The sequence below is a fragment of the Streptomyces sp. NPDC058307 genome (genome assembly GCF_042880295.1).
GTDB lineage: Bacteria > Actinomycetota > Actinomycetes > Streptomycetales > Streptomycetaceae > Streptomyces.
Genome location: NZ_JBHVYZ010000045.1, coordinates 1 through 55,387 on the forward strand (window position 1 = coordinate 1; position 55,387 = coordinate 55,387).

Below are 55,387 nucleotides of genomic sequence, written 5' to 3' on the forward strand. Positions count from 1 at the left end.
CAGGTGCGCAGCGCCTCCAGTACTCCTTCCTCGAACGCGGCGCGCGGCAGCTGGTTGCCCGGGCCACTCGCGGGGGCGGTTGTGGGCCATGTCGCTACGGGCGTGAGCGCGGTGTGCGCCCAGCGTTGCACCCACTCCTCCACTGTCTGCCGTCGCCAGTCCCGGCCGAAGACGTGCTGTCGCCTGCCGCCGACGTCCACGGCCGCGACCTGCGGCATCCCCGCCTCGGCGAGATAGCGTCCCCACCGCTCGGCGTCTTCGAACACGGTGAACATCATCGCGCGTCCGTGGGCCCTCATCTCCTCGGCGATGGTGCGCCGGCTGATGAGTTCCATCAGGGGCGAGGGCCGCTGTCGGCCGCCGGGTTGCACCGCGAAGCGACGGATGCCCAGGTGCTCATCCGGCCCCAGGGGTACGGCTGCCTCCACGAGGTCCCAGACTGCCGCGATGACCGGGTCTGCGGCGCGGTCCTCGGGCAGGGGTGCGTCCAGCCGCAGGATGGCCATGAACGCAACGGGTGTGGTGGAGCCCGTATAGCGGTGGACGCGGAAGGCCTGCGGCTGGCGGCGCAGCCAGTGGGCGACTGCGGCTGCCGAGGCCGGGCCTTCGGCTTCCTCGGCCATGCGCAGCACGGCGGGCACGTCTTCGGGCCGCAGCGGGGTGTCCTCGATGTGCGGGTGCTTCCGGTGGTCGTACAGGTTGTCCGGGCGGTCGTGGTCGCGGAAGAGGAACATCCATTCCGCGACCCGTAAGAGCGCGTCGTCGGCGGTGGCGCCGCGTACGGCCTGCAGGCCGGCGAGCGAGATGCGGGCGCGGATGTCGTGGTAGCGCTCGGGGTCCCGCCAGCGCAGGTCGGCCTCGAGGGTCGCCCGCACCGCGTCGTGCGGGTGCAGCCCCTCGGGGGTTGCCTCGATGTAGGGCAGCTGGCGCAGCCAGGAGAACACCATGTCGGTGTCCTCGTCGCCCAGCACTGCGCGCAGCAGAGACTCTCGGGTGACGTAGGCCTGCGCGACGACCTCGAGGGCGCGTCGGTGGACGGCGCTGGGCAGGTCGCCGACCAGCCGCTCGACCAGCGTTGTCAGGGTGTCGCCGGTCGGCTCCCACAGTGTGCCGGGTGCGGCCGGGGGCAGGGAGGCGGCCAGGGAGAGGGCGAGCGGGCTGCCTCCGGCGAAGGCGACGCAGGCGCCGCGCTGCTCGGCGGGGACCCCCCGGGCGGCGAGCAGGGCGGCGGACTGGGTCGGATCGAGCGGCCGTACGGCAAGTGCGGTGAACAGTTGCGCCCACCCGGGATCCAGCGACCATTCGGCGTCGGGGGCCACCCTGCTGGCCAGCACCACGATCGCATGGTCGGCGAGCCGTAGCAGGAAGGTTTCGCGCAGCCACGTCTCGAGGGGCTGGCACTGCTCGAAGGTGTCGATGAGCAGCACCGTGCCGGGTTCGGAGCATGCAGGGGCGGCGGCCTCCTCGAGTCGGCGCAAATCGGCGTCGAGGAACCGTCCGTCCACGTGTACCACGCGTCGGCCGGCGAGTTCCGCCTGCCGGGCGGTATACCGCATCAGCGAGGACTTGCCGATGCCTCCGGGGCCGTGCAGGTAGGCGACGAGCGGAGCGTGCGGCGCGCCCGACAGCATCCCATCGAGCACCGCCCGCTCCGGCTCCCTGCCCACCAGCGCTCCGGCTCGAGCCTGCGCCAGCTGGTCCGCCAGGCCCCTCGCACCCGATCCGGGCTCCTCGCGGCCCAGGCCTGGGCGCGGGGAGTCCAGCGCTACTCGGCGAGACGGCACGACGCCCCATGGCGGAGGACGCGACGGGGACCCCGCTTGCTGTCCGTCCCTTCTGCCGGTCCTCCTGCCGTCCAGGCTTCCCAAAGGGCGGTCCTGATCGCCTCCTGCGACATCTGCGGTTCGGTCTCCTCGTCCGGAGCTTCCGCTCGTTCGTCCATGTCCATCTTTCCTCCGGTCTGTTCTTCTCCGGGCGTGAAGCCGCCGGTTCAGGGAGCGGGGTGCCTGCCGGCCAGTGACGTGACGATCAGTCCGGGAGCCGCTCCCGCGGACCGGCGGCCACGGAGGCGATCGGCATGAGGTGAAGGTCCAGGCCGCGGTGAGGCGGCTGGTGGTTGCGGCCACCGTGGCCGGGCGGGTCAGGTCCGTGCGGATCGTGTACCGGGTCGGGCCGGCCGGGAGGTTGTCGACGGTCTGGCAGAGGTCGCCGTCGTTGTCGAGGAGCGTGCTGCCGCCCGCCGTGACCGTCGTGTGCCGGGTGGCCACGAGCGACTCGGCGCCGGCCGCCCGGCGAAGAGAGGTCGAGGCGCAGGTGAGGCAGTACGTCCGCCGTCACGCTGCCGACCCCGACCTCGCCATTACCGGCATCGCCGGGGCCCTGGGTTGGTCGGCGCGATATCTGCAAGACGTGCTGCAGGCCGCCGGCACCACCTCTCGTGAGCTGATCCGCTCGGAGCGGCTGCGGCTGCGGCTGCGGCTGGCCCGGACCCGGTTGGCCGGTTCAGCGTGGGACAACCGGTCGATCGCGCAGGTCGCGCACGCGTCCGGGTTCGCCAGCCACGCGTCGTTCGCCACCGCCTACCGCCGCGAGTTCGGCGTCACGCCCCGCGAGACCCGCGGCGACGGCCGCGGTGAGTCCTGAGCCAGGCCTCAGGCGAGGGCGCCGCCGTCGACACGAAGGGTGCTGCCGGTGATGTACGCGGCGTCCGGCCCGGCCAGGAACGCCACCGCACCGGCGACCTCGTCGGCCTCGGCATACCGGTGCATCGGGATGACCGCCTGAAGCATGAACTGGCCGCCCTCGGAATCCTTCGCCATGGCCATGTCGGTGTCGATGATGCCGCACTCGATCACGTTCACGTTGATCCCGCGCGCGGCGAAATCCTGGGCCCACCCGCGGGTGTATGCCGAGACCGCGGCCTTGGTCGCCGCGTAGTCGGACATCCCGGCTGCGAAGGTCTTGCTGGCAAGGCCGGACGACAGGTTCACGATCCGGCCGCCCTCGCGCATGTGCCGCACGGCCCGGTAGGTCGTGTCGGCGACACCGGTCAGGTTGATCGCGAGCTGTTGATCGCGTACGGCGTCGGTGATCTCCCCGGGCCAGAAGACACCGGCGCTGTTGACCAGGATGTCGATCCGGCCGAACTGCTGAGCGACCGCGTCCACCATGGCCGTCACCTGGGCGCGGTCGGCCTGGTCGGCCTGGATGCCCTCGGCGCGCACGCCCTGCGACCGCAGTTCCTCGACTACCGTCTTCGCCTTCTCCGCCTGCGTGACATAGGTGATGACCACGTCCGCGCCCAGCGAAGCAAGCCGCCGGGCCGTCGCCGCGCCGATCCCCCGGCTGCCCCCGGTCACCAGTGCCACCTTGCCCGACAGGGTCTTCTCGCTCATGTGCCACCCACTCCTTGCGAATTCCACGCCTACCCCGTGCCCGGTCAACGATCGCGGTCGGGACGCGCGCGGTCTTTCGCTGCGGCGCACAGCGCTTGCGCCAGGGCGCGTAGCAATCAGCGGCTGGTCATGATGACCACAAGCAGTGGTCCGAGGGTGTCGATGTCCCGGTGGGCGGCGGAGTGCGACACCCCGAAATGCGGGCCGATCTGCCGCATGGTCAGGTTGGTGCGCCAGTACGCAGCGCCCAGCAGGACCCGATCGGGAAAGTCCAGTGCCCACGGGCGACCCGGTCCGCCATCGGCGATGGTGTCACCGCCACGGCGGACGACCAGGCGTATCGGCCTCGGGCTTTCACGAGGTGGTCCGTCCGAGGCTTGATCACAAACGCGAGAAGTCCTCCTGACCTGGAACGACAGGCCTTGTCGAGGGTCCAGATCGTGCCGTGGAAAGGAGCACTCTCAGGTGAGGAAGCGTGTCGGGTCGTACCCCCATGTCCGCGTCGAGAGCAGCGGTCGCGGAGTGGTCTCGCAGGCCGGGGCAGTGCTGCTGGTGGAGACGGTCCGCAGGACGGGCTTGATGCCGCGATATGCCGATGCTTGCACTGAACGAGACCTCCCTCAGATGGCGAGCAGGGCGGCGAGGAGCAAAGCCGCCGTCGCAGAGAGGAGCCGAGGCTTCCTCCAACCGGGTCCGGAAGCCTGGCGGTTGAGCTCCCATGCGCACACGAGACCCCCACCCAGGCCAAGCGCGCTTCGCAACAGGAAGACGGCGGTGTGCACAGGAAGCCTCCCGAGCGTTCCAAACGGAGGGGAAGGCTATCCATGGCGACGGTTCCGCGAGGTACCGGCCCCAGTTCGGAGAGTCCCGGGTTCCCTGTGCTTCTCCACCGGTCGCGGTCTGGTCGGGCACTCAGAGGACACACATGGCCATTGATGAGTTGGATCAGGTGCCGGTACAACGGACGAGTGACAGAACCTCTTGCCCCCCGTCCGGCCACGAGATCGCGTCAGTGGACCAAGCAGTCAGCGGGCGCGATGTTCGCCGCTGCCGCAGCATTCGAGTTCGTTCGCGGCATCGCACTTGAGATCTTTCGGCAGGTACTTCCTGACTGGGCGCACATGGCTACCGCTCTGGTGCAACTCATCGCGGCTGCCGCCGCCTACCGCCTTGCCCTCTTGTGGCTCGGGCGACTGCCCTAGGGCCTGTGTGACGTCTTGATCAATCGGCTGCTTTCAGTAGATCTCCGACCCAGATCATCGAGGCGCGGAGTTCGAGGCCGGCGAGGTAACTCTTGGGTGTCTTGTCGAAGCGTGTGGCGATGCCGCGCCAGTCCTTGAGGCGGTTGATCAGTCGCTCGACGGTGTTGCGGTCACGGTAAAGATCGGCATCGAAAGCGACAGGACGGCCACCTCGGCTGCCTGCCGAGCTCCCCGTGTTCGACGCGGTTCGGGATCGGTTCGAGGCGGTCGTGGCAGCGGGCGAGCGGACAGCCGCGCGTACCTGGGTCCGGGGCGCCGCACGGCGTAGCCGCGGAGGTACGGTCGCCCCGGATCGGGGCGCGCCTCCGCGGCACTCCCCGGCTTGCGGTCACGCCGGAGCGGACGACGTCCCGCGATCGGGCGCGGGCGCGTTGTCCTCGGCCCGCTGCCGCTTGGGCAGCGTCGCCGTGAGCAGCAGGGCCAGCAGCGTCACCCCGAAGCTCACCATGAACGTCCTGACGGTGGCGGACTGGTATCCGTGGTTCGGCAGCAGGGAGAAGAACACCGTGCCGAAGAGCGCGATCCCCGAGGCCTGCCCGACCTGGGCGGTGGTGTTGACCAGGCCAGAAGCGGCACCGGCCTGCTGTGGCTGGATCTGCGCGAACGCGGTGCCGAACAGTGCGTTGAGCACGCCGCCGATGGCGAAGCTGAAGAAGATGATCGGTGCGAGCATCTCCCACACGTTCAGGCGGTCGCCCGCGGCGTGGATCACCAGGGCGATGGAGGACAGGCTCGCCGCCAGCACCGCGGTCATGACCGTGACGAAGGTGCGTCCGGTCTTGGCGGCCACATTCATCGCCAGGGCGTTGCCGACGACGATGCCGATCACCCCCGGGGCGAAGGACAGAGCGGCCTGGACCGGTGAGAATCCGAGCCCGAGCTGCAGGTACAGGGTCAGCACAGGCCCTAAGCCGGACTCACGCGATCCTGGATTGTTGAAGTCTCCGTGTCGTATTGGCGCTGGTAGGCGGCGACGGTGTCACCGAACTGATGGAGAGGTCCCGACGAATCGGGAGCGGGCGCCCGGTGCCCTCCCCCGAAGGTGACCTGGCGCGATACCGGGCAGTGCCCTCCACCAGGGAAGATGCCCGTCATGGCCACTGACCAGAACATCGCTCCCCTGCGTTCCACGCACCCGGTACCCCTGGTGTTCCGTGCGGGAGCGATCATCGGTGTCCTGGGCGGGATGATCGGCCTGGGCGGTGCCGAGTTCCGCCTGCCGCTGCTGATCGGCTTGTTCGGGTTCGCCGCGCTCTCCGCCGTCATCCTGAACAAGGCGATGAGTCTGGTCGTGGTACTGGTTTCGCTGCCCGCCCGGCTCGCAGCGGTCCCCGCCTCCGCACTGGCCGAGCACTGGACGGTCGCGGTCAACCTGCTTGTCGGAAGCCTGCTGGGCGCCTGGGCCGGTGCGACGTGGGCGGTGCGAATGCGCAGCTCCACCCTCTACAAGGTGCTGGCCGCGCTGATGGTGCTGATGGCCGCGGCCCTGCTGGTCACCCATGTCACCACCGTGGGGACGTTGTCGCTGGCGTTGTGGGCGCAGGTGCCCATCGGGGTGGTGGCCGGGTTCGGTATCGGGGTCGTTGCGGCGATCATGGGCGTGGCCGGGGGTGAGTTGCTGATCCCGACGATCGTGCTGCTGTTCGCGGTGGACATCAAGACGGCCGGGAGCCTGTCCCTGCTGGTGTCGCTGCCGACCATGCTGGTCGCGTTCGCCCGGTACAGCCGTGACGGCAGTTTCGCGGTGCTCGGGGCCAACCTCCGCTTCACCCTGGTCATGGCCGGGGGCTCGGTCGCCGGCGCACTGCTGGGCGGGCTGCTGGTCGGAGTGTTCTCGGACCTGGTGCTCATCCCCGCGCTGGCCGTGATCCTGCTCATCTCCTCGGTCAAGCTCGCCCGTCACAACTGACGGCGGTAGGTGTCAGCCACCTGTGGCGAGTACGCCAGGCCAAGGCGGGCTGTGGCTCTCGCTTCCGTGCAGTCACGCATCGCGCGTCTTCGGCAGGTCCAGTTCCGCCCACACGGTCTTGCCGACCGTGAGCCTCTCCACCGCCCAACGCCCCGCCAGCACGCGGACGATGAGCAGGCCCCGACCGAACTGGTCGTCGAGGTGGGAGGGGCGGGTGCCCGGCCGACGCTCTCCCCTCGGGTCGGTCACCGCGATGCGGAGGGCGTTGGAGGTGAGAGACGTCTCGACTCGGAAGAGACGGTCTCGTAGGCAGCCGTGCAGCAGGGCGTTCGTGCACAACTCGCTTGCCACCAGGGCTGCGTCGCCGGCGAGGGCGGGGTGACCCCAGTCGACGGCGAGTGCGGCGACGCGTCTGCGGGCGAGGGGGATGCTGTGCGGGTACGGGGTGTAGCTGACCTGGTCGTGGCGGTCGTAGGACTTGGGTGGGCCGGGAGGGCAGGTGTCGGTCACGGCTTCCTCCAGGGAGTGGGGGAGTCGGGGTGGCTCCGCCGTGCGGGCAGCACGGTGCACTTCCGCCAACTGGTTTCCTTTGAGTGGCTGATCGAGTACTGACGGTAGCCTCTAGGAGAATTGGCCAGCAATCGAACAGGACAGAAAAATTGCTGGCCTTGGCTGGAGAGGACACACGTGGCAGGCAGGAACCCCGACCGCGGGAAGACCATCACTACCGTTCTGGGGCGACGGCTCGGTGGTGAGCTGCTGCGGATGCGAGAGGCATGTGACCTTCGGCAGGCGCATGCCGCCGAAGCGCTGACGGCTTCTGTGACCAAGGTGGCGAAGATCGAGCGCGGGCAGGTGCCGTTGCGCGATCCCGATATCAGGGCCTTGACCCATCTGTACGGCGAGACCGACGAGGCAGTTGTCGGCAAGTTGCTCGCCCTCGCCAAGGCGGACCGGGAACGGCGTAAGGCCAAGGGCTGGTGGAATCAGTACCCGCAGCTGACGGCGCAGATCGAGTACGTGGCCCTGGAGGACATCGCCACGGAACTCCGGACCTGGCAACTCGCGTTTGTACCTGGCCTCTTGCAGACCGCCGACTATGCCCGTGCCCTCGCGGTCGGGAACGGATCCTGGGACGACCTCGACGAGATCGAGACCTTCGTCGAGGCGAGGATGGCCCGGCAGGCCAGGCTGGGTGGCGAACGACCGCTGCAGCTCTGGGCGTTGCTGCACGAGGGGGCCGTGCGCCAACTGGTGGGTGGCCGAGATGTCATGCGAGCTCAGCTGGAGCACCTGCTGGAGGCAGCGCACCTGCCCAACGTCCGGGTGCAGGTCGTCCCCTTCATCGCCGGCGCCCACCCAGGCATGACCTGCGCCTTCACCGTCGTCTCCTTCGCCGAGCCCGGCGCTCTGGACGTCGTACAGGTGGATACTTCGTCGACGAAGGTCTGGTTGGAGAGCGAGACTGACGCCGCCCACCACAACGCGACCTTCGATCGCATCACGCGGCTCGGACTCGCGCACAGCAACTCCGTAAGACTCATCGACAGCATCCGCAAGGAGATGTAGAGCCGTGTCCGACTACGAGTTCAGGAAGTCCACGTACAGCAGCGGCGACGCGCACGGCGAGTGCGTCGAAGTCGCCCGCAACCGCCCCCACACCGTCGCCGTCCGCGACTCCAAGACCCCCCACGGACCGATACTCCAGGTCGTCCCCGACACCTGGACCACCTTCATACGGTCCCTGCACCACACCCACCCCTGACCAGCCCCCCATACCGCGGACCGACGCACAAAAACCCCTCGCCCCGCCCCCACCCCTCCCCCTACCCTCACCCCATGCAGCGTGCCCAAGCCCGAGCCATCCCCTCCATCACGACGACGCCGGAGCAGGTCCCGGCGCGCTGACAGCTGACGCAGTCCGAAGCCCCGGGGCGAGTGCCCCGGGGTTTTGCCGTTCCCGTCGGTTCCTCGCCCCCGATGAGCGAGGGAGAACCCCGTGAACCCCATGAACCCCATGGAACCCGTGCACGACCACCGCCGACTAGGCCGTGAACTCGACCTGTTCGACACCGACCCGCTGATGGGCGCGGGACTGCCGTACTGGCTGCCCGACGGGGCCGTCGTGCGGCATGTCCTGGAGGAGTACGTCAGGGAGGTGGAGCGGTCCGCCGGGTACCGGCACGTGTACTCGCCGGTGCTCGGGAAGCGGGAGCTGTACGAGATCTCCGGGCACTGGTCGCACTACGGCGACGACATGTTCCCGCCGATGCGGCTGGGCGGCGAGGAGGTCGTGCTGCGTCCCAGCCTCTGCCCGCACCACGCCCTCATCTATCGGTCACGGTCCCACAGTTACCGTGAACTGCCGCTGCGGATCGCAGAGTTGGGTGGCATGTATCGATCCGAGCTGTCGGGGGTCCTCGGTGGCCTCACCCGCGTCCGCTCCATCCAGCTCAACGACGCCCACATCTTCTGCACCCCCGAGCAGGCCGTGGCCGAGGCCCGCGCCGCCCTCGACCTCATCCGGCGCGCCTACGACGACCTCGGCATCCGAGCGTCCAGGTACCGGCTCTCCCTCCCCGGCGACGGCAAAGACGGCGGCGGAAAGTACGTCCCCGACCCGGAACTCTGGCGCCGCGCCACCGCCCTCCTCGAAGAGGTCCTGGACGGCGTCGACCACGAAGCCGTCGAGGGCGAGGCCGCCTTCTACGGCCCCAAGATCGACGTGCAGATCACCGACCCCGCCGGCCGCGAGTCCACCCTCTCCACCGTCCAGATCGACTTCCACCAGCCCGAACGCTTCGACCTGCACTACATCGGCCCCGACGGCGGAAAACACCGCCCGGTGATGGTCCACCGCAGCATCATCGGCAGTGTGGAGCGGGCGGTCGCGCATCTCGTCGAGGCGCACGGCGGTGCCTTCCCGGTGTGGCTCGCGCCCGTGCAGCTGGTGGTCCTGCCGGTGGCGGAGGAACAGGAGGAACGGGGCCTTGACCTCGTACGGCGGGCCGAAGCGCGCGGTATCCGGGCCGAACTCTCCGGTCCCGGTCACGGCACCCTCGGCGCCCGCGTCCGCGCCGCGCGGCTCGTGCCGTACCAGGCGGTGATCGGGGAGCGGGAGGCCGGCGCCGGCCGTGCGGCCGTACGGCTGCGGGACGGGCGGCGGCCGGGAGCCGTGCCGGTCGGCGAGCTGCTGGAACGGATCGGTGCCCGGGCCGGTGATCGCGGGGCCGAACTCTGGGCGGCTGCGTAAGGTCGGTCCCGTACGCCAGTGACGAAAGGACTCCCGCCGTGACCGGTCAGCCCATCCCGGTGATCATCGACTGCGACACCGGTGTCGACGACGCCCTGGCCCTGCTGTTCGCCGTACGGCACCCGGGCATCGACCTGCGCGCGGTCACCTGTGTCGCCGGGAACACCGATGTCGACGGTGTCGTGCGCAACACGCTGACCGTCCTCGAGCAGGCCGGGGCCGGGGACATCCCCGTCGCCCGGGGTGCCGCGCGGCCGCTGATCGAGCCCGTGCGCGGCGCGCACCATGTGCACGGCCTTGACGGCATGGGCGACCTCGGGCTGCCCGCGCCGACCCGGGTGGCGGTGGACGTGGACGCGGTGACCCTGCTCAGGCGGGAGATCCTCGCCTCCCCGAGGCCGGTCACCCTCGTCCCCACCGCGCCGCTCACCAACATCGCCCTGCTGCTCCGCACGCACCCCGACGTGGTGCGGAACATCGAGCGGATCGTGTTCATGGGCGGCGCGGTGGCGACCGGGAACGCCACGCCCGTCGCGGAGTTCAACGTCTGGCACGACCCCGAGGCGGCCGCCGTGCTGCTCACCGCCGGGGTGCCGATCACCATGTACGGCCTGGACGTGTTCGAGCGGGTCCTCGTCCCGGCCGCCGACGTCCAGCGGCTGCGGGCGAGTGCGGAGCCCAGTCTGCGCATGGCCGGGGACCTCCTCGCCCACCGTGACCCGGCCGCCTCCGGTGACCCCACCCCCACCGGCGGCCTCGGCGACGCGGGCGCGGTGTGCGCGGTCGTCGACCCGGAGGGGCTGACCACCGAGCTGCTGCCGGTGGAGGTGAGCCTCGCCCCCGGTCCGACGCGCGGCCAGACCGTCGTCGACCGCCGCCGCCGTCCCGGCGAGTCCGAGATCCACGAGGGCGAGCGCGAAGTGACCCTCGTGGACGTGGCGTTGGGCGTGGACGTGGAGCGGTACGTGAAGCTGTGGCTGACGGCGGTGGAGGGGGTCTAGCAGCCGAGCCCCGTCCGGTCCCTCAGGAACTGCTGACGCTCCACCGCTGCTCCACCTTCGCGAGCCGCCAGTAGGCGATCGCCGCCGCCCACACCACCACGAACAGGCCGACGATGACGTAGCCGACGTTGTCGAGGTCGATGTCGGCGATCCAGGTGGTGAGGGCGTCGGTGAGGTCCAGCTTGTCGTGCAGGACGCCGACGAGCTCGATCGTGCCGATGAAGAAGGCGACCGCGATGGACAGTCCGGTGATGGCGAGGTTGTAGAAGACCTTGCGGACGGGGTTGGAGAAGGCCCACTGGTAGGCGAAGTTCATGAACGTGCCGTCGAGGGTGTCGAACAGGCTCATGCCGGCGGCGAAGAGAAGGGGCAGGCACAGGATGGCGTACCAGGGCAGACCCGCGGCCGCGCCCGATCCGGCCATCACCATCAGGGTCACTTCGGTGGCCGTGTCGAAGCCGAGCCCGAACAGGAAGCCCAGCGGGAACATCTGCCCCGGCCGGGTGATGGACTTGGTGAGCCGGCCGAGGATCCGGTTCATGAAGCCGCGGGAGTCCAGGTGCTGTTCCAGCTCCTTCTCGTCGTACGTGCCCGCCCGCATCGCCCGGAAGACCTTCAGGATGCCCAGCAGGGCGACCAGGTTGAGGGCGGCGATGAGGTAGAGGAACGACCCGGAGACCGTCGTACCGAGAAACCCGAGCACCTGGTGGGTGCTTGAGCCCTCGTTCATGACCTTGCCGGCCAGCTGGGTGCCGCCGGCGATCAGCGCGGCGAGCACGACCACGACACTGGAGTGCCCGAGGGCGAACCAGAACCCGCCGGACACCGGCCGCTTGCCGTCCGCCATCAGCTTGCGCGTGGTGTTGTCGATCGCGGCGATGTGGTCGGCGTCGAAGGCGTGCCGCATACCGAGGGTGTAGGCGGTGATGCCGAGTCCGATGCCGAAGGCCTTGTCGCCCACCTCGTAGTGCTCCGGGACGACGAGCAGGAAGAGGATCCCGAAGGCGACGACGTGCAGGGCGGCTATCGCGGCCATCAGACCGACGGTCTTGACGGTGTCCTCGCGCCGCCAGCGGAAGGAGGCGGCGGCCGTCTCGGGCAGGGCGGTCCCGGGCAGGGCGGTCCCGGGCGGTGCGGTCTTGGACAGCGCAGTCTTGGGCAGCACAGGATCAGTCATACGGTGGTCACTCCAGCACCTCGTGGATGAACGCGTGAGCTGCCGTGGCCGGTCTCCTGGCTTACGGGTCGTGCGTTTCCCTGCCCGCCTTCCCGGCCTGATGGTGACGGCCAGTGGCTGTCCCGCGAGGGACGTGGGAGGGAAACTCCCCGATCACAGTGGCGAGGGCCGCACCGGAATGGACCTTTGAGGGGTCGTCACCGGCTTCCCGAGCACCACGGCCCGTCCACCGTAGGCGGGGACGGGGTCTCCTGCATAGCTGCACATCTGCGCAGGTATGGAAGATCACACGGGGCCGCCTGCGAGGATGAGCCCCATGCACCTCGTCCCGGCCGACCGTGCCGACCGCCGCACCATCGACGGACACCGGGTGTGCGACGCCATCGCCGCGATCGGCGATCCGGGACACGTCCGCACCTGGTCCGACCGTTTCGCCCTGCTGGCCGACCCGAACCGCCTCGCCCTGCTGCTCGCCCTGCACCGCACCGGCCCCCTGGCCGTCTCCGACCTCGCGATCGCGACCGGCATGAACGACCCGGCCGTCTCCCAGGCGCTACGGCTGCTGCGGGCGGCCGGGGTGGTGGCGGGCGAGAAGGAGGGACGGGTGGTGCGGTACCGGGTGGTGGACGAGGCGGTACGGGGGCTGCTGCAGCAGGTGTCCTGAGACGGCGGCAACCGACGTCACCTGCCATGAGGGGGCGGCAACCGGCGTCACTCCTCCACCCCCCACCACTCCGGCCCACCCCCCTTCCACTCGATCCACGCCGACTGCGCCACCTCCGCCGCGTCGATCTCCAGGCCCGCCCTGCGGAGGAACTCGGCGACGTCGGTCAGGTTGTGGGCCAGGCCGAGGATCTCGCCGTCCACGCGGACGCGGCGGCCGCCGGTGGGGGACGGAGGGTGCACGATCACGCGGATCGGTCCGGACATGTCTTCAGGATCGTCCGGGACGTACGGTCCCGCATGTCGGTCCGTCATCGGTCGAGCCGTTCGGCGAGGGCCGTGACGGACGGACGCCCCAGGTCACGCAGGTCCCGCCACTCGGCGGGGCGTGGGCGCCCCCGCTGCCAGTGGGGATGGAAGAACACCTGGACCGACAGCCGGTACAGGCGTCGGCGCAGCTCGGTACGGCCGGGGCGCTCGGCGAGCTGCCGGTAGGTGGCACTCCACTCACGCTGTGCCCGGGCGAGGTCGTCGGGGAACGATCGCATGCCCGGATTCAATCATGTGTTCGATTTATTGGGCCATGGCGGGTTCGCCGACGCGTCCCGGCTCGCCAACACACGCCACACACGCCAACACACGCCACCACGGGCCAACACACGCCGAAGGGGCCGCCCCACCGCGAACGGTGGGACGGCCCCTTCGGTGAGGCTCAGTGAGCGGAGATCACGCGCGCGTGGCCTTGCGGCGACGCGTGGCCAGGACGATGCCCGCGCCACCCGCGAGCAGCACCGCCGCACCGCCCGCGATCAACGGGGTGTTGCTGCTGGCGCCGGTCTCGGCGAGGTTGTCACCGCCGCCGCCGTTCGGGGTGGGGACGGCCGGAGCCGTGGTGGACTCCGAGGCCGACGGGGTCGGGGTGCCCGTGCCCGGGGTCTCGGAGGCCGGCGGGGTCGACTCGGACGCCGGCGGCGTGGACTCGGAGGCCGGCGGGGTCGACTCCGAGGCCGGCGGAGTGGTCTCCGAGGCCGGCGGGGTCGCCGGAGGCGTGGTCTGCGTGGTCGTGCAGTCCTTCGTGCCGCCGTTCCAGGCCGCGATCAGCTTGTCCTTGATGACCGGGTGGTCCGGGCCCTTGGGGAGGTCGCCGTGCGGAAGGCCGTCCTTGGCGTCGAGCTTGCCGTCGAACTTCGTGTTGCCCCGGTAGAGGTCGATCTGCGCGTAGCAGCCGACGTCCGGGATCGAGATGTCGAGGGAGTCGACGGCACCGGCCTTGACGGTCACGGTGTCGAAGTCGTGGAAGACCTGCTCGCCGGAGGTGGCGAACGTCGCGCCGTGCGCGAGGTAGGACGCGAGAGAGGCGGTGCAGGTGGACGCGTCGCCCGCCGCACGGACCTTGACGTGGACCTTGCCGTCGTCGGTCGGCTTCAGGTTCAGGTCGTCGACCTTGACCGAGGCGAAGAAGTTCTTGCCGTCGAGGGAGAACTCGCAGCGGTCGGTCTCGGTCTTGGAGCCGGCGCCCGTACCCGGCTTGTAGCTTCCGCCTTCCTGCCAGCCCTTGCCGCCGGGGCAGTCGGAGGCCGAGGCGACGGAGGCGAGGGCAGCGGAGAAGGCGAGCGTCGCGGCGCCCGTCCCCAACAGGCGCCGCATGGTGACACGTCTCGCTATGGACATACGTATCCCGTCAGGATGAGAGTGAGTGGTAACAGCAAGCATCAGAAACACTGGGCCCATTGGTCACATGCGCCACGGTGTTCCCACATCGTGGATCTCCGTGCGGAACGCTGTCAACCTGCGGTGATACAACGAGGGTTCTGGGGTCGTCACAATTTCGACACACAGGGAACGACCCACTCCGCAAAACCCCAGGTTCACTTTTCCGGCGAGGTGGACAGATATCCCCTTTGTCTATCCCCTTTGTCGTCTTCATGGATCGCCCCCGCATTCCAGAGGAGCCCGCGTGATCGCCCGCACCACCACGCCCGACCTCTCCAGCAACGACCCGAACTGGTGGCGGCAGGCCGTCGTCTACCAGGTCTATCCCCGCAGCTTCGCCGACGCCGACGGTGACGGCCTCGGGGACCTCGGGGGCGTCACCGAGCGCCTCACGCACCTGGCCGCCCTCGGCGCCGACGCCCTGTGGCTGAGCCCCTTCTATCCCTCCGAGCTCGCCGACGGCGGCTACGACGTCGCCGACTACCGGGACGTGGACCCGCGCCTGGGTACCCTCGACGACTTCGACGCCATGGTCGCCGAGGCCCACCGGCTCGGCCTGAAGGTGATCGTCGACCTCGTCCCCAACCACACCTCCCACCAACACGCCTGGTTCCAGGAAGCCCTCGCCGCCGGGCCCGGGTCCGCCGCCCGTGAGCGGTACGTCTTCCGGGACGGCCGCGGCGCGCACGGCGAACTCCCGCCCACCGACTGGCAGTCCGTCTTCGGCGGCAGCGCCTGGCGACGCGTCGCCGACGGACAGTGGTACCTGCATCTGTTCGCTCCCGAGCAGCCCGACCTCAACTGGTCGAACGACGAGGTCCGTGAGGACTTCCGCACCACCCTGCGCTTCTGGTCCGACCGCGGGGTCGACGGCTTCCGGGTGGACGTGGCGCACGCCCTGGCCAAGGACCTGACCGAGCCGCTGCGCGACCTCGGCGGGCTGCCCGGCGTCGCGGAGGAGGCCCTGCACCACCTGCCGCCGGGCGGCCATCCCTACTGGGACCGCGACGAGGTCCACGAGATCTACCGCGACTGGCGCACCATCCTCGACTCCTACAGCCCGCCCCGCACGGCCGTCGCCGAGGCCTGGGTCCCCGGCCCGCGCCGCGCCCTGTACGCCCGCGCGGACGAACTCGGCCAGGCCTTCAACTTCGAGTACCTGCAGACGTCCTGGGGCGCCGGCGAGCTGCGCCAGGTCATCACCGACTCCCTCGCCACCGCCCGCGCGGCCCACGCCTCGGCCACCTGGGTGCTCTCCAACCACGACGTCGTACGGCACGCCTCCCGCCTCGCGCTGCCGCCGGGCACCGACGAGAATGCCTGGCTGCTGTCCGGCGGCCACGCGCCCGGGATCGACCTCACCCAGGGCCTGCGACGCGCTCGCGCGGCCACGCTGCTCATGCTCGCGCTGCCGGGATCGTCGTACGTCTACCAGGGCGAGGAGCTCGGGCTGCCCGAGGTCGCCGATCTGCCCGTCGAGGTGCTCCAGGACCCGATCTGGGAGCAGACGGGACGGGTCCGCAAGGGGCGCGACGGGTGCCGGGTGCCGCTGCCGTGGACGAGGAGCGGTCCGTCGTACGGCTTCGGCGCGGGCGGTGCCTGGCTGCCGCAGCCGGAGTGGTTCGCGCGGTACGCCGTCGAGGCCCAGGACGGTGTCGAGGGCTCCACGCTGGAGCTGTACCGCACCGCCCTGCGCCTGCGCCGCAAGCTCCTCCAGGGCGAGGAGCTCACCTGGACGGAGGCGGGCCCGGCCGGCGTGCTGGACTTCGTCCGCCACGAGGGCTGGCGGTGTGTCGCCAACCTCTCGGACACCGCTGTCCCGCTCCCGGCCGGGGAGGTGCTCCTGACCAGCAGCCCGTTGCAGGACGGGCTGCTGGGACCGGACGCGACGGCCTGGCTGGGCTAGGAACGGACTGCTGGTCAGGCCTAGCCGATGGTCGGCGTCGGGGTCGCGCCCGCGCCCGTCGCCGGGGTGGCGCCGTTCGCGTTCTCGCCCGGGACCGCGAGCGGCGTCGACGTCGGGTTCGGCGGCGGGGTGAGCACGACCATCGGGGCGCCGGGCTGGGGCGCCGGCGGAGTCAGGTCGGTGCTGGGCAGCTTCGGCGGGGTGGTCTGCATGAAGAGGGCCTGGTCGAAGTTGACGAAGCCGGTCTTCTCCATGACCGTCATGTGGTCGAGCACCGTGTCGTTGGCCATGTCGGCCAGCGACCGCACCAGAGAGTTCTTGGTGGTGGAGCGGATCTTCGCGATCGCGTTGAAGATCGAACCGTGCGTCACCCGCAGGATGTTGGCGAAGTTCGTGTCGAACTGCTGGCCGCTGCTCGACTCGATCGTGTTCACGAAGCCGACCTGCTGCGGGCTCGCCACGTTCGGGATGGTGATGTTGAGCATCGGGGCGATCTTGCGGCAGGCGGCGTCCAGGGCCGCGTGCCCGTCGATCAGGTGCTTGCCGGCTTCCTTCACCTCCGGGGTGGTGCCCTTCTGCACGGCCACCTGCCCCAGCGGGTACTCCCACAGACCCGCCGCCCGCACCTTGACGACGAAGTCGCGGTCCTGCTCGGTCAGCGGGCCCCACTGCGTCTGGGCGATGATTCTGTCCTGCGCGGTCGCAGCCTGGCTGACACCCAGCATCGACGGGTACGCGAGCGCGCCCAGCGTCAGTGTGAGGGCTCCGCCCACGAACAGCGTTCCCATCGCGTTGCGCGAGAGTGGCACCGTGCCTCCTGCCCGGTAGGGGTTTTCCCGCCGGGAGGCGGGGGTCGGACGCACAGGAGTACGCACGGGGGGCCGTAGTTGTTCATCGCCTCGTGCGGACGATGACCGGGCTCACAGACGCCCCGTCAGAGCAGCCGTACGGCCGCCGGTTGACCGTTCGTTGACCGGTTCGCGGGGAAGTCCGGAAGAAATCGCGGGAGAGACCTGACGGACCCGGACCTAGATTCGCTGCATGTCCATGCCACAGCGGTCGCAGCGGCCCCTTCCCGTGCTCCCCTACCGCAAGCCCACCAAGGGCCGCGACTACTGGGTGATCGACGACGTGCTCCCGAACGCCGACGCCGTACGGGAACGCTGCCTCGCCAAGGACGACTGGGTGAAGGGGTACCCGTACACCTCGGAGACCTGGCCGGGACTGCGGACCATGCCCGGGCTCGAACCCGCCGAACTCGCGAGGGTCGAGCGGCTGGTGAAGCAGGCGACCGGGGCCAAGGAGCTGTGGGTGCAGCGGGCGCCCGGCGGGGGCACCCTCAACCACAACTGCGTACAGGTCGTCGGCGAGGGCGAGAGCGAGCCCCGGCCGCACACCGACTCCCGGGCGCTGTGCCGGTACGCCGCCGTCCTGTATCTGAACCCCGCTGTCCCCAAGGACTGCGGCACCAGTTTCTACCGGCAGTCCCTGCCCGGCGGGCGGCTCGGCGGCAACGTCGTGCAGGCCCCGCACAACAACCTCGTCGAGGCCCTCGGCACCCGGTTCGTCGCGCCCGACGCCTTCGAGGAGGACGTACGGGTACCGCACAAGTACAACCGGCTGCTCCTCTACAACGCCAACCTCGTGCACAGCGCGACCGGTTACTCCGGCGGCACGCTGGAGGAGAAGCGGATGACGGCCGTCTTCTTCTGGATGGCGTGAGGCCCGCGGGTCAGTAGCGCACCGCGCGGGACACCTTCGCCCGCACGTCCCCCGCGTTCCCCGGCAGGTCGTGCGTACTGCGGGCGGTGCCCTTGCCGGTACCGCCCGCCGGGACGTCCGCCACCGTCACCACCACCGCGTCCAGCAGCTTGCCCGTCCCGTCGGTGAAGTCGACCTGGACGGCGAAGGACTTCGCCGAGCCCGCGCTGTTGGCGGCGGTGACCGCGACCGTCGTACGGCCGTCGGAGGCGGTCGAGAGGCTGCCGAGCCGTACGTCGTCCTTGGCGTCGACGCCGTTCTTGATGTCGTCGAACCGTTTTCCGGCCTCCGCCGTCGCCGACGCCACCGCGTCCCCGGCGCGGGAGGCGGCCGACGCGACCTTGCTCGCCACCGACGACGGGCTGTCGTTCTCGGAGCAGGCGGTCAGGCCGGTGAGACCGGTGAGGGCCAGGGCCGTCAGCAGCGCGGCCGTCGTCCAGCGGGTCATCTCGCCTCCCGGGTGCAGGTCCCTCCAGTGAAGGCCCCCCGTGGCACGGCCGCACGCCCCGTGTCACCCGAACGGTCCCCTCCCGTGGTGGGCGGGCCCGTCACGCCTGATGGTCGAAGCACAACGACCATGAAAGGTGGGACACGGCCATGACGCAGCAACCGCACGCTACCCAGCCGTCCGCCGGCACGACCTCGTCTCGGGCCCCGGGCCCCGGGCCCACGCCGACCGAGGCCTCGTGGGCCGCCGGCGGGGTGGTCTTCGCCGGTGTGCTGATGCTGATGAACGGCATCCTGGCGATCTTCCAGGGCATCTCCCTGCTCGCGAAGGACGACGTCTGGGCCCGCGTCGGCGACTACGTCTACAAGATCAACCTCACCGGCTGGGGCGTCATCCTGCTCTGCCTGGGGGCCCTCGCCGTCGTCACGGGCGCGTTCATCCTCAGGGGAGCCGGCTGGGCCCGGATGACCGGCATCTTCCTGGCCTCGCTGAGCATGCTCGCCCAGTTCCTGTTCCTGCCCTACGCGCCGGTCTGGTCGGTCATCATGATCGGCCTCGACTTCTTCGTCATCTGGGCGCTGGCGGTGTACCGCCCCGGCATGCGGGGCTGAGCCGGCGAGGGCGCCGGGCCCGGTCACACGTGTCCGAGGCCGCCGCTGCCGAAGCCGCCGCTGGAGCCGGGCAGCCAGCGTTTGCGTTGCTGGTCCTTTCCTCGTCTGCTTCCCGAGTGATGGAGCTCGTGCGGCATCAGCCGTTCCTGCCCCTGAACCGGGGCCGGCATCTCGTCCGGCTCCCGCATCTCCCGGATCTCGCGGATCGGTCCGGTCTCCGGGAGATGCGGCTGCTCCTCACTGAGCGGCCGTGGAAGCTCCCGGTCCTGGACCCGCATGCCGAATTGCACGGCCCACACCAGCGCGCCGGCGATGAACAACCCACCGGCAAAGGCGGCGATCACGTCGAGTACTTCGCTCGACGTGGCCGCCAGGACAAACGTCGCCGTACTCATGGTCCGATTATCGCCGATTATCACGGGATCGGCGATAAAGGTGTTTTCGGGACGCGTCCTGCCCGCCCACCCCGCGTGAACCGATCGCGGGGTTCCCGGCGATGAGAGGGTAGGTCGGTTCTTTCGAAGGGGGATGCCGTGAGTGGGGATGTCGTTCGGTCAGGGCTGGGGGCCGTGCGTGGGTCCGCTCGGCTCGTCGTCGTCGGGCTCGGGCTCGCCGGGGGTGCCTGGGCGTTGCGGGCCGTGTGGGAGGTCCGGCTCGCCATGGCGGGGGAGCCCGCCTCGGGACCGCCGGACCAGGGCGAGGGACGGCACCGGCCGCTGACCGCCCTGGAGGACTCGTACCACCTGGTCAGCACCGCCGGAAGCATCCTCACCCTGCTGTGCGCGGCCCTGTTCGTCGGCTGGCTCGGGCGGATGCGGGACAACGCGCGGGCCCTGTCCGGCGAGCCCCCGCGCTACGCCGGCATCTGGGTCTACGTCTCCTGGTTCGTGCCGCTCGCCAACCTCTGGATCCCGCGCGGCATCGTCGCCGACATCCACCACAAGAGCGCCCCGGGCCGGAAGCTGCCCGCCGTCGTGAACGTGTGGTGGGCGCTGTGGCTGGTCGGCATGGTCAGCGGGGTGGGGCTGATGTCCGGCGGCGACACGGACGATGTCATCGCCCGCGCCTACCACGGGGTGAGCACGCTCCTGGTCGCCGATCTCGCCGTCGTCGGCGCGGCCGTGGCCGGGATCCTCATGGTGCGTGCCCTGACCGCCGTACAACTTGTGCACATCGGCGCCCAGTTGCGTACGCCGGGTGGTGATCCCTTGAAGGAAAACGTCAGGGCGTTTGATCGGGATTGAGGGCACTTACTGTTGCGCCTACGTGACAGCCCCCCACCCACAGGATCGCCATGCGTACCGTCCCCTCCGTCATGGCCGTCTGCGCGTCGGCCCTTCTGCTCACCTCCTGCTCGGTGGGCGGCAGCAACACCTCGGTGAGCCCCAGGAAGGGCGACGACATCACGCTGGGTCTGCTGCTGCCCGACCGGGACACCAGCCGCTTCGACCGGTTCGACTTCCCCCTCATCAAGAAGCAGGTGGCGACCCTCACCCACGGCAAGGGCAGGGTCAGTTACGCCAACGCCGAGGCGAGCGCGAAGCGGCAGGGTCGGCAGTTCGAGCAGATGGTCGCCGACAAGGTGGACGTGATCCTCGTGGACGCGGTCGACGCCAAGGCGATCGGGCCGGACGTGCAGAAGGCGAAGGACGCGGGCATCCCCGTCATCGCCTACGACCGGCTCGCCCAGGGTCCGATCGACGCCTATGTCTCGCACGACAACGAACTCGTCGGCGAGGTGCAGGGCCGGGCCATCGTCGAGGCGCTCGGCGACAAGGCCGAGACCAGCAAGATCGTGATGATGAACGGCTCGCCCGCCGACCCCAACACCGCGCGCTTCAAGAAGGGCGCGCTGGACGAGCTCAGCAGCAAGGTCGTCATAGCGAAGCAGTACGACACCCGGGAGTGGCTGCCGTCGGTCGCCAAGGCCAACATGAAGGCGGCGATCGCCTCCTTCGGGCTGAAGAACATCGCCGCCGTGTACTCGGCCAACGACGACATGGCGGGCGCGGTCATCGACGAGCTCAAGGCGGCGGGGGCCACCAGGATCCCGCCGGTGACCGGGCAGGACGCGACCCTCGCCGCGGTGCAGCGGGTGGTGTCGGGCGAGCAGTACATGACCGTGTACAAGTCGTTCCTGCTGGAGGCGACCAACGCGGCCCAGATCGCGGTCTACAAGATCCAGGGCCGCGACCTCCAGTTCGACGCGCTGATCCGCGACAAGGTCGACAGCCCCGACCAGAAGGGCATCCCGTCGCTGCTGGTGCCGGTGGTCGCCCTGACCAAGGACAACATCGAGCAGACGGTGATCAAGGACGACGTCTACACCGTCAAGCAGATCTGCACCGCCGAGTACGCGGCGGACTGCGCGGCGATCGGCCTCAAGTAGGCGTCCCAGGCCGGCGCGGTCCGTCTTTCCGCGGTACAGCAGGCTGTACTTTCCGCCTCCCGGCCTGTCGGTGAACCCGCCCTGCGCCTAGGGTCGTTGTCCTCAAGCCCGAGGGGGTTCGCATGGCCACCGCCGACGTCAAGGGCCTTGTCGTGGGCACCGCGACGACCGCGGCCGCCGCGATCGGCCAGCTGGTCTCCGGACTCGGTACGGCGGTCCTCGCCCCGTTCGTGCTGCTGTGGCTGGTGCTGGCGCCCGGCGGGGTGCGCGTGCTGCACGCGCTGGCCGGCATGGAACGCGTCCGGCTCGCCCGCTGGGGCCCCGAGGTCATCGCCCCCGCGCCGCCGCCGGCGCGGCTGCGGGCCGCCCTCGGTGACCCCACGACCCGGCGCGAACTGCTGTGGCTGGTCCGGCATCTGGCCGTGGGTCTGCCGCTGGGCCTGGTCGGCTTCGTCCTGCCGGTGCTCGCCCTGCGGGACACCGCGTTCCCGCTGTACTGGCGGCTCGCCCCGAAGGACGCGACCGCCACGTCCATCGGGATCGGCGTCGCGCACTCCTGGCCGGACGCCCTCGCGGTGTGCCTGCTCGGCGTGGGCTGGATCGCCATCATCCTGGGGCTGACGCCCGGCATGGCACGGCTCCAGGCGAAGCCGGGACGCCGGCTCCTGGCGGCCGGTCCCGACGCCGATCTCTCGCTGCGCGTCGCCGAGCTGACCGCGACCCGGGCGGCCGCGCTGGACGCCCACGCCGTCGAACTGCGGCGCATCGAACGCTCTCTGCACGACGGCACCCAGAACCGGATCGTCACGGTGACCGTGCTGCTCGGGGCCGCCCGCCGGATGGTCGCCCGGGACCCGGACGGCGCCGACGAACTCCTGGAGCGGGCTCAGTCCGCGGCCGAACAGGCGCTGGCCGAGCTGCGGACCGTCTCCCGCAGCATCCTGCCGCCGGTGCTCGCGGACCGGGGCCTCGCGGGGGCACTGACCGGGCTCGCGGCCGAGAGCGCGGTGCCGTGCGCGGTCGACGTGGAGACGGGGCGGCGCTGTGCCGCGTCCGTCGAGGCGACCGCGTACTTCGTCGTCGCCGAGGCGCTCACCAACATCGCCAAGCACAGCGGGGCGTCCCGGGCCACGATCACCGTCCGCGCCCCGGGTCCCCGGCTCCTGCTGCGGGTCACGGACGACGGCCGGGGCGGCGCCGACGAGCGCACCGGCTCCGGCCTCACCGGCATCCGCCGCCGCGTCGCCGCCCACGACGGCACCCTCAGCCTGACGAGTCCGCCGGGCGGTCCCACGACCCTGGAGGCGGAGCTGCCGTGCGGGGTGTGATCCCCGGCGGTACGGCCGCCCGTGCCGGTACGCCCTGCCCGACGACCACGGAGGTGGACCTGCCATGCGGATCGTGATCGCCGAGGACGACCCCCTGCTGCGGGAGGGGCTCGCGCTGCTGCTGCGTGCCGAGGGGCTGGACGTGGTCGGCACGGCCGGCACCGCCGAGGGGGCCCTCGACGCCATCGACGAGCACCAGCCCGACGTGGCCATCCTCGACGTACGGATGCCGCCGACGCACACCGACGAGGGGGTCCGCGCGGCCGTCGAGGCCCGGCGGCGCAGGCCCGGCCTCGCCGTCCTGGTGCTGTCCGCCTACGTGGAGCAGAGCTTCGCCACCGAGCTGCTGACCGGCGGGGTCGGCGGGCTGGGCTATCTCCTCAAGGAACGGGTGGGCCGGGTCGAGGAGTTCCTCGACGCGCTGCACCGGGTGGCGTCCGGCGGCACCGCCATCGACCCCGAGGTCGTCGCCCAGCTGTTCACACGGTCCCACCAGGACGTACGGCTGGAGCGGCTCAGCCCGCGCGAGAAGGAGGTGCTCGCCCTGATGGCCGAGGGCCTCGGCAACAGCGCCGTCGCGGAGAGGCTGTTCGTGACCGACGGAGCCGTGCACAAGCACATCCGGAGCATCTTCGCGAAGCTCGATCTGGCGCCCACGGACCAGGTCGACCGGCGCGTGGCGGCCGTACTGCACTATCTGGAGGACGCGCGGCGACGGTCGTAGTACAGCCTGCGGTAAGGGAGTCGGGCCCTTGGCGGCAATGATGCGCGGGCCTGGAGCCGGTGTGCTGGACGCATCACATCAGCCCCTCCGAAGGGACCCCGCCGTGAGTGTCCACGCCCCCGTCGACATCGAGACCCGACCGGTCGCGCACGAGGCCGGTGGCCTGCGCGGCAGCATCCGGCGCAACCCCCTGACCTGGTTCTTCACCCTGGCCTTCGCGCTGAGCTGGGCCGCCTGGACACCGTACGTCCTGTCGGAGAACGGCCTCGGCGTCTGGCACTTCGCCTTCCCCGGCGGCCGCGCGGGCAGTCAGCTCGCCGGCGTCCTGCCCGGCGCCTACCTCGGCCCGATCGCCTCGGCCCTGCTGGTCACCGGGATCACGGAGGGACGCGCGGGCCTGCGGGCCTGGCGGGGCAGGATGACGAAGTTCCGGGTGAGCGCGCGCTGGTACCTGGCCGTCCTGCTCGCGGTGCCGGCCGCACTGACCCTCGCCTCGACCGCGCTGGCCGGCCGCGGACCCGAACTGCCGTCCGCGATGATCCTCGCCGCGTACCTCCCCGGACTGCTCGTCCAGATGATCACCACCGGTCTCGCGGAGGAGCCCGGCTGGCGGGAGTTCGCGATGCCGCGGATGCAGCGCCGCCACGGTCCCCTGACCGCGACCCTCGTCGTCGGCGCGCTGTGGGGCTGCTGGCACCTGCCGCTGTTCCTGACGCAGTGGGGCGGCGGACCGCACCTCGCGTGGACCGTGCCGGTGGAGTTCATCGCGATGACCATCACCTTCAGCTGCGTGATGACCTGGGTGTTCAACAAGTCCGGCGAGAGCATGCCGCTGGTCATGCTGCTGCACACCGGCGTCAACAACTTCTTCTCCCTCGCCTGGTCGGACCTGTTCCCCACGCTGTCCGAGGGCGAGGCCGCCCACGCCCTCGTCCTCAGTACGACGGCGGCGGCCCTGATCCTGCTGGCCGCGACCCGGGGCCGGCTGGGCCTGCCCCGGCGGTGAAGGCTACTTCTGCGCCCCGCCCGCGAGCTGGAGGGAGATGCGCCGCAGCACCTCCGCGGAGGTGTCGGCGCGGCCCTCGTCGTGGGCCTCGGCCAGCTGGACGAAGGCGAACGCGAAGCAGTGGGCGATGCTCGCGATGGCGGGCCCCAGCTCCTCCACCACGGCGTCCGCCGCCGCCTGGCCACTGGCGTCGGCGGGGAGGTGGATCCGTGGGAGGGTCTCCACGAGCAGCGCGGAGACGGCCCCGGTCAGCGAGACCTGCTGGTCGGGGTGTTCGCGGACCTGCCGCCGCATCTCCAGTGCCTCGGTGAGGATGCCGACGACGTTCTGCATGATCTCGCGCTGTTCCATGGCCGCAGAGTAAGCGCTGGGTGTGGTGCAGGACACAGGAACCCGGGACCGGGGTGCGGAGCGTTACGGGTGTGAGCGAAACAGAAGTGGCGGAACCGGAGCGGGCGCGGATACGGGCCGGTGACCGGGCGGCGTTCGGCGAGCTGTACGACCGGTACGCGCGGGCGGTCTACAACCACGCCCTGCGGCTGACCGGGAACTGGGCGGAGGCCGAGGAGGCGATGTCTGAGACGTTCCTCGCCGCCTGGCGGACCAGGGAGAGCATTGAGCCGGAGGGCGGCTCCCTCAAGCCCTGGCTGCTCGGCATCGCCACCCACAAGGCGCACAACGCCAACCGGGGACTGCGGCGCAGGCTCGCCTTCCTGGCGCGCACTCCCGAGCCGCGCCCGGTCGAGGACTTCGCCGAGGAGACCGCGGGCCGGATCGACGACGCACGGCGGCTCGCGGCGGTGCATCGCGCCCTGGCCGGGCTCAAGCGGCAGGACCGTGAGGTGTTCGCGCTGTGCGTGTCGGCCGGCCTCGACTACCGGCAGGCCGCCGAGGCCCTGGGCGTCCCCGTCGGCACCGTGCGCTCCCGGCTGTCGCGGGCCCGTGCCCGGCTCGCCCGGCTGAGCGCGGAGGCGGAACCGCCCCCGGCCCACGGAGAGATGGAGAGTGAGGCCGCGCTCGCGGCCCTGTTCCTGAAGGAGGAGACCCGATGAGCGAGGCCGAGGAACTGCTGAAGGCCACGGCGGAATGGGACCTCCCGCCGGAGCGCCACCGTCACTTCAAGGACGTACTGATGCAGCAGATCGATCAGGACCGGAATCAGGACCTGAACCCGAACCAGGCCCCTTCCGTACGGCCCTCCGTACGACGCCGGTTCACCCGCCCCGCCGTCCTGGTGCCCCTCGCCTCCGCGGCCCTGGCGGGCGCGCTGCTGGTGACCCTGTCCGTGGACGGCCACGCCCCGGCGGCCCGGGCCACCCCGTCTGCGACCGCCGCGGGGGCCTCCGTCACCCTGAACCGGATCGCCACGGCCGCCATGGCGAGCGACACGATCCGGGTGCGGGACGACCAGTTCGTGTACGTCAGGACGCTGGTGCGCTCGGACACGGGCAGCTTCCCCGGCCCCGTGCGGCTCGGTGCCCTGCACACCGAGGAGCGGTGGACCGCCCAGGATCCCGGCCCGCTCCGGGTCACCGGGTGGCTCCGGTCCAGCGGCAAGGACGCGATCATGCCCGGCCAGACGCTCCCGATGCAGTCCACCGAGCCGGTCCCGGCGGGCGTCCACCACCCCACCTACCGGTGGCTGGCCTCGCTGCCCACCGACCCCGACGCCCTGCTCGCCAGGCTCTACAAGGAGGCCAGGCCGGTCGAGGGCGAGTCGCGGGACCAGGCGGTCTTCTCCCTGATCGGCGACCTGATCGGCGCCGTGATGCCGCCCGCCAACGCCGCCGCCTTCTACCGGGCGGCCGCGAAGCTGCCCGGGGTGCGGGAGGTCCCGGACGCCGTCGACGCGGCCGGCCGGCACGGCATCGCCATCACCCTCGACGACACCGGCTTCGCGACCCGCGACGAGTGGATCTTCGACAAGCAGACCCTCGCCCCGCTCGGCTCCCGCTACTACGTCACCGACCCGGACCGGGGCATCACGACCGAGACCCTGGCCGGCACCACCGCCGTGATGGAGACCGCGGTCGTCGACGCGAAGGGCGAGGTACCCGCCCGGACGGCGTCCCGCTGATTCCCGCTGACGTCCCCTTGATGCCCGTGGGCGCACAATGGCCGCCATGAGCATCGTCAAGATCAACGTACTCACGGTCCCCGAGGAGCAGCGCGAGACGCTGGAGAAGCGGTTCGCCGCGCGGGCGGGGACCGTGGACAGCGCGGACGGCTTCGAGTGGTTCGAGCTGCTGCGGCCCGTCGAGGGCACCGACACCTACCTGGTCTACACGCGCTGGCGGGACGAGGAGTCGTTCACGGCGTGGATGGAGGGGTCGATGAAGGCGGCCCACCAGGGCGGCGGCGAAGGCGGCGGTGAGGGCGGGGGCGAGCGGCCCAGGCCCGCCGCGAGCGGGTCGACGCTGTGGAGCTTCGAGGTCGTCCAGCAGGCCGCGCCCAAGTAGGGGGACGGGGACGGCGGGGGCCCCGGACCGAGTGTCCGGGGCCCCTTCCGTGCTTTACGCATGCCCGTTACAGCGTGACCTGTCGACCGCCGAGGGTCACCACGAGGCTGCCGTTCGAGGCGAACGACCAGCCAAGGGCCCCGGAGTACGCGGAGCAGCGGGACCCGTTGGTGCCGGACCAGAACTGGTTCGAGCTGTCGGCGTCGCCGATGATCCGGTCGTTGGTGCCGCTGCTGAAGCGGCACGAGGTGTTGTTGCGGAACACCGAGGTGCCGCCGTCGAAGTTGAAGTTGCGCTGGGCGTTGTCGATGCTCAGGTTGTTGGAGATCGCCAGCGTGCCCGGGTTGCTGTTGAAGGTGAACCCGTGCTTGCCGTTGCCGAAGGCGATGCTGCGCCGGACGACGTGGTTGACGGCTATGTCCTCGCCGCCGAGCTTGTAGCCGTTGCGGTCGCCGGCGCCGGCCTGTGAGCCGTCGCTGAGGGTGCCGTTGTTGTAGGAGAGGGAGTCCTCGATGGTCACCGGGCCGATCGGGCCGGTGTCGGTCTTGGTGTAGAGGTCCCAGCCGTCGTCGATGTTGTTGTGCGAGACGGCGTACCGGAAGACGTTCCCGGTGCCGGTGGTGAGCTTGGCGGCGAAGCCGTCGGCGTCCTCGCCGTCGGAGTCGGCGTTGTCGTGCGACTCGGCGCTGAGGATCAGGTTGTTGGCCGGCCAGGCGCTGCTCGGGGTGGTGGAGGCGATCCGGCCGAGCTGGAGGCCGGTGTCCCGGTTGAAGCGGGTCACCGTGCGCTCGACGACGTTGTTGCTGCCGCCGATGTAGATGCCGTTGTCACCGGCGTGCTCGACGACCAGGCCGTAGATCTTCCAGTAGTCGGCGTTGAGCTGGATACCGCGGTTGGCGGAACTCTCGGTCTGCGCCGAGAAGTTGAGCACCGGTGTCTCACCCGGGTAGGCGGAGATCGTGGTGCGGGCGGCCGAGGTGCCGTTGCTGCCGGCCGGAATGGTCACCGTCGAGGAGTAGGCGTACGTCCCTCCGCGCAGGTAGATCGTGCCGCCGGCGGAGATGCGGCTGATCGCCGAGGTGAGGGTGGTGGGCGCGGTCACCGTGCCGGCCGCGCTGTCGGTGCCGCTCGGCGACACGTACAGGGCGCTGCTCGACGGTGGCGGGGTGGTCGTGCCGGACGTCTCGGCGTCCAGGTAGTCGACGTTGGGCAGGCCGGCCGCGCCGGTCGGGTTCAGCCGGACGGTGTTGCTGCCCGCGTTCAGGGGGACGGTGAGCGTCTTGGTGGTCCAGCCGGTCCAGGTGCCGGTGGACTCGAAGGACGCCGAGGAGACCGTCGAGCCGTTCACGATGATGTTCGCGGGGCGGGCGGTCGTCGTGCCGTTGGCGAAGCGGACGCTGAGGGTCGCCGTGCCCGATGCGGGTGCGGACACGGTGAACTGGGCGTACGCGCCGGTGGCGTTGGTGCCGTTGCAGAATCCGCTGCCGGAGTAGCCGGCGTACTCGGTCTCGACGGCTCCGGTGCAGATGGCGGGGGCTGTCTCCGCCTCGTAGCGGGTGGTGGCGGCCTGGGCCGCGGTGGTGCCGGACAGTGCGACGAGCGTGCCGGCGAGGAGGCCGACGGAGGGGATGAGGGGTCTCAGGCGCATCGTTCGTCTCCATGGTGTGTGGTGACGGGGGCACGTATTCTTCGGAAGGTAAGCGCTTGCCATGGTCGCGTCAACGGTTATGTATGTGATCGTTGTTCATGGACGCGAATTGGATACGGTGGCGGCATGACGCTCTTCGTGAAGATCTGCGGTCTGAGGACCGAGCGGGACGTCGACACGGCCGTCGAGGCCGGCGCCGACGCCATCGGGTTCGTCTTCTCCGACAGTCCGCGCCGCATCGACCCCGCCACGGCGGCACGGCTGGCCGCCCGGGTCCCCGAAAGCGTCCTCACGGTGGGCGTCTTCCGCCGCGAACCCCTCGACCACGTCCGCTCCGTGGCCGTCGAGTCGGGCATCGGGGCGGTCCAGCTGCACGGCCCCGAGGACCGCGACTACTACGCCGAACTCGCGAAGGGTGGCTGGACCCTGATCCGCGCGGCCGCCTTCGGTGACGCCGTGCCGCGCTGCGGGGAGCTCGGCGAGGACATGCTGCTCCTCGACGCCCCGGTGCCGGGCTCCGGCATCGCGTGGGACTGGTCGCGCAAGCAGGTGGCGGGCGCGGGCGAGAAGTGGCTGCTCGCCGGAGGCCTCACCCCGGAGAACGTACGCGAGGCCGTGGACGTCACCCGCCCCTGGGGAGTCGACGTCTCCAGCGGCGTGGAGGCGAGCCGGGGCGTCAAGAACCCGGCCCTGATCACGGCGTTCGTCGAGGCCGCCCGCGCGGGGGCCGCCGCCTCGGGGTGAGTCTCCGGGGGCCGGTCGTCGTTGCCGGGTGCGGGTTGGTCGTGGCTTGTCGCGCAGTTCCCCGCGGGTAGCTGCGCTGGGCTGGTCGGGGCGCCTACGGGGGTGCGGGGGGAGGTTGTCGGGCGGGTGCGGGTTGGTTGTGGCTTGTCGCGCAGTTCCCCGCGCCCCTGGGGGGTGTGCCGGACCGTTGTCGGGTGCGGGTTGGTTGTGGCTTGTCGCGCAGTTCCCCGCGCCCCCTGGGGGGTGTGGTGCCGGACCGTTGTCGGGTGCGGGTTGGTCGTGGCTGGTCGCGCAGTTCCCCGCGCCCCTGGGGGGCTGCCGTGGTCGTCGGCTTTCCGTTGCCCGCGCCCCTGAGGGGTGTGCCGCGTCCGCCGAATCGGTCGGCGGACGCGGCTCTTGGGTTACTTCGACGGTGACGGCGACGGCGTCACCGCGTCCGCCGGTTGCCCCTTCAGCGGTACGAACGCCAGCGCGTCCCACGCGATCGACGCGTCGCCGGTGCCGTCCGCCGTGGCCGAGCTCAGGGAGACGCTCGGGGTGCCCTTGAACTCGTAGGAACCCAGGGAGACCCAGGTGTTCTTGCCGCCGGTGTTCTGGGAGATCGTCTTCTCCACGACCGTGCCGTCACCGAGGTCGACGCGGTACGTCGCCGAGGGCGTGTTGGCCTCGTGGTCGGGCAGGTGCACCATGACCCGGGCCCAGCCGCCGATCTTCCGGTCCGGCGTCCAGGTGCCGGTGACGACCGAGTCGGTGTAAGTCGGCACCCGGGTGTGGGTGAGCCAGAAGTGGCCGCCGAAGCCCGCGCCCAGCTGATGGAAGTCGATCTTCGAGGGGTACACGGTCGCGCCGTTCTGCTGAGCCGACCCGAAGGTGAACCGCAGCGTGCCCCGGCTCGTCCAGTTCCGTTCGCCCGCACACGGGTTGGCGTCACCGACCCGGAACCTCACCGTGTTCGGCACGTCGTCCACGATCAGGGCGCCGGCCGGGAGCGTGGACGTACAGGCGGCCGGATGAGGGGCAGCGACCTTCGGCTCGGGGTCGCCCACCTGGTAGGTGAGGACCTCGGTGCCGCAGGTGGCCGTGCAGTCGGTCCAGCTCACCGGCTGGTTCCACCAGCACTTGAAGTCATCCCGCTGGCACGGGCCCTCGGGCTGGCTGGAGCCCTCGGCCTTGCGCGGCTTGGTGATGTCGCAGTCGTTGACCGTGGGCTTGCAGAACGTGTCGTGCGCGGGCTCGGCCGCAGGCGCGCCCGCGGGCCAGTCGCCGACCGTGAACGCCCTGACCGTCGCCCCGGTCGCCGGGTCGGTCTTCTGCTGCGAGTAGGCCGCCCAGCCCAGCACCCGCTCCGGGTACGTCCACAGGTTGGGGTTGCGGGCGTCGTCGTAGCCGGAGGACAGGAACATCGTGCGGTCGGCCGGGTAGAGGCCGTTGGCCGGGTTGTTGAACCAGCCCAGGCCCCAGGGCGCGGTGGCATCGATCGAACTGGGCTGGTTGAGGCCGCTGTTGTAGGCCCACAGCGCGAGCCACCAGTTCTCCAGGTACTTCGGGTCGCCGCCGTTGACCAGCAGGCCCTTGTCGTAGAGCTGGTTCCACTTGTCCTGGAGGATCTGCAGCCCGGCGGCGATGTTGGCCGCGTAGTCCACGGTGATCGCCTGCTGCTGCTCGGCGGTGTACGTGGTGTCGGTCTTGGCCATGCCGCTGGTCACCTGGGCGATGCCGTAACCGCAGTCCGCCGCCGCCCAGTTGACGGTGTGGACGCTGCCCGCGTTGCCGTAGTAGCCGCCCTGGATGAAGTTGCCGCTCTCGCCCGCGGCCGCCCGGGAGCTGGCCTGGAGCAGGTTGGACTCCTGGGAGAGCACGCCGAGCATGATCTGCGCGGGGACCCGGCCGCCGCCCTTGAGCGGGGTGGACGGGAACAGGCCCTGCGGGGTGTACGACGGGAGTTCGCTGCCGTTCCAGCCGCTGCGGCGGCGCACGTCGAGCTGGCCCTGCACGGCGAGGTCCGTCGCCCATTCGGCCTGCGCGGTCGAGGGCTGGAGCGACTGGAGCCTCGGGTCGTTGCGGGTGACGGCGCAGGCGCGGTCCGGGTCGGTGGTGGAGGTCGACGGGTCGTCGTCGCCGGGGGTGACGCTGTCGGTGTGCACGCCGTCGGAGAGCGCCGGGGACTGCTCGGCGCCCTGCGACTTCCGGGAGATCTTCGGCTTCACCGTGAAGTCGACGGCGCTGTCGCTGCCGGGCAGCACCGCGCCGATCCCGACGGACTGGGCGATGTCGGCGGCGGCCTTCTTGCCGCCGGCCGCCTCGGTGCCGTTGCCGACGGAGGTCAGCGCGAGAGAGCCGGTGGTGGAGACCTCGGCGGAGGCGGGCACGTCCAGCGTCCGCCAGCTCTTCGGCAGGGACTTCACGGCGTCCCCGGCGTCCTTGCCGGTCACGAAGACCCGGCCGCCGTTGCCGTGCACCGCGAGGGCGCCGAGCGCGCCGGAGCCGAGGAGCCGGTCGGAGCCCGCCGAGGTGACCCGGCGGACCTGCACCTTCTTCCCGGCGGGGACCTGGTAGGCGAGCCCGCTGTGCGCGTCCGGCACCAGCCGGAACGGCGTGCTCGCGGTCCTGGCCAGCGTGCTGGTCGCGCCCTTGGCGTCCACCGAGACCACCGAGTCGCCCAGGGCGGCGGCGATCTCGTTGCCGAAGGGCACGGCGGAGGTGAGCTGACCGGCGACGGTCTGCTGCCGGACCAGTTCACCCTTCTCGGCGTCGACGGTGAGCAGTTCGGTGTCGTCCCCCTGCGTCCGGGTCAGGACGGCCTGTTCGCCGTCGCCGCAGCCCGGGTTGAAGTAGGCGAGGGAGACCAGCTCGGGCAGCTTGGTCACCCTGCCGGTCGCCAGGTCGACCACCGCTGCGAACGCGCCCTGCTGGAAGCCCTGTTGGTCGTTGACTGCCTGCCGGGGCGCGTAGACCACGACGGCACGGTCACCGGACCCGGTCACACAGGTCTGGCCGATCCACTGGTCGGTGTCTACGCCGGGCTCGGACAGCGTGGCGGCGGTGTGCCACTGGTAGGCGTCGGCCGCGTCGGCGACCAGGACGTGCAGTCCGGTGCCGTCACCGTCGTAGGTGACGATCCGGTCGCCGGACTTCTGCCAGCCCGAGGGGAGTTGGGAGGTGTCGGTGACGCGGTCCGCCGCCGGTGCGGTCGTGGGGTCGGCGGAGTCGGTCAGAGCCGCCGAGGCCAGCGGGGCGATGAGGGCCAGCGAGAGCACGGACATCGCGCCGGCCGCCGCTATACGGCCGCGGCGGCTTTTCGGCACCCGCCAGCGGTGTCTTCCGCCCGATTTTTCACGGAAAGTACGCAAGGAATTCCGTCCGGTCATTGCAAAAGGTCAGGGTGGGTTACCGGCTTCGGCACTCCCCCGGGCCGGTGACGCGGAAGTTATCAGTCCGCTATGACCGCAATGGGAGCCGTGGGTGATCTACCGGGCGGTATCCACGAAATATCCACGAGAATCCACCAACGAATTTCCTTTTGCCGGAGTCTCCTTTGATGACATCCCCCACGCACCACAAGGAACAGTGAACGTGTTGATGAACAGCAGACGTCTCAAAGTGGCTCTCGTGGCCGCGGCCGTTACCCTCGCGGGTCTCGCGGCGGCCGGTCCGGCGGCGGCCACCACCGTTCCCCGGGCGGCGGCCGTACAGGCTCAGCAGCCCTCCGTACCCGTCGACTTCGTGGACCTGCCCAGCAGCGCCCTCGTGGCCGACGGCGAGCAGCACCAGGTCACCGTCACCTACCGCAACGACACTTCGGCGGACCGGACCGTCGCCCCGCAGCTCCTGGTGGAGTCGCCGGACGCGGGCCCGTTCCTCGACCCGTCGGACGTCGTGGTCGAGCAGCGCACCGCGCACGGCTGCTGGCGTCCGGTGGAGACCGCGAGCCAGACCGGCACGCTCTTCACCGACCTGACGAGCGCTCAGCGCACCCTGCACGCGGGTCAGACCCTCACCCAGGTGTACCGGATCACGGTCGTCGACCCGGCCGCCCAGGGCACGGTGCAGCCGCGGATCGCCCTTTACTGAACCGCTTGCCGTGACGCGTGAGGGCCCGGGCCCCGAATCCGGGACCCGGGCCCTCATGCCGTCAGCGCAGCGAGCCGATGTGGTCGACCCGGTCGCTCACGCCGTTGCGGAGTTCGGTGAGCGTCGTGCCGGGCGGGGCCACCGTGGGCTCGGACGACGGGGGCGGGGTCTCGTCCGCGCAACTCGCGCCGCGGGCCGGGACCTTCAGGTCCACCAGGTAGTCCGTGACGGCGGCCTGCGCGCACGCGCTGCGGCCGAAGGCGGTGTGCCCCTCGGCCCTGAACGTGAGCAGGCGGCCGTTGTCGAGCTCACGGGAGAGGGCCACCGCGTCCTGGTACGGGGTGTCCGGGTCACCGGTGTTGCCGATGACGAGGATCGGCGCGGAGCCCTTCGCGTGGAAGTTGCCGGCATAGCGGCTGGTGTGCTCGCCCTGCCACTGCACACACGCCGTGGCGTGCTGGTGGTCGTAGGTCGGCGGGCCGAAGGCCATGGCCGGGCCCAGCAGCGGGGCCAGCGCGGCGTTGGTCGTGACCTCGCGCCTCAGCCTGTCCCGGTCGGCCGGGTACTTCTTGTCGACGCACTCGACCACGACGTTCGGGTTGAGGAACTTGAAACTGGCCGGGGACGGCGGCCGCAGCAGGAACGAGGTGTTGTCGCGCAGCTGCGCCTTGCGCAGGGCCTCACCGAAGGAGGGCCAGATGACCTTGCCCTCGTTGATGTTGAACATCAGCCGGTACACGAGGGTGTAGCCATTGGCCTGGCCCCCGTTGGCCGTCGGCACCGGGTTGGCGTCCAGGTCCGCCTTCAGCTTCTCGAACGCCCCGCGCGGGTCGCCGTCGCCGAAGCCGCAGGTCGCCTGGTCGGCCTTGCACCAGTCCAAAAAGCGGCTCATGGCCCCGTCCAGGGCGAGGTACTGCGGCCGGTCGTAGGCGTACGGCCGGTTCGTGTAGTGCTCCGGGTCGTACGCCCCGTCGAGCGCGAGGGCGCGGACCCGCTTCGGGAACATCGCGGCGTAGACCGTACCGATGTAGGAGCCGAACGACCGCCCGTAGTAGGTCAGTTGCTTCTCTCCCAGGGCCTCGCGCAGGAGGTCGATGTCCCGGGCCACGTACTGGGTGCCGACGTACGGCAGCAGATCGCCGGCGTTGTTCTGGCAGGCCTGGTCGAAGTCGGCGGCCTGCCGGAGTGCGGGCTCGTAGGCGTCGGGGCCGGGGACGCCCTTGGCGGCGGTGACGGCGCCGGTGTAGGTCGGGTCGTCCCAGCACACGACCTGCGAGCTCCGGCCGACGCCGCGCACGTCGTAGCCGAACACGTCGAAGTCGTCGCGCAGTGCGGCCGGCAGGTCGGCGTAGTTGCCGCGCACGAAGTCCACACCGGAGTTGCCGGGGCCGCCGGGCTGCAGGAACAGCGTGCCCTTGCGGTGGGAGGGGTCGGCCGCCTTCTTGCGTATGACGGCCAGGGTGAGGGTCCTGCCCTGCGGCTCCCGGTAGTCCAGGGGCACTTGGGCGTCGGCGCACTCGAAGCCGCCCTGACAGTCCGACCAGGTCAGGGTCGGCACGGTCGGTGTGGGCTGCGGGGCCGCCGAGACCGGGGACCCGGTCCAGGCCATGGTGAGCGCGCCCACCGCGGCTCCCGCGAGTCCTATTCGTCTGAACTTCACTGTCTCTGTTCCCCCTTGGGGCTGGTCAAGCCTCATTGAACCGGTGCTCTCACAGAGGGAACACAGAAAAAGACACGTCCCGGTTCCCGCGTCCCGGTTTCCGCCTCCCGCCTGCCGCCGGTAGTCCCGTGGGCTGACTCGGGGTCGGTCGCGTACTGCGTTCTCAGTAGCGGGGATTGTCGGCAGGCGCACGACGACGCGGGGGGTGTCGTCCGGTCAGCCTGGGTGGACCGTTCGGCATCAGATGTGGAGACCCCCGCCGTGGCTACTTTTCTTTACCGCGTGGGCCGCCTGGCCTTCCGGCGACGCTGGTACGTCGCCCTGGTCTGGGCGGCCGTCCTGGCCGCCGTCGGGCTGGGGGCCCTGAAGGCGCCGGGCGCGGCCGACGAGGGGTTCTCGATGCCGGGCATCGAGTCGCAGAAGGCGTTCGACCTGATGGATCAGCGCTTCCCGGGGGTCACGGCCGACGGCGCGACCGCGCGGGTCGTCTTCGTCGCGCCGAAGGGTGAGAAGGTCACCGCGGCCGGTCACAGGAAGGCCGTCGAGGACGCCGTCGCGGACCTGGCCGACGGCTCGCAGGTCGCGTCCGCCGTGGACCCGTTCCGGGCGAAGGCGGTGAGCAGGGACGGCACGACGGCGTACGCGACCGTCACCTACAAGGTCGCCGCGAACGACCTCACCGACGCCGGCAAGGCAGAGCTGGAGAAGGCCATCGACCAGGCCCGGGACAGCGGGCTGACCGTCGACGCCGGCGGCAGCGCCATGGCCGACGGCGGTGGCGCGGGCGGTGCGGCCGAGATGATCGGTGTCGCGATCGCCGCGGTCGTCCTCCTCGTCACCTTCGGCTCGCTGGCCGCCGCCGGACTCCCGCTGCTGACCGCGCTCATCGGCGTCGGCGTCAGCATGGCCTCGATCCTCGCGCTCTCCAGCGCCCTCGGCCTGTCCACCACGACCGGCACCCTGGCGACGATGCTGGGCATCGCGGTCGGCATCGACTACGCCCTGTTCGTCGTCTCCCGCTACCGGGAGGAGCGCGCCAAGGGCCGGGCACCCCAGGAGGCGACGTCCCTCGCGGTCGGTACGGCCGGCTCGGCGGTCGTCTTCGCGGGCCTGACCGTCGTCATCGCCCTCGCCGGGCTCTCGGTGGTCGGCATCCCGATGCTCACCAAGATGGGGCTGGCCGCCGCGGGCGCGGTCGTCGTCGCCGTCCTCGTCGCCTTGACCCTGGTCCCGGCGTTCCTCGGCTTCTGGCCGAACGCGGTACTGCGCCGCAAGGACCGGAAGAGCGGCCGTACGGAACAGGACGCCAAGGACAACGGCGGCACCCGCTGGGCCCGGTTCGTGCTGCGCCGCCCGCTGCCCGTGCTGCTGCTCGGCGTGGTCGGTCTCGGCGCCCTCGCCGTGCCGATGACCGCCCTCGAGCTGGGCATGCCCGGCGACGAGGCCAAGCCCACCTCCACCACCGAACGCCGGGCCTACGACGCGCTCGCCGAGGGCTTCGGACCGGGCTTCAACGGCCCCCTGACCGTCGTGGTGGACGCGAAGGGGGACGCCGACGCCAAGGGGGCGGCGTCGGCGATCGCGAAGGGGATAGGCGCGACGGAGGGCGTCGTGTCCGTCTCCCCGGCGCGCTTCAACGAGGCCGGTGACACCGCCGTCTTCTCGGTCGTGCCGTCCACCGCGCCGACCGACGAGAAGACCAAGGACCTCGTCACGACGATCCGCGGGGAGCGTCCCGGCGTCGAGTCCGAGACGGGTGCCACCTTCGAGGTCACCGGCACCACCGCGCTGAACATCGACATCTCCGGGAAGGTGCAGTCCGCGCTGGTGCCGTACCTGATCGTCGTGGTGGGTCTCGCGGTCGTGCTGCTGCTGGTGGTCTTCCGCTCCCTGCTCGTCCCGCTGAAGGCGGCCCTCGGCTTCCTGCTCTCCGTCCTGGCCTCCCTCGGCGCGGTCGTCGTGGTCTTCCAGGAGGGCCACGGCGCCTCACTCCTGGGCGTGGAGACCACCGGCCCGATCATGAGCCTGATGCCGATCTTCCTGGTCGGCATCGTCTTCGGCCTCGCCATGGACTACGAGGTCTTCCTGGTCTCCCGGATGCGCGAGGCGTACGTCCACGGCGAGACGCCCCACCAGGCCGTCACCTCCGGGTTCCGGCACAGCGCCCGGGTGGTCGTGGCCGCGGCCCTGATCATGATCGCGGTCTTCGCCGGGTTCATCGGCGAGAGCGACTCCATGATCAAGATGATCGGCTTCGGCCTGGCCGGCGCCGTCCTGCTTGACGCCTTCGTGGTCCGCATGGCCATCGTGCCCGCCGTGCTCGCCCTGCTCGGCGACAAGGCCTGGTGGCTGCCGAAGTGGCTGGACCGGGCCCTGCCCCGGGTGGACGTCGAGGGCGAGGCGCTCACCAGGGCGGCCGACACCCCCGAGCCGGCGCCCGCCCACCCGGAGGCCGTACACGTCTGACCCCCACCCCCCACCAGGGGCCGCCCGTGTCGCCGTACGACGCGGGCGGCCCCGTTCCCGCACCATGGGTCCCTGAGCCCACCCACCGGAGTACCCGATGACCACGAGCCCGGAGCGGCGCTACACGGACCGTCTGGAGCACTTCTCGGACCGCCATCCCTTCCTGGTCGACCTGGCCCTGGTCATGGCGCTGATGGGTTCCGCGACGCTCGGCGCGTCGCTCACACTGCCCGGAGCCGCGCCGCCGGACGACGACAGGCTGGCCGTGGTCCTCATGGGCGTGTCCTGCCTCGCCCTGCTCAAGCACCGCACCCACCCGCGCGTCACCGTCGTGGTCAACGCGGTCTGCGCCACGGTCGTGATCGCGCAGGGCTACCTCCTCACCCCCCTGCTGCTGGGTCCCGTCATGGCCTCGCTGTACTGGCTGGCCACCCTGACCGAGCGGACGACCATCCGCGCCTACGGCCTGTCGACCATGCTGGTGCTGACGCTCGCGGCGGCCTTCTCCGACTCGATGGGCCATGTGTCGCTGATCCTGCGGACCGTCGGCCCCGTCTTCTGGCTGCTGCTGCCGCTGGCGGCCGGCACCATGACCCGGCTGCGGCGCGCCTATCTGGAGGCCACCCAGGCGCGCGCCGAGTACGCCGAGCGCACCCGCGAGGAGGAGGCGCGGCTGCGGGTCACCGAGGAACGCATGCGGATCGCCCGGGAGTTGCACGACGTCGTGGCCCACCACCTGGCCCTCGCCAACGCCCAGGCCGGCACCGCCGAGCATCTCGCGCTCGCCAACCCCGAGCAGACCAGGCGGATCCTGCACGACCTCACCGGTACGACCTCCTCGGCCCTGCGCGAACTGAAGGCCACCCTCGGCCTGTTGCGGCAGACCGACGACGAGGGCGCCCCGCTGGAGCCGGCCCCCGGCCTCGCCCGGCTGCCCGAGCTGGTCTCCTCGTGCGCCTCCGCGGGGATCGCCGTCACCGTCACCACGGAGGGGGAGCCGCAGCCCCTCTCCCCGGGCGTGGACCTGACCGCGTTCCGGATCGTGCAGGAGGCGCTCACCAACGTCACCAAGCACGCCGCCACCCGGACCGCCCAGGTCCGCTTCGTCTACGACGGCCCCCGTCTCCTCATCACGGTCACCGACGAGGGCACGCCCACCGCGGCCGCCGAGCCCGCGAACGGCTTCGGCGTCATGGGCATGCGCGAACGCGCCCACTCCGTCGGCGGCGAACTGCGCGCCGGACCGCGCCCGGAGGGCGGCTTCGAGGTGAGCACGGCACTGCCCTTGCAGCCGTCGGTGAGCGGGGAGGGGGAGGAGTGAGGGGCGGGACATCGCGGTGGGAGCGCGTGGTGGGGCACGGGTCACCCGGGGTTCACCGGAAGGTCGCCGGCCACCGGGCCCCGTCCCCGTAGGGTGGCCGGCATGGCTGACGTGGATCTCGACCGGGCACTGGAGGTCGCGACGGACCTCGCGGCCTGGGCGGCGGAGGCGATCCGGCGCCCGCGCGACCCGGCTGCCGAGGTGCGGGAGAAGGACGGGCCCGCGGACATCGTGACCGCGACCGACGAGGCGGTGGAGACACACACCCGCGAGGTGCTCGGGCGGGCCTTCCCCGACCACGGCATCGTCGGCGAGGAGTACGGCACGACGGGGGGCCTGGCCGGCGCCCCGCACTGGGTGATCGACCCGGTCGACGGCACCACCAACTACGCCCACTCACTGGGCTGGTGCTCCTTCTCGCTGGGCCTGGCCGCCGCCGACGGCACCCCGCTGCTCGGCGTGGTCGCGGACCCCTGGCGAGGAGAGACGTTCACGGCCGTACAGGGCCGCGGGGCGTACGTGAACGGCACCCGGGTGCACGCGGCCGCCCACACCACCCTCACCGGCCATGTCTTCCTCACCGAGTGGGCCGCGCACGCCCACTGGCCCGGCATGGACGCCCTCCTCGCCGAACTCGCCGACCGGCACTGCACGGTGCGCGTGATGGGTTCGACGGCACTGTCCCTCGTTCAGGTCGCGGCGGGCCGGGCGACCGCGGCGGCGATCGGCTCCTTCCACGCCGTCGACGGACTCCCGGCGCTGCTGATCGCGCGCGAGGCGGGAGCGGTGGCCCTGCCCGAACTCCCCTCGCACAACCAGCCCCTGCTCCTCGTGGCGCCCGGCGCCGCCGAGGAGACGGCCGCCATCTGGCGCAGCTCGGGGGCTGAGGCCGGCTGACGGCTTCCCCGTCGAGATCTAACCAGGAGATAACCGCCGGCGAGGTATCAAGAGGCCGACCGGAGCACATACTTCAACCAGCGGGCGAGTCCCGGGGAAACTCCGACGGGGAGCGGCTTGATGCATGCCCATGGTGCGGGTCTTGACAGGGTCCAGGTACGGCTCAAGTGGGACCCGAGCCCCTACGGGGAACCGGCCCGGCACCTCGACATCGTCGCCGCGACCTACGCGGCGGGCGATCCGTACGGTCGGCCGGAGTACGTCGTGCACACCGAGAGCCGCTCGCCGGACGGCACGATCACCATGACGCGCCACAGCGAGACCGGCCTCGGCCTCGGTTACGTCGAGGTGATGGAGCTGGAGTTCGAGCGCCTGTCGTCCGCCTACGGCCGGGTGGTCGTCGGCGTCGCCATCCACCAGAGCGGCGGCCCCCGCACCTTCGGCGACCTCTCCCACGTCGGGGTGCTCGTCGTCGAGGGCTACCGGCAACTGCTGACCGACGACTTCGCGGGCCTCGAGGACGCGACGGCCGCGACGATCGTGGAGTTCACCAGGGACACGTCCGGAGCATGGCACCTCGGCGAGCTGATCCGGGGCTTCGACAGCAACCCGGCGGCCTTCATGGCGGAGATGGGCAGCGTACGGGGGTGAGGGGCCCGGCTGCGGCCACCGTCGTTCAGGTGGAGATCGTCGAGACCGCTCGGGAGAAGGTCGGCCGAGCCCCCAGGACCCCGGCGGCACCCCCTGCCGGGCCGTCCACGGTGGTCGTCGAACCGGTTCCGCGGGCCGTGGCCCGTTGCGTGTTCGTATCGGTCCTGGACAGACGGCGCGTGCCGGGCGGCCGTAGGCGCATACTGAGGAGGATGACAAAGCCTGCTGCACAGAAGCGTCACTTGCCCACCAGCCCCTTCAAGGCACCGGTCGCACCCGCTCCCAAGCACTTCGCGGTGGGCGACCAGGTCACACACGACATGTACGGTCTCGGCCGGGTGATCGGCGTCGAGGACGGAATCGCGGTACTCGTCGATTTCGGCTCGTCGCAGATGCGGATCCTGAGTCCGTACTCGAAGATGACCAAGCTGTAGGAGAAAGGACTCCCTCTCATCGATCTGACCTCGCTGTTCTCCGCCCCCGAAGGGCAGCCCCAGCGCACCCCCGCGGCCCTGCCGCCCCCCACCACGAACCCCTTCCAGGCCCCGGACTTCGGGGACGACGAGGACGAGACCTTCCCGCGGCCCGAAGCGGCCTAGCTCCCGTCACGTCACCTGACAAGAGACCCCCGCCTCCCTGAGGGTGCGGTGAGGTCGGACAGTGCTGCCCGGTGAGCTCCTTTCCGTAGTCGCCGTCCCGAGCGCGGATCACCCAGTGGACGCGCCTCTGGGGCGTGCCGTCACCCTGGCCCGCGCCGTGCGCGCCGGCCAGGGGACCCAGCCGTACCCGCCCCACGCCCACCCGCCCTGTCGCGTGTGCCCAAGCTCACCCTGTGCGTGTCCTGTGATGCTGCCGTGATTCCGCACAGCCCGTGCCCAGCGAGGCATGCGAGCGTGTTTTCCGGTTAGGCGCACCGGGATTACTCGTTTCAGCGGGCAGGTGGGAAGAGATCTCTTTCATGGCGAAGGCACCGGACTCGACGGCTGTTGCGGACACGGAGCGGGAAGAAGCGGACGCGGCGGTCGGCGTCCGCAGACCCCCGGCCCCGGTCGCATCCCGTGCGAGCCGGGGTTTTCCGTCCGCGGTGTCCCGTACCGGCCGGGTGAGCGGTCTGGACGGACTGCGCACCCTCGCCGTCGCGCTGGTCATCGTCCACCACGTGGAGCCCGACGCGCTGCCGGGCGGCGCGGTCGCCGTGGACGTCTTCTTCACCATCAGCGGCTTCGTCATCACCCGCCTGCTGATCGCCGAGTACGTCCGCCGCGGCGGCATCTCCCTGATGTCCTTCTACCGTCGCCGCTGGCTGCGGCTCGTCCCCGCCCTGCTGGCCCTGTGCGCGGTCTGCGTACTGCTCGCGTCGACGACCTCCCTGTGGGGCTTCGACGGTTCGCTCCAGGCCGCGGGCCTGTCCGCCGCCTTCCTCACCAACGTCGTACGGGCCATGGAGCCCGGCGCCTACTCCGACCTCACGAGCCCGCTCGCGCACACCTGGTCGCTGGGCGTGGAGGAGCAGTTCTACCTGCTGTGGCCGCTGGCTCTGCTCTTTCTCCTGCGACGGGTCCGGGCCCGCACGGTCCTCCTGTGCACGGCCGCCCTGTGCGTGCTCCCCCTTCTGTGGCGCTGCGTCCTGTGGAACCCGGACGCGGCCCACCGCATCTACAACGGCACCGACACCCGCGCCGACCAGCTGCTGGCCGGCGCCCTGGTCGCCGTGGCCCTGGCCCGCCTGCGCTCCGACGACCCGCGCCTGGCCGTCCTGCGCACCTGGTCGGGCCGCCTCGCGTGGCCGGCCCTCGCCCTGCTGGGTCTCATCGCCTGGCAGGTACCGGTCACCGAGGACCTCGGTGCCTGGACGGCCGCGTGGTACACCATCGGCTTCCTCGCCGTGGCGGCCCTCTCCGCCACCCTGGTCACCGCCCTGGAACTGCGCCCGGAAGACCGGCTCTCCCGCCTGCTGGCCCTGTCCCCCCTGGCCTGGGTGGGCCGCAACCTGAGCTACGGGATCTATCTGTGGCACTACCCGGTGGTGCGGCTCCTGGCCTCCCTCGGCGTGACGGAGGGACGACTGGCGTGGACGGTGGTGCTGACACTGCTGATGGCGCTGCTGTCGTACTACGCCGTCGAGAGGCCGTTCCTGCGCAGGGCGCACGTGGCGCGGGCACCGGCACCGGCGCTGGCGGCGGCGACGTAGGGCGTCGGTGACCGGCAGCGGCTCGCCGTTTCCTACACTCGCGGGATGAGCAACCACACGTGCACGCACTGCGGCACCGTCGGTCTGACCGAAGGTTTCATCGAGGACGCCGGCGAATCCTCCCGCGGCTACGCGCGCTGGATCGAGGGCGCGCTGGAGCGGGGCATCTTCGGCGGCGCCAAGCGGATGGGCCGTCCCCGACGCCAGATAGTGGCCCTCCGCTGCCCCAAGTGCGGACACCTCGACCTGTTCGCCACGGACGAGGTGTAGCCGGCCTCACGGGAGCTCACATCTGGGGCTGTCGGTCACGCGGTGCTCGTAGGGACCCTCGTGCGCCTGGCCGCGCACCCAGTCGGTGAGCCACTGCGCGAGTGACTGCCCGAGCGGTGCGGGGGCGTGCCGGATGCAGCACAGGTTGGGGTCCCAGTCCCACATCTGGCCGTCGCCGGTGCGGAAGTCGATGAGGGTCCACATCGCGCAGCCACGGTCCATCAGCGGGACGAGTCCCGACGGGAGGTCGTCCCCGTCGGGACCGCCGAACGCGTGGTAGGCCATGGTGATGTCCGCGCAGTCACTGAACCAGTCGTCGGTCCCGGTCAGCGAGACCACCCGCCAGGACCCGAAGCCACCGTTGGCGACCTCGAGATACATCCGCCTCAGCAGCACGGGCATCGGATGTCCGACCAGCCGCTCGAAGGCGCCGACGTCCTCGGGAGACGCCGGGCCGGGCAGCTCTCTCCCGGCCACCTGCGCACGGACCGCCAGGACGATCTCGTCATCAGTCACCGCGTGATCCTCAGCGACACCGCTCCCCTTGTCGATACGAGGGGACCTCAATACCTCGTCGTGGTTCCGCCCGCAGGCGCGGGGGCAGCGCCTCGGGTTTCCCGCCACCAGGACGCTCCCCAGGCCAGCAACGCTCCACCGACCGCATAGGCCCCCAGCACCCACAGCGCCGAACCCGTCGCGTGGCCCGAGAAGTACACCGTGTTGCGGACCAGCGTCGTGCCGGCGCCCGGCGGCAGGGCCTGGCCGATCGCGCTCCAGAAGGCGGGGAGCAGGGGGGCCGGGTAGACGCCGCCCGAACTCGGGTTGCCGAGGACCACGAAGAGGAGGACGACCAGGCCCGTGCCGAGCAGGCCCAGCAGGGTCTGCAGGGCCAGTGCCGTGGCCGCCGAGGCCAGGACGGTCAGGGCTCCGATCGCGCTCAGGGCCCAGAAGTGGCCGCCCAGGGCGTCGAACACCGGGCCCACGATCACCGCTCCGGCCACGCCCGACACCACCGCGTACGGGATCAGGACCGCGAGGCGGATCAGGGTGCGGGGGCGGTTCGCGGGGCGGGAGCCGGACGCCATGCCCATGATGGTCGCGGTGAGGTAGCCGCCGATCACCCAGCCCAGGACCAGGTAGAAGGACGTCATACCGCGGCCGTCGCCGGGGTTCGGGGAGCGGATGTCCGTCACCGAGATCTGGCGTTTCTCGGACGCCTCGATCTTCTGGGCGATCTGGGTGGCCGTCTGGGAGACCGACGGGCCGCCCGCCGAGGCGACGAGCAGGGTGTCCTTGGTGCCGTTCGGGTCGAAGAGGAAGGCCGCGTCCGTGCGGCGCGTCATGACCCACTCGCGGGCGACGGCCGTACTGGAGGCCGCCGTCGCCTTCACCGGGTCGCCGTCCAGTGCGTTGAGCTGGGCGACGATCTTCGCCGACGCCTGCTGGGGGGCCACCACGGCCACCGGGATGCGCTGCGGGGTGGGGGAGTGGAAGGCGCCGACGTACGAGACCACGAAGGCCAGTTGGACCAGCAGGCCGCCGAGGACCAGGCCGAACGCCCTGAACGTCACGGCGTCCTTGAACTCCGCCGCGAAACCAGGGGACTTGGGGGCCGGCTCCGTAGGGGGTGGGCCGGCGGAAGGGCTGGAGGGTGCGTTCACGGGCGCATCGTCGCACAGGCGGATGAATTCGCTGTTCCGTTTGCCGCCACGCGTGAACCGGCCAACCCGGGAGACCCAATCGCCCGGAGACGGACCCGCCGGGAGACAGACCCGCCCGGAGGCAGACCCGCTCAAGACCTACTCACCCGGTAACCCCAGCTCCGCCCAGATCGTCTTCCCCGTGGCCGTCTGCCGGCTTCCCCACCGCTCTGCCATCTGCGCGACCAGCAGCAGCCCCCGCCCGCCCTCGTCGAACACCCTCGCCCGCCGCAGGTGCGGAGCCGTACTGCTGCCGTCGGAGACCTCGCAGATCAGCGCGGAGTCACGGATCAGTCGGAGGACGACGGGGTCGTCGCCGTAGCGGACGGCGTTCGTGACCAGCTCGCTGACGATCAGTTCCGTCGCGAAGGACGCGTCCCCCAACCCCCACGCCGTGACCTGTTCGCTCGCGGCCTTCCGCGCCCGCGCCACCGCCGCCGGGTCGCGCTCGAGGTGCCAGGTGCGCACCCTCGCCGCGTCCAGTGCCGAGGTGCGGGCCAGCATCAGGACGATGTCGTCGGCCGGGCGGGCGGGAAGGACCGTGCGCAGGACGTCGTCGCAGGTCTCCTCCAGCGGGCCCGCCTTGTCGGCGAGGGCCCCGCGCAGCAGGTTCAGACCGACCTCGATGTCACGGTCGGCCGCCTCGACCAGTCCGTCGGTGTAGAGGGCGAGCAGGCTGCCCTCCTCCAGTTCCACCTCGACGGACTCGAACGGCAGACCGCCGAGGCCCAGGGGCGGACCGGCCGGCAGGTTCAGGAAGCGGACCTCGCCGTCCGGGGTGACCACGGCCGGCGGCGGGTGGCCGGCGCGGGCCATGGTGCAGCGGCGCGAGACCGGGTCGTAGACGGCGTAGAGGCAGGTGGCTCCCACCTCGCCCGCGGGCATGGTCTCCGAGGCCCGGCCGCCGCGCGTCTCCGGCCCCTCCTCCCGGTCGAGCCTGACGACCAGGTCGTCCAGCTGGGTGAGGAGTTCGTCGGGGGCGAGGTCCACGTCCGCGAGGGTGCGTACGGCCGTGCGCAGGCGGCCCATCGTCGCCGAGGCGTGGATGCCGTGGCCCACCACGTCGCCCACGACCAGCGCGACCCGGGCGCCGGACAGCGGGATGACGTCGAACCAGTCCCCGCCCACGTCCGCGCCGGAGCCCGCCGGGAGATAGCGGTACGCCACCTCCATGGCCGCGAGGTCCGGCGGGCGCTCGGGCAGCAGGCTGCGCTGGAGGGTGAGCGCGGTACGGCGTTCGTGGGTGTAGCGGCGGGCGTTGTCCACGCTCACCGCGGCTCTCGCGACGATCTCCTCCGCGAGCAGCAGATCGTCCTCGCTGAAGGGCTCCGTCGTACGGTGCCGCAGGAAGTGCACCATGCCGAGGGTGACCCCCCGGGCGCGCAGCGGCACCATCATCACCGAGTGGATCATGTACGTGGCCACGGACTCGGCACGGGCCCGGGAGGAGTCGACCCACTCCTGCATCCCGGGGTCCAGCGGCTCCGCCCGGGTGCCGCGGCCGGCGATCAGGGCCTGCATCGGGGGCGTGCCCACCGGGTAGAACGTCCGCTCGCCGGACACCACCGCCGACTCCGGGCAGCCGTCGAGGACCGATCGCTGCGCCGTACGGCGTACCGTGACCGGCTGGTCCGGCGGCACCGGTTCCGGTTCCGCGCCGAGGGCCACCGACTCCAGCAGGTCCACGGTGACGAAGTCCGCGAATCCGGTCACCGCCACCTCGGCCAGTTCCTCGGCGGTCCGGGTCACGTCCAGGGTGCTGCCGATGCGGAGGCTGGCGTCGTTGAGGACGGCGAGGCGGCGGCGGGCCCAGTACTGCTCGGTGGTGTCGAAAACGGCCGCGGACACGCCCCGCACCGCCCCGCTCCCGTCCTTCAGCGGGGACAGGAACATCGACCAGGCGTGGCCCCGGACCTCGCCGGGCGCCTGTCCGTAGTTCTCGTGGAAGAGCGGCTCGCCGGTGCGCAGCACCTGCCGCTGGAGGCGGTCGTACTCGTCGAAGGGCGGGTTCGGCTCGATCTCCCACAGGGTCAGACCGCGCATCTCGGCCACCGTGCGGCCCATCACCCGGGTCATGACCTCGTTGGCCGCCACCAGCCGGGCCTCGGTGTCGTAGACCGCCACCGGCACGGGCAGCTGCGCGAGCGTGAGGTCCCACAGGGCCTCCGCGTCCGGTTCGACGGGCCCGGCCGTGTGCTCCTGGGCGGCGGCGGTCACCAGCCACGGCCGCGCACCGTCGCCGTTCGCGAGCGGTGTCCCCTTCAGCCGTACGACGACCCGGCGGCCGCCCCGGTGCCGCAGCGCGATCTCGGTGGCCCAGGGCCGGCCCCCGGCCACATGGCGGCGCGCGGACTCGGGCAGGTCGGCGGCGAGCAGTGCGGCCGCCGGTCGTCCTACGACCTCTTCGGCCTCGTATCCGAGCAGTCGGCGCGCCCCGGCGCTCCACACCGTGATCGTCCCGCCGGCGTCGACGACGACCGCCAGATCCTCGGGTACGCGTCCCTCCACGGTGCCTCCGGGTGTGCCGCCCCTGCTGTCCATGCTCCCAGCGTCCCGCCGCGCAGCTCCCTGCTCAAGCGATGACAGCAGGAACACGGCGGCGCCGCCGTGAGGAGGCGCAGTCTTGCACGGGGTGGCGGGGGTGGGGAACGCAACGGGATGATCTCGGGGGGCGAGGCGGCACCGGCCCACGAAAAGAGCCCGCGAACAGGGCTCGCGGGCGGGGTCCGGATACGGACGGCGGGGTGCCGGGTGCCTGGCTGACGTCAGCCCAGCGGGGTGTCGGCCCAGGGGAGGGACGCGGCCGGGTCGTTGAAGGCTTCCTGGCGGGGCGGCTGGACCTCGTGGCAGGTGAAGCCGAGCCGGGTCAGGGCCCTGCCGACCTCGCTGGCGGTGAAGTCGCGGCGGTCCTGCCGGGTGATCACCTGGCCGACCTGCTTGACCGGGTAGACGTGGGGGCCGACGGTCACACACAGGCCGGTGGCGGGTTCGGGCTGGACGCCGTCCATCGACCTCTCGACCTCGCTCATGGTCAGGTCGAAGGGAAAACGTGCGATGACGATGCGCATGGTGCCTCCACGGGGGCGGGGACGTGACGGTGAGAACGGCCAGGGTGCGGCCCTGTTCGTCTCCTTCTCGACGGGGACGCCGGCGGCGCGGCCACCGGGCCCGTCAGTGGGTCGTACGGCTATCGGCTGGTGGGGGTGGAGCGGCGGCCGCCCCGGCCCCGCGCGGGGCGGCCGCTGCGGCTGCGTCCCGCGGACCCGGAGCGCTTCGGGGTCTCGGCGGGCGCCGGGGCGGGGAGGACGACGGGCACGCCGGAGGGGGTGCGGGCGCCGGTGATGCGGTTCAGCTCGGCCTCGCCCGGGCGGACCCGGGTGGTCCGCGCGGTGACGCCGGCGTCGGACATCAGACGGTCCACCGCGCGCCGCTGGTGCGGCAGGACCAGGGTGACGACGGTTCCGGACTCCCCGGCGCGTGCGGTACGGCCGCCGCGGTGCAGGTAGTCCTTGTGATCGGCGGGCGGGTCGAAGTTGACGACGAGGTCGACGTCGTCCACGTGGATCCCGCGGGCCGCGACGTTGGTGGCCACCAGGACGCTCACCTGGCCGTCCTTGAACTGGCCGAGGGTGCGGGTGCGCTGCGGCTGGGACTTGCCGCCGTGCAGCGCGGAGGCCCGCACGCCCACCGACAGCAGGTGCTTGGCCAGGCGCTCCGCCGCGTGCTTGGTGTCGAGGAACATGATCACGCGGCCCTCGCGGGCGGCGATCTCGGTGGCGGTGGCGTGCTTGTCGTCGTCCCGGACGTGCAGGAGGTGGTGGTCCATGGTGGTGACGGTGCCCGCGGACGGGTCGACCGAGTGCACCACCGGGTCGTGCAGGTAGTTCCGCACCAGCCGGTCGATGTTGCGGTCGAGCGTGGCGGAGAACAGCATCCGCTGGCCGTCGGGGCGTACCTGGTCGAGCAGGGCGGTGACCTGGGGCATGAAGCCCATGTCGGTCATCTGGTCGGCCTCGTCCAGGACGGTCATGCTGACCTGGTTCAGGCTGCAGTCGCCGCGCTCGATGAGGTCCTTGAGCCGGCCGGGCGTCGCCACGAGGACCTCGGCGCCGGCCCGCAGCGCGGACGCCTGCCGGCCGATCGACATGCCGCCGACGACGGTGGCCGCGCGCAGGCGCAGCGCCCGCGCGTAAGGGGTGAGCGCGTCGGTGACCTGCTGGGCCAGTTCGCGGGTCGGTACGAGGACCAGGGCGAGCGGGTGCCGGGGCTCGGCGCGCTGTCCGTCCAGGCGGGCCAGCAGCGGCAGGCCGAAGGCGAGCGTCTTGCCCGAGCCGGTGCGGCCACGGCCGAGGACGTCACGGCCGGCCAGCGAGTTCGGCAGGGTCGCGGCCTGGATGGGGAAGGGCGTGGTCACACCCTCGGCGAGAAGCGCGGCCTGCAGACGCTCGGGCAGGTCGAGTTCGCTGAACGCCTCCACCGCGGGCAGGGCCTCGGTGACGGTGGTGGGGAGCGTGAACTCGCCGCCGGGTGCGGCGGCCGGGCGGGAGCGCTGGTGGCTCGCGCCCCGGGAGTGCAGGCGGGACGTGCTGTTCCCGTTGTTCCCGGTACGACGGGTGCGGTTCATGGGGGAGGGGAACCCTTCCTCGATGCGTGCGGCACGTGTCGAGGAATTCCTGCTGGGCGCGGCGAAGCCGCACGAGAATTCGCAAGAAAGAGCCGGGGAGAAACAAAGCGAAGATAATAAGATTCTTCGGGACAATCAGATTGTTCACGGGCAATGGGACAGGGCCCGCACCCCAAGAGTGCGGGCCCCAGCCGTGAAGATACGCGTCAGCGTCAGGCGGGAACGATGTTCTCGGCCTGCGGGCCCTTCTGGCCCTGCGTGACGTCGAAGGTAACCTTCTGGCCTTCCTGAAGCTCGCGGAAGCCGGAGGTGGCGATGTTGGAGTAGTGCGCGAACACGTCCGCGCCGCCACCGTCCTGCTCGATGAAGCCGAAGCCCTTTTCCGCGTTGAACCACTTCACGGTGCCAGATGCCATATTGAATCTCCCTAGGGGGCAGTGCCGGGACCCGCACTGTACGGACCCCGAGTCGCCGCGATGGACTCCCCTCCGGAAGATCCGGAAAGACGCCGGTGAACTCCAAAAAGAAATTCTCCGGAAACCAAAACTGCAACTTTTATCACGGTAACACAGGGTAGGTGGGTGGATCTACACCGACTTGAATCGTGGTGGCGCCCTGGTCGAAAACCTTGCTGCGCCCCGCCCATGATTCTGTTGCGGCCGTGACAGTTATTCGTCCGGCCGCCGGCTCGTCTCCTCGTTCCTGCGGAGGCCTCGGTGAGCCGGTCCTCCAGGACGACGGGATGCCAACGGCCGCCTCATGGCGCAGACCAACGCCGACGCATCCGCATATGTGACGTCACCACACCAGACTTTTGCGCCCGCCCGAAGTCCCCGAGAAGCACCCCTCGACCCCCACAGTGATCCACCACACGCTCGGGATGTCCCCTCGCCGTCGGCTCATGTCGGCTCACGCCGGGTACGGCGTGGTCTCGCGGGCCGAGCGCAGGGCGCGCGCCCACCAGGACAGCTGTTCCAGCAGGGTCTTGGCGTATCCGGCGGTCCCGGGGTCGAGGGGGTGGCCGTCCTGCCACGCGGTGAAGTAGTTGGGGAAGGCGAGGCCGTCGCGGACCGTCACCGCGTGCAGTTCGGTGAGGACGTTCTCCAGGTGCAGCACCGCGTGGCGGCCGCCCGCCGCGCCGCCGTAGCTGACGAAGGCGACCGGCTTGGCCGTCCACTGGGTGAAGTGCCAGTCGATCGCCGCCTTCAGGGACGCGGGGTAGCTGTGGTTGTACTCCGGTGTGACCACGATGAACGCGTCGGCGCTCTCCAGGGCCGACGTCAGCGACTCCATCCCGGCCGGCCGCGGATAGTCGTCCCCCGCGTACTTCGGCGACACCGCGGGCAGTGACAGCGGGACGTCGATCCCGGCCAGATCGACGACCTCCACCTCGAACCCGCCGTGTGCCGCGGCCTGCTCGGCGACCCACGAGGCCACGACCGGACCGAACCGCCCTTCGCGGACGCTTCCGACGATGACCACCAGCTTGTGCTTGTCGTTTGCCATGCCCACCACGATCGAACCCCGCCGCGTCCGCAGCCAGGCCGGGCTCAGGCTGGCCCCCGCAGGGCCACCCTGAGCCCTCCGCAGGCGGCGGCCCGGAACCTATGCTCGGACCATGGGGACACCACTGGGGGATTTCGTCCGGGCCAAGCGGGACAGCATCCAGCCGGCGTCGCTGGGCCTGCCGGACCACGGCCGCCGCAGGTCACCGGGGCTACGGCGATCGGACCTCGCCACCCGGGCCGGCATCAGCGTCGAGTACCTGACCCGCATCGAGCAGGGCCGTGACCGCAATCCCTCGATCGCGGTGGTCAACGCCCTGGCCGACGCGCTCGGCCTCGACGCCGCCGAGCGTGACCACCTGCGCTATCTCACGAAGATCAGTGGTGGCGAGTGCGTGGCCCACACCCGGCCCGCCCCGCCGTCGCGCCACGTACGGCCCTCGGTGCTGCGGACGCTGCGCCTGCTGGAGCCGGGCATCGCCCTGGTGACCAACCGGATGGGCGACGTCCTCGCCCACACCGGCGCGTTCGAGGCGGTGACGAGGGGGACCGGACTGCTCGACTCCGACACCCCGAACCTCACCCGGTACGTCTTCACCGACCCCCGCGCCCGGTCTTTCTTCGCCGACTGGGACGACGTCGCTGACGAGCGGGCCTTCGACCTGTGGCTGGGACCGTCCCTCGACTCCCACGAGTGGTTCACCGCGGAACTCGCACCCGCGGCCGGTCCCGAACTCACCCGCCGCCTGAACCGGCACGTCGTTCCACGGCGCGGGGACCTCCGGCTGCGGCATCCCTCCGGGCCCGAACTCCGGCTGGTCCGCGAGACGCTCGAACTCTCCGCGGACGCGCAGCAGTTGCTCGTCCTCCTCCCCGCGGACGAGGCGACGGCCGAGGCGGTCCACGAACTCAGCCGTCCGTCCCACGGCGGACTGAGGGCCATCTCCTGACCTGGCCGGACCCTCTCCGTCCGGTGTTCGATTAGTGCTGCCATGCCTTACCCTGCATCTTCGGTCGGCCGGGTTTCTCAGGGGGGACACAGGAACCCGGACGGGGATCCTTCCCTCTTCCTCAGTCGGGCAGGCGGTTCCCTGACGAGATCTAGTGAAACTGGCTGAAAGTGATACAAATGCCACCGCGGATTCCTTCGCGAGCGGGACTCTGGGCCGTGGGGGCCGTCGTGGCCCTCGGGTTCTTCGTCGCGATGGAGTGCGCCGCCCACCACTACGGCCTGCCGGGACCGCTCACCACCCAGGCACGCGAGTTCGTGTGCCCGCCCAAGTCGGGCCCCCTGCTGTACGCCGGCCTGGCACTGATGACGGTGGTGCTCACCTGGCGGCAGCGGTTCCTCGCGTTCGGTGCCGCGATCGGCATCGACCTCGCGTTCGCGGTGGTCCGGTGGGTGTGCGACATCGAGGTGACCCACGGCCACCCCTTCGGCAACGGCGCGCTGTGGGTGCTCGTGGGCTGCGCGGTCATCGCCCTCACCCGCCGCACCGGCCCGGAGCGCGTCCTGCTGCTGAAGGGCGTCGGGCTGGGCATGTTGCTGGTGGCCGGCCGCAAGACCGGTGACACCTGGCTGCTGATCACCGCGAAGAGCCGGCCGCAGGTGCTCGACCCCTACCTCGCCAACGCCGACCACGCCCTGGGCAACCCGTCGTGGCTGATGGGCCGGCTCGTCACCGCCACCGGAGCGGTCGGCTTCAACTTCCTCGACACCATCTACGGCCAGCTCGCGGTGGCCGCGGTGGTCGTCGCGCTGTATCAGCTGCGCCACGTGGCGGCCCAGCGCCGCTTCCCGCGCCATCACCTGGTGCGCACGTTCCTGCTGATCGGCCTGCTCGGACCGGCCATCTACATGATCTTCCCGGTGGTCGGCCCGGTCTTCGCCTACGGCACCGGCACCGACCACTGGGCGTCCATCGCCCTGTGGTCGCCGCAGATACCGAGCGACGGGCGCTGGGCGGTGGCGAACCTGTGGCCGCAGACACCGCCGCCGATATCCGCCCCGCACTCCATACCGTTCGACGGGGTCACCCCGCGCAACTGCATGCCCAGCCTGCACACGGCGTGGGCCACCGCGATCCTCATCCACTCCCGCACGGGCCCCCGGTTCCTGCGGTACGCGGGCACCTTCTGGCTGATCGCCACCCTCTGCGCCACGCTGGGCTTCGGCTACCACTACGGCGTGGACCTCGTCGCCGGCGTGGTCTTCACCCTCACCATCGAGGCGGGACTGCGCGCCTACGACCGCGGCTGGGACCGCTCCGCGCTCCGGCTGACCGCCTACGGCGCGGCCGTCTTCCTCGCACTCCTGCTGTCGTACCGCTTCCTGCCGGTACGGATGGCCGAGTACCCCTGGCTGGCCGGTCCCCTGCTCCTGCTGGCACTGGCCTCGGTGATCTACGGCTACACGCGGACCGTCGCCCGGTGGGAACCGGCGAACCCGTCGGCGCGAGCGCCGCAGCCGCAGCCCGAACTGCTGTGAACCGCGGCGGACGCGCGGTTCAGCCGCCCGTCCGCTCGATCCACTCGCCGCCGCCCAGCGGATAGTCGTAGCCCGGGCGGCCCACGTCGGCGCTGGTGCGGAACGGCCTGCCGCCGTCGTCCAGGTGGACCGTGCCGCTGCGGCCGCCGCTGGACCAGTCCAGGCTGAGGTCCCAGCGGACGTCGTGCGCCTTGGTGCGGGCGGTGACGTAGAAGACCTCCGGGTCGGACTCGCTGACCTTGTACGGGAAGTCGCGCTGGCCGTTCTTCGCGGTGACGGTGGGGCTGCCGTTGTCCAGGTCGATGTCGAAGGACTTGGTGCCGACACCGCCTCCGCAGCCGACGCCCATCGAGTAGTCGTTCCAGGCGAGTGGCGCGCCCTTGGTGAGGAAACGGACGTGCAGGGCGTTCAGTACGACGGTCTCCTCGCCGGTGCCCTGGACGGTGAGCGCGATCCGCTGCTCGCCCGAGGAGACCGCCCCGTAGGCGGCTGCCCAGCGCGGCGCGTCCTGCTCGCCGGGCGCCGGCGGGCCGACCTTGTCGGGGTCGCTGTCGACGAGGAAGTGCTGGCTGCACGGGTCCTCGTAGACGTAGGGGCGGACGTCGACGGTGAGCGGGACACCGGTGGTGGCCGGGCCCGCGTCCTGCTTGCCCTGTCCCTTCGGGGTGCTTTTCGAACCGGCTGTCCCGGTCGGAGAGCTGGTGGCCGACGCGGACGGCTTGCGTGTGCTCGCGTCGGCGGACGGGGTGGGGGAGGGCTGCCCGGCGGACCCGGTGTCCGGGGTGCTGCCGGTGGACGCCGGCACAGTGGTGTCCCCGGCGCGGGTGTCCACCGGGCGCAGGGCGTAGGCGACGGGCCCCAGCGCGGCGACCACCGCGACGGAGGCGATCAGCACGGTACGGCGACGACGGAGCCAGGAGAGACGACGAGGCGGGGCGGCCTCGACCGGGGTGTCGACGGCAACCGGCTCACCCGGCTCCGCACCGGCGGCCTCCTGATCCGGGCCCTTCGCCGTGACCTGGTCCGGCCTGCGCCCACGTTCCGCGTCCGCCAGGATCCACCGCCGGTGCAGCTCCACCAGCTCCTGCGGTGTGGCCCGGCAGACCCGCGCGAGGCGCTCCACCGGGGCGTAGTCGACCGGCACGGCGGTGCCGTTGCAGTAGCGGTGCAGCGTCGACGTGCTCATGTGCAGACGCTTGGCGAGCGTCCCGTAGCTCAGCCCCGACCGGTCCTTGAGCTCCCGCAGCAACTGCGCGAACGCCTCGGTCCGCTCGGTCCCCGTTGCCCCTGACACCCGTTCCCCTCAACCCCCCCGCATTCCAGCAACGCATTCCAGGGTCAGCGCGTTCCCCCTGGTCAGAGCCCGTTTCGGCGTTCCAGCGTCCCCAACTGCCCGCTGAACGTGGCGGTCGGGACGGATCACCTCACAAGCTTCGGTCATCCAATCACCACGCCACCCGATCTCCGAAGGGGCACCGCACCATGTCCAAGATCTCCCGCACCCGTCTCGTCGCCGCCGCCGCGACCACCGTCCTCGCCGCGCTCTCGCTGACCGCGTGCAACGACGGAACAGGCACCGAGGACGAGGGCCGTGCGGCGAGCACGAGCCCGGCGGTCTCCTCTCCGGCGACGGCCTCCGGCACCCCGGCTCCCTCGGGCTCCTCGGCCGTCACCGACCCGTCGGCCGCCACGGGATCCTCCGGCGCCGGATCCTCCGGCGGCACCGCGACGTCCGCCGCGCGCACCCCCGTGTCGACGAAGGTGCCCACCTCTTCCGGCAAGCCGGTCACCTGCGAGGGCTCCACCACCCGGACGGTCGCGGCCCCGCTGACCCGCCCGGTGAACCACATGCTGCTCACGGTCACCAACACCGGCAGCAAGAGCTGCTATCTCTACGGCTACCCGGCGGTCCGCTTCGGGGAGGCCCAGGCCGTGCCCCCGGTCATCGAGGCCTCGCAGCCGCAGGCGGTCGTCACGCTCGCGCCGGGCGAGTCCGGCTACGCCTCGGTGAGCCTGTCCGCGACCGACGGCAGCGGCGCGAACGGCCACACCGCGAAGTCCCTGACCGTCTACTTCCACGGCCGCTCCGGCGACGAGAGCGTCGGCACGGGCGCACACCCGTCGCTGCCCGCGAAGGGCGTCTACG

53 protein-coding genes, 2 pseudogenes and 1 riboswitch (1 of these 56 cut by a window edge) are annotated in these 55,387 nt (G+C 71.2%); of the genes and pseudogenes, 30 read left to right on the plus strand and 25 right to left on the minus strand.

The window, feature by feature from the left end:
• Positions 1 to 1,667: ATP-binding protein (locus tag ACFVYN_RS28010; protein ID WP_390003102.1), on the minus strand; the 1,667-nt coding region annotated here is incomplete at its 3' end.
• Positions 1,668 to 2,082: 415 nt separating this feature from the next.
• Between ACFVYN_RS28010 and ACFVYN_RS28015 the strand changes: the two genes are divergently transcribed.
• Entirely contained in the window at positions 2,083 to 2,643 is a 561-nt protein-coding gene (locus ACFVYN_RS28015) for a helix-turn-helix domain-containing protein (RefSeq protein ID WP_390003104.1), read from the plus strand.
• 8 nt (positions 2,644 to 2,651) lie between these two features.
• Here ACFVYN_RS28015 and ACFVYN_RS28020 read toward each other — a convergent pair whose 3' ends face one another.
• From ACFVYN_RS28020 to ACFVYN_RS28035, 4 genes and pseudogenes are all read right to left on the minus strand, one after another.
• A complete protein-coding gene (locus ACFVYN_RS28020) occupies positions 2,652 to 3,395 on the minus strand; it encodes an SDR family NAD(P)-dependent oxidoreductase (protein ID WP_390003107.1) in 744 nt (247 codons plus the stop codon).
• A gap of 134 nt (positions 3,396 to 3,529) precedes the next feature.
• Positions 3,530 to 3,688: pseudogene (locus ACFVYN_RS28025) on the minus strand (transposase family protein); the annotation flags it as partial.
• Positions 3,689 to 4,616: 928 nt separating this feature from the next.
• Positions 4,617 to 4,817 (minus strand): annotated as a pseudogene (locus ACFVYN_RS28030) (hypothetical protein); the annotation flags it as partial.
• 168 nt (positions 4,818 to 4,985) lie between these two features.
• The gene (locus tag ACFVYN_RS28035; RefSeq protein ID WP_390003255.1) at positions 4,986 to 5,612 is read right to left on the minus strand and encodes an MFS transporter; all 627 of its coding nucleotides are present in this window, start codon (positions 5,610 to 5,612) and stop codon (positions 4,986 to 4,988) included.
• Positions 5,613 to 5,750: 138 nt separating this feature from the next.
• Here ACFVYN_RS28035 and ACFVYN_RS28040 point away from each other — a divergent pair, with 138 nt between their 5' ends.
• Positions 5,751 to 6,566: a sulfite exporter TauE/SafE family protein gene (locus ACFVYN_RS28040; RefSeq protein ID WP_390003109.1), complete on the plus strand. Its 816-nt coding sequence runs from the start codon at positions 5,751 to 5,753 to the stop codon at positions 6,564 to 6,566.
• Between the two features lie 72 nt (positions 6,567 to 6,638).
• Here the strand turns inward: ACFVYN_RS28040 and ACFVYN_RS28045 are convergent, their stop codons facing one another.
• A complete protein-coding gene (locus ACFVYN_RS28045) occupies positions 6,639 to 7,076 on the minus strand; it encodes an ATP-binding protein (RefSeq protein WP_390003112.1) in 438 nt (145 codons plus the stop codon).
• A 177-nt stretch (positions 7,077 to 7,253) separates the two neighbouring features.
• Between ACFVYN_RS28045 and ACFVYN_RS28050 the strand changes: the two genes are divergently transcribed.
• The 4 genes from ACFVYN_RS28050 to ACFVYN_RS28065 all read left to right on the plus strand — a co-directional run bounded on the left by ACFVYN_RS28050 (position 7,254) and on the right by ACFVYN_RS28065 (position 10,820).
• On the plus strand, positions 7,254 to 8,135 hold the full coding sequence (locus ACFVYN_RS28050; RefSeq protein WP_390003115.1) for a helix-turn-helix domain-containing protein: 882 nt from the start codon (positions 7,254 to 7,256) through the stop codon (positions 8,133 to 8,135).
• A 4-nt stretch (positions 8,136 to 8,139) separates the two neighbouring features.
• Positions 8,140 to 8,331 carry a DUF397 domain-containing protein gene (locus ACFVYN_RS28055; RefSeq protein ID WP_390003118.1) on the plus strand — a complete coding sequence of 64 codons (192 nt, stop codon included), beginning with the start codon at positions 8,140 to 8,142 and terminating at the stop codon, positions 8,329 to 8,331.
• Between the two features lie 252 nt (positions 8,332 to 8,583).
• Complete coding sequence (gene thrS / locus ACFVYN_RS28060) at positions 8,584 to 9,819, plus strand: threonine--tRNA ligase (protein ID WP_390003258.1); 1,236 nt, start codon at positions 8,584 to 8,586, stop codon at positions 9,817 to 9,819.
• 38 nt (positions 9,820 to 9,857) lie between these two features.
• Complete coding sequence (locus ACFVYN_RS28065; RefSeq protein ID WP_390003121.1) at positions 9,858 to 10,820, plus strand: nucleoside hydrolase; 963 nt, start codon at positions 9,858 to 9,860, stop codon at positions 10,818 to 10,820.
• Between the two features lie 22 nt (positions 10,821 to 10,842).
• Here the strand turns inward: ACFVYN_RS28065 and ACFVYN_RS28070 are convergent, their stop codons facing one another.
• A complete protein-coding gene (locus tag ACFVYN_RS28070; protein WP_390003124.1) occupies positions 10,843 to 11,997 on the minus strand; it encodes a HoxN/HupN/NixA family nickel/cobalt transporter in 1,155 nt (384 codons plus the stop codon).
• A 28-nt stretch (positions 11,998 to 12,025) separates the two neighbouring features.
• Positions 12,026 to 12,232: riboswitch (cobalamin riboswitch) on the minus strand.
• A gap of 81 nt (positions 12,233 to 12,313) precedes the next feature.
• Between ACFVYN_RS28070 and ACFVYN_RS28075 the strand changes: the two genes are divergently transcribed.
• Positions 12,314 to 12,661 (plus strand): ArsR/SmtB family transcription factor, encoded by a 348-nt coding sequence (locus tag ACFVYN_RS28075; RefSeq protein ID WP_390003127.1) that lies wholly within the window; start codon positions 12,314 to 12,316, stop codon positions 12,659 to 12,661.
• A 47-nt stretch (positions 12,662 to 12,708) separates the two neighbouring features.
• Here the strand turns inward: ACFVYN_RS28075 and ACFVYN_RS28080 are convergent, their stop codons facing one another.
• The 3 genes from ACFVYN_RS28080 to ACFVYN_RS28090 all read right to left on the minus strand — a co-directional run bounded on the left by ACFVYN_RS28080 (position 12,709) and on the right by ACFVYN_RS28090 (position 14,331).
• Positions 12,709 to 12,927 carry a hypothetical protein gene (locus ACFVYN_RS28080; protein WP_390003129.1) on the minus strand — a complete coding sequence of 73 codons (219 nt, stop codon included), beginning with the start codon at positions 12,925 to 12,927 and terminating at the stop codon, positions 12,709 to 12,711.
• Between the two features lie 44 nt (positions 12,928 to 12,971).
• Positions 12,972 to 13,208 carry a hypothetical protein gene (locus ACFVYN_RS28085; protein ID WP_390003132.1) on the minus strand — a complete coding sequence of 79 codons (237 nt, stop codon included), beginning with the start codon at positions 13,206 to 13,208 and terminating at the stop codon, positions 12,972 to 12,974.
• Between the two features lie 178 nt (positions 13,209 to 13,386).
• On the minus strand, positions 13,387 to 14,331 hold the full coding sequence (locus tag ACFVYN_RS28090; RefSeq protein WP_390003134.1) for an LAETG motif-containing sortase-dependent surface protein: 945 nt from the start codon (positions 14,329 to 14,331) through the stop codon (positions 13,387 to 13,389).
• A gap of 286 nt (positions 14,332 to 14,617) precedes the next feature.
• On the opposite strand from ACFVYN_RS28090, the gene ACFVYN_RS28095 reads away from it, so the two are divergent.
• Entirely contained in the window at positions 14,618 to 16,279 is a 1,662-nt protein-coding gene (locus ACFVYN_RS28095; RefSeq protein WP_390003136.1) for a glycoside hydrolase family 13 protein, read from the plus strand.
• 20 nt (positions 16,280 to 16,299) lie between these two features.
• On the opposite strand, the gene ACFVYN_RS28100 is transcribed toward ACFVYN_RS28095, so the two are convergent.
• The gene (locus ACFVYN_RS28100) at positions 16,300 to 17,067 is read right to left on the minus strand and encodes a DUF4142 domain-containing protein (protein ID WP_390003260.1); all 768 of its coding nucleotides are present in this window, start codon (positions 17,065 to 17,067) and stop codon (positions 16,300 to 16,302) included.
• A gap of 253 nt (positions 17,068 to 17,320) precedes the next feature.
• Here ACFVYN_RS28100 and ACFVYN_RS28105 point away from each other — a divergent pair, with 253 nt between their 5' ends.
• Positions 17,321 to 18,001 (plus strand): DUF6445 family protein, encoded by a 681-nt coding sequence (locus ACFVYN_RS28105; RefSeq protein ID WP_390003139.1) that lies wholly within the window; start codon positions 17,321 to 17,323, stop codon positions 17,999 to 18,001.
• 10 nt (positions 18,002 to 18,011) lie between these two features.
• Here ACFVYN_RS28105 and ACFVYN_RS28110 read toward each other — a convergent pair whose 3' ends face one another.
• On the minus strand, positions 18,012 to 18,488 hold the full coding sequence (locus ACFVYN_RS28110) for a hypothetical protein (protein ID WP_390003142.1): 477 nt from the start codon (positions 18,486 to 18,488) through the stop codon (positions 18,012 to 18,014).
• Between the two features lie 149 nt (positions 18,489 to 18,637).
• Between ACFVYN_RS28110 and ACFVYN_RS28115 the strand changes: the two genes are divergently transcribed.
• On the plus strand, positions 18,638 to 19,099 hold the full coding sequence (locus ACFVYN_RS28115; RefSeq protein ID WP_390003144.1) for a hypothetical protein: 462 nt from the start codon (positions 18,638 to 18,640) through the stop codon (positions 19,097 to 19,099).
• 23 nt (positions 19,100 to 19,122) lie between these two features.
• Here ACFVYN_RS28115 and ACFVYN_RS28120 read toward each other — a convergent pair whose 3' ends face one another.
• A complete protein-coding gene (locus ACFVYN_RS28120; protein WP_390003147.1) occupies positions 19,123 to 19,494 on the minus strand; it encodes a DUF6479 family protein in 372 nt (123 codons plus the stop codon).
• Positions 19,495 to 19,659: 165 nt separating this feature from the next.
• On the opposite strand from ACFVYN_RS28120, the gene ACFVYN_RS28125 reads away from it, so the two are divergent.
• From ACFVYN_RS28125 to ACFVYN_RS28145, 5 genes are all read left to right on the plus strand, one after another.
• The gene (locus ACFVYN_RS28125) at positions 19,660 to 20,343 is read left to right on the plus strand and encodes a DUF4328 domain-containing protein (protein WP_390003262.1); all 684 of its coding nucleotides are present in this window, start codon (positions 19,660 to 19,662) and stop codon (positions 20,341 to 20,343) included.
• A gap of 50 nt (positions 20,344 to 20,393) precedes the next feature.
• Positions 20,394 to 21,488, plus strand: a complete 1,095-nt coding sequence (locus tag ACFVYN_RS28130; RefSeq protein WP_390003149.1) for a sugar ABC transporter substrate-binding protein — start codon at positions 20,394 to 20,396, stop codon at positions 21,486 to 21,488.
• 122 nt (positions 21,489 to 21,610) lie between these two features.
• The gene (locus ACFVYN_RS28135; protein ID WP_390003151.1) at positions 21,611 to 22,816 is read left to right on the plus strand and encodes a sensor histidine kinase; all 1,206 of its coding nucleotides are present in this window, start codon (positions 21,611 to 21,613) and stop codon (positions 22,814 to 22,816) included.
• 64 nt (positions 22,817 to 22,880) lie between these two features.
• Entirely contained in the window at positions 22,881 to 23,540 is a 660-nt protein-coding gene (locus ACFVYN_RS28140) for a response regulator transcription factor (protein WP_390003153.1), read from the plus strand.
• A gap of 103 nt (positions 23,541 to 23,643) precedes the next feature.
• A complete protein-coding gene (locus ACFVYN_RS28145; protein WP_390003156.1) occupies positions 23,644 to 24,546 on the plus strand; it encodes a CPBP family intramembrane glutamic endopeptidase in 903 nt (300 codons plus the stop codon).
• 3 nt (positions 24,547 to 24,549) lie between these two features.
• On the opposite strand, the gene ACFVYN_RS28150 is transcribed toward ACFVYN_RS28145, so the two are convergent.
• Positions 24,550 to 24,897, minus strand: coding sequence for a hypothetical protein (locus tag ACFVYN_RS28150; protein WP_390003159.1), 348 nt, complete (start codon positions 24,895 to 24,897; stop codon positions 24,550 to 24,552).
• Positions 24,898 to 24,968: 71 nt separating this feature from the next.
• Here ACFVYN_RS28150 and ACFVYN_RS28155 point away from each other — a divergent pair, with 71 nt between their 5' ends.
• Genes ACFVYN_RS28155 through ACFVYN_RS28165 form a run of 3 tightly spaced genes read left to right on the plus strand, consistent with a single transcriptional unit; the run spans position 24,969 to position 27,005 of the window.
• Complete coding sequence (locus tag ACFVYN_RS28155) at positions 24,969 to 25,598, plus strand: RNA polymerase sigma factor (RefSeq protein WP_390003162.1); 630 nt, start codon at positions 24,969 to 24,971, stop codon at positions 25,596 to 25,598.
• Positions 25,595 to 26,623 carry a CU044_5270 family protein gene (locus ACFVYN_RS28160; RefSeq protein ID WP_390003165.1) on the plus strand — a complete coding sequence of 343 codons (1,029 nt, stop codon included), beginning with the start codon at positions 25,595 to 25,597 and terminating at the stop codon, positions 26,621 to 26,623. The genes ACFVYN_RS28155 and ACFVYN_RS28160 overlap by 4 nt, the downstream gene beginning before the upstream one ends.
• A 46-nt stretch (positions 26,624 to 26,669) precedes the next feature.
• Complete coding sequence (locus ACFVYN_RS28165; RefSeq protein ID WP_390003168.1) at positions 26,670 to 27,005, plus strand: antibiotic biosynthesis monooxygenase family protein; 336 nt, start codon at positions 26,670 to 26,672, stop codon at positions 27,003 to 27,005.
• 67 nt (positions 27,006 to 27,072) lie between these two features.
• On the opposite strand, the gene ACFVYN_RS28170 is transcribed toward ACFVYN_RS28165, so the two are convergent.
• Entirely contained in the window at positions 27,073 to 28,653 is a 1,581-nt protein-coding gene (locus tag ACFVYN_RS28170) for a carbohydrate-binding protein (RefSeq protein WP_390003170.1), read from the minus strand.
• A gap of 126 nt (positions 28,654 to 28,779) precedes the next feature.
• Between ACFVYN_RS28170 and ACFVYN_RS28175 the strand changes: the two genes are divergently transcribed.
• Positions 28,780 to 29,397, plus strand: a complete 618-nt coding sequence (locus ACFVYN_RS28175; protein ID WP_390003173.1) for a phosphoribosylanthranilate isomerase — start codon at positions 28,780 to 28,782, stop codon at positions 29,395 to 29,397.
• 401 nt (positions 29,398 to 29,798) lie between these two features.
• Here the strand turns inward: ACFVYN_RS28175 and ACFVYN_RS28180 are convergent, their stop codons facing one another.
• A complete protein-coding gene (locus ACFVYN_RS28180) occupies positions 29,799 to 32,702 on the minus strand; it encodes a transglycosylase SLT domain-containing protein (RefSeq protein ID WP_390003176.1) in 2,904 nt (967 codons plus the stop codon).
• Positions 32,703 to 32,976: 274 nt separating this feature from the next.
• Here ACFVYN_RS28180 and ACFVYN_RS28185 point away from each other — a divergent pair, with 274 nt between their 5' ends.
• The gene (locus tag ACFVYN_RS28185) at positions 32,977 to 33,468 is read left to right on the plus strand and encodes a signal peptide protein (RefSeq protein WP_390003178.1); all 492 of its coding nucleotides are present in this window, start codon (positions 32,977 to 32,979) and stop codon (positions 33,466 to 33,468) included.
• 61 nt (positions 33,469 to 33,529) lie between these two features.
• On the opposite strand, the gene ACFVYN_RS28190 is transcribed toward ACFVYN_RS28185, so the two are convergent.
• On the minus strand, positions 33,530 to 35,077 hold the full coding sequence (locus ACFVYN_RS28190; RefSeq protein WP_390003265.1) for an alpha/beta hydrolase: 1,548 nt from the start codon (positions 35,075 to 35,077) through the stop codon (positions 33,530 to 33,532).
• Between the two features lie 312 nt (positions 35,078 to 35,389).
• On the opposite strand from ACFVYN_RS28190, the gene ACFVYN_RS28195 reads away from it, so the two are divergent.
• The 7 genes from ACFVYN_RS28195 (at position 35,390) to ACFVYN_RS28225 (ending at position 42,924) form a co-directional block, all read left to right on the plus strand.
• Entirely contained in the window at positions 35,390 to 37,594 is a 2,205-nt protein-coding gene (locus tag ACFVYN_RS28195) for an MMPL family transporter (RefSeq protein ID WP_390003180.1), read from the plus strand.
• 97 nt (positions 37,595 to 37,691) lie between these two features.
• Positions 37,692 to 38,915: a sensor histidine kinase gene (locus ACFVYN_RS28200; RefSeq protein WP_390003183.1), complete on the plus strand. Its 1,224-nt coding sequence runs from the start codon at positions 37,692 to 37,694 to the stop codon at positions 38,913 to 38,915.
• 93 nt (positions 38,916 to 39,008) lie between these two features.
• Positions 39,009 to 39,812: an inositol monophosphatase family protein gene (locus tag ACFVYN_RS28205; RefSeq protein ID WP_390003186.1), complete on the plus strand. Its 804-nt coding sequence runs from the start codon at positions 39,009 to 39,011 to the stop codon at positions 39,810 to 39,812.
• Between the two features lie 120 nt (positions 39,813 to 39,932).
• Positions 39,933 to 40,463 (plus strand): TerD family protein, encoded by a 531-nt coding sequence (locus tag ACFVYN_RS28210; RefSeq protein WP_390003188.1) that lies wholly within the window; start codon positions 39,933 to 39,935, stop codon positions 40,461 to 40,463.
• A gap of 212 nt (positions 40,464 to 40,675) precedes the next feature.
• On the plus strand, positions 40,676 to 40,897 hold the full coding sequence (locus ACFVYN_RS28215) for a hypothetical protein (protein ID WP_007383474.1): 222 nt from the start codon (positions 40,676 to 40,678) through the stop codon (positions 40,895 to 40,897).
• Between the two features lie 524 nt (positions 40,898 to 41,421).
• Complete coding sequence (locus ACFVYN_RS28220; RefSeq protein WP_390003191.1) at positions 41,422 to 42,654, plus strand: acyltransferase family protein; 1,233 nt, start codon at positions 41,422 to 41,424, stop codon at positions 42,652 to 42,654.
• Positions 42,655 to 42,699: 45 nt separating this feature from the next.
• Positions 42,700 to 42,924, plus strand: coding sequence for a hypothetical protein (locus ACFVYN_RS28225; protein ID WP_390003194.1), 225 nt, complete (start codon positions 42,700 to 42,702; stop codon positions 42,922 to 42,924).
• Between the two features lie 6 nt (positions 42,925 to 42,930).
• On the opposite strand, the gene ACFVYN_RS28230 is transcribed toward ACFVYN_RS28225, so the two are convergent.
• The 7 genes from ACFVYN_RS28230 to ACFVYN_RS28260 all read right to left on the minus strand — a co-directional run bounded on the left by ACFVYN_RS28230 (position 42,931) and on the right by ACFVYN_RS28260 (position 50,754).
• Positions 42,931 to 43,440, minus strand: coding sequence for an SMI1/KNR4 family protein (locus ACFVYN_RS28230; protein WP_390003195.1), 510 nt, complete (start codon positions 43,438 to 43,440; stop codon positions 42,931 to 42,933).
• Positions 43,441 to 43,487: 47 nt separating this feature from the next.
• Positions 43,488 to 44,585, minus strand: a complete 1,098-nt coding sequence (locus tag ACFVYN_RS28235; protein ID WP_390003197.1) for a DUF3533 domain-containing protein — start codon at positions 44,583 to 44,585, stop codon at positions 43,488 to 43,490.
• A 138-nt stretch (positions 44,586 to 44,723) separates the two neighbouring features.
• Positions 44,724 to 47,165, minus strand: coding sequence for a SpoIIE family protein phosphatase (locus tag ACFVYN_RS28240; protein WP_390003199.1), 2,442 nt, complete (start codon positions 47,163 to 47,165; stop codon positions 44,724 to 44,726).
• Positions 47,166 to 47,389: 224 nt separating this feature from the next.
• Complete coding sequence (locus ACFVYN_RS28245) at positions 47,390 to 47,692, minus strand: SCO5918 family protein (RefSeq protein WP_053852860.1); 303 nt, start codon at positions 47,690 to 47,692, stop codon at positions 47,390 to 47,392.
• Positions 47,693 to 47,811: 119 nt separating this feature from the next.
• Positions 47,812 to 49,248, minus strand: coding sequence for a DEAD/DEAH box helicase (locus tag ACFVYN_RS28250; RefSeq protein WP_390003202.1), 1,437 nt, complete (start codon positions 49,246 to 49,248; stop codon positions 47,812 to 47,814).
• 212 nt (positions 49,249 to 49,460) lie between these two features.
• Positions 49,461 to 49,664 carry a cold-shock protein gene (locus ACFVYN_RS28255; RefSeq protein WP_007383480.1) on the minus strand — a complete coding sequence of 68 codons (204 nt, stop codon included), beginning with the start codon at positions 49,662 to 49,664 and terminating at the stop codon, positions 49,461 to 49,463.
• A gap of 493 nt (positions 49,665 to 50,157) precedes the next feature.
• Positions 50,158 to 50,754 carry an NADPH-dependent FMN reductase gene (locus ACFVYN_RS28260; RefSeq protein WP_390003204.1) on the minus strand — a complete coding sequence of 199 codons (597 nt, stop codon included), beginning with the start codon at positions 50,752 to 50,754 and terminating at the stop codon, positions 50,158 to 50,160.
• A 112-nt stretch (positions 50,755 to 50,866) separates the two neighbouring features.
• On the opposite strand from ACFVYN_RS28260, the gene ACFVYN_RS28265 reads away from it, so the two are divergent.
• The gene (locus tag ACFVYN_RS28265) at positions 50,867 to 51,703 is read left to right on the plus strand and encodes a helix-turn-helix domain-containing protein (RefSeq protein ID WP_390003206.1); all 837 of its coding nucleotides are present in this window, start codon (positions 50,867 to 50,869) and stop codon (positions 51,701 to 51,703) included.
• 218 nt (positions 51,704 to 51,921) lie between these two features.
• Positions 51,922 to 53,241 (plus strand): phosphatase PAP2 family protein, encoded by a 1,320-nt coding sequence (locus ACFVYN_RS28270; protein WP_390003209.1) that lies wholly within the window; start codon positions 51,922 to 51,924, stop codon positions 53,239 to 53,241.
• 19 nt (positions 53,242 to 53,260) lie between these two features.
• Here the strand turns inward: ACFVYN_RS28270 and ACFVYN_RS28275 are convergent, their stop codons facing one another.
• Positions 53,261 to 54,535, minus strand: coding sequence for a helix-turn-helix domain-containing protein (locus ACFVYN_RS28275; RefSeq protein ID WP_390003212.1), 1,275 nt, complete (start codon positions 54,533 to 54,535; stop codon positions 53,261 to 53,263).
• Positions 54,536 to 54,723: 188 nt separating this feature from the next.
• On the opposite strand from ACFVYN_RS28275, the gene ACFVYN_RS28280 reads away from it, so the two are divergent.
• Positions 54,724 to 55,387, plus strand: partial view of a DUF4232 domain-containing protein gene (locus ACFVYN_RS28280; protein WP_390003215.1) — the 5' portion only. It continues 62 nt past the right edge of the window; the window shows 664 of its 726 coding nt (coding positions 1-664); the start codon lies at positions 54,724 to 54,726; the stop codon falls past the right edge of the window.

Bases quoted from the DNA above. Each gene is read 5' to 3' on its own strand.
- ACFVYN_RS28150 (WP_390003159.1), bottom strand. From the start codon at position 24,897: ATGGAACAGCGCGAGATCATGCAGAACGTCGTCGGCATCCTCACCGAG.
- ACFVYN_RS28260 (WP_390003204.1), bottom strand. From the start codon at position 50,754: ATGGCAAACGACAAGCACAAGCTGGTGGTCATCGTCGGAAGCGTCCGC.
- ACFVYN_RS28170 (WP_390003170.1), bottom strand. From the start codon at position 28,653: ATGCGCCTGAGACCCCTCATCCCCTCCGTCGGCCTCCTCGCCGGCACG.
- ACFVYN_RS28080 (WP_390003129.1), bottom strand. From the start codon at position 12,927: ATGTCCGGACCGATCCGCGTGATCGTGCACCCTCCGTCCCCCACCGGC.
- ACFVYN_RS28220 (WP_390003191.1), top strand. From the start codon at position 41,422: ATGGCGAAGGCACCGGACTCGACGGCTGTTGCGGACACGGAGCGGGAA.
- ACFVYN_RS28110 (WP_390003142.1), bottom strand. From the start codon at position 18,488: ATGACCCGCTGGACGACGGCCGCGCTGCTGACGGCCCTGGCCCTCACC.
- ACFVYN_RS28100 (WP_390003260.1), bottom strand. From the start codon at position 17,067: ATGGGAACGCTGTTCGTGGGCGGAGCCCTCACACTGACGCTGGGCGCG.
- ACFVYN_RS28240 (WP_390003199.1), bottom strand. From the start codon at position 47,165: ATGGACAGCAGGGGCGGCACACCCGGAGGCACCGTGGAGGGACGCGTA.
- ACFVYN_RS28130 (WP_390003149.1), top strand. From the start codon at position 20,394: ATGCGTACCGTCCCCTCCGTCATGGCCGTCTGCGCGTCGGCCCTTCTG.
- ACFVYN_RS28120 (WP_390003147.1), bottom strand. From the start codon at position 19,494: ATGAGTACGGCGACGTTTGTCCTGGCGGCCACGTCGAGCGAAGTACTC.
- ACFVYN_RS28075 (WP_390003127.1), top strand. From the start codon at position 12,314: ATGCACCTCGTCCCGGCCGACCGTGCCGACCGCCGCACCATCGACGGA.
- ACFVYN_RS28250 (WP_390003202.1), bottom strand. From the start codon at position 49,248: ATGAACCGCACCCGTCGTACCGGGAACAACGGGAACAGCACGTCCCGC.
- ACFVYN_RS28090 (WP_390003134.1), bottom strand. From the start codon at position 14,331: ATGTCCATAGCGAGACGTGTCACCATGCGGCGCCTGTTGGGGACGGGC.
- ACFVYN_RS28210 (WP_390003188.1), top strand. From the start codon at position 39,933: ATGCATGCCCATGGTGCGGGTCTTGACAGGGTCCAGGTACGGCTCAAG.
- ACFVYN_RS28165 (WP_390003168.1), top strand. From the start codon at position 26,670: ATGAGCATCGTCAAGATCAACGTACTCACGGTCCCCGAGGAGCAGCGC.
- ACFVYN_RS28020 (WP_390003107.1), bottom strand. From the start codon at position 3,395: ATGAGCGAGAAGACCCTGTCGGGCAAGGTGGCACTGGTGACCGGGGGC.
- ACFVYN_RS28190 (WP_390003265.1), bottom strand. From the start codon at position 35,077: ATGGCCTGGACCGGGTCCCCGGTCTCGGCGGCCCCGCAGCCCACACCG.
- ACFVYN_RS28175 (WP_390003173.1), top strand. From the start codon at position 28,780: ATGACGCTCTTCGTGAAGATCTGCGGTCTGAGGACCGAGCGGGACGTC.
- ACFVYN_RS28105 (WP_390003139.1), top strand. From the start codon at position 17,321: ATGTCCATGCCACAGCGGTCGCAGCGGCCCCTTCCCGTGCTCCCCTAC.
- ACFVYN_RS28085 (WP_390003132.1), bottom strand. From the start codon at position 13,208: ATGCGATCGTTCCCCGACGACCTCGCCCGGGCACAGCGTGAGTGGAGT.
- ACFVYN_RS28185 (WP_390003178.1), top strand. From the start codon at position 32,977: ATGAACAGCAGACGTCTCAAAGTGGCTCTCGTGGCCGCGGCCGTTACC.
- ACFVYN_RS28215 (WP_007383474.1), top strand. From the start codon at position 40,676: ATGACAAAGCCTGCTGCACAGAAGCGTCACTTGCCCACCAGCCCCTTC.
- ACFVYN_RS28255 (WP_007383480.1), bottom strand. From the start codon at position 49,664: ATGGCATCTGGCACCGTGAAGTGGTTCAACGCGGAAAAGGGCTTCGGC.
- ACFVYN_RS28115 (WP_390003144.1), top strand. From the start codon at position 18,638: ATGACGCAGCAACCGCACGCTACCCAGCCGTCCGCCGGCACGACCTCG.
- ACFVYN_RS28160 (WP_390003165.1), top strand. From the start codon at position 25,595: ATGAGCGAGGCCGAGGAACTGCTGAAGGCCACGGCGGAATGGGACCTC.
- ACFVYN_RS28225 (WP_390003194.1), top strand. From the start codon at position 42,700: ATGAGCAACCACACGTGCACGCACTGCGGCACCGTCGGTCTGACCGAA.
- ACFVYN_RS28070 (WP_390003124.1), bottom strand. From the start codon at position 11,997: ATGACTGATCCTGTGCTGCCCAAGACTGCGCTGTCCAAGACCGCACCG.
- ACFVYN_RS28200 (WP_390003183.1), top strand. From the start codon at position 37,692: ATGACCACGAGCCCGGAGCGGCGCTACACGGACCGTCTGGAGCACTTC.
- thrS (WP_390003258.1), top strand. From the start codon at position 8,584: ATGGAACCCGTGCACGACCACCGCCGACTAGGCCGTGAACTCGACCTG.
- ACFVYN_RS28265 (WP_390003206.1), top strand. From the start codon at position 50,867: ATGGGGACACCACTGGGGGATTTCGTCCGGGCCAAGCGGGACAGCATC.
- ACFVYN_RS28245 (WP_053852860.1), bottom strand. From the start codon at position 47,692: ATGCGCATCGTCATCGCACGTTTTCCCTTCGACCTGACCATGAGCGAG.
- ACFVYN_RS28040 (WP_390003109.1), top strand. From the start codon at position 5,751: ATGGCCACTGACCAGAACATCGCTCCCCTGCGTTCCACGCACCCGGTA.
- ACFVYN_RS28135 (WP_390003151.1), top strand. From the start codon at position 21,611: ATGGCCACCGCCGACGTCAAGGGCCTTGTCGTGGGCACCGCGACGACC.
- ACFVYN_RS28140 (WP_390003153.1), top strand. From the start codon at position 22,881: ATGCGGATCGTGATCGCCGAGGACGACCCCCTGCTGCGGGAGGGGCTC.